The following is a 41,236-nucleotide window of genomic DNA, read 5'->3' on the forward strand; positions in this document are numbered from 1 at the left end:
GGCTCGTATTATTTCGTTAATCGGGTTAGATTCAGTAGATGTACCTGGAGTTACGGTTAACAGATTCTGTTCATCAGGATTGGAAACCATCGGTATGGCTGTTGCTAAAATTCAATCGGGAATGGCGAATTGTATCATCGCTGGTGGTACAGAAAGTATGAGTTCAGTTCCGATGACTGGTTTTAAGCCTGAATTGAACTACGACCTCGTAAATGCAGGTCATGAAGATTACTACTGGGGAATGGGAAATACTGCCGAGGCTGTAGCACAGCAGTACAACGTATCGCGTGCTGACCAAGATCAGTTCGCATACGAATCGCATTTAAAAGCGTTAAAAGCCTTGGATTCGGATCGTTTCCAAGATCAAATCGCTCCTATCAACGTAGAAGAAACTTATATCGACGCTAACGGAAAGCGCGCGACAAAACAATACACTGTAAACAAAGACGAAGGACCTCGTAGAGGAACTAGCGTAGAAGCCTTGGCTAAATTACGTCCCGTTTTTGCCGCAAATGGATCAGTAACTGCAGGTAACTCATCGCAAACAAGTGATGGTGCTGCCTTTGTTATGGTCATGAGCGAAGACATGGTAAAAGAGTTAAACTTGGAGCCTATTGCACGTATGGTAAGCTATGCTGCCGCAGGTGTACCTCCTAGAATTATGGGTATTGGACCCGTAGCTGCCATTCCGAAAGCTTTAAAGCAAGCTGGATTACAGCAAAACGACATCGACTTGATTGAATTAAACGAAGCCTTTGCTTCTCAATCATTAGCTGTTGTTAGAGAACTTGGATTAAATCCTGACATCATTAACGTAAATGGAGGAGCTATTGCCCTTGGACATCCACTAGGGTGTACTGGAGCAAAACTATCGGTACAGTTATTCGACGAAATGCGCAAGCGTTCATTGAACAACAAGTACGGTATGGTAACGATGTGTGTAGGAACCGGACAAGGTGCTGCAGGTATTTTTGAATTCTTAAACTAACAAAAACATTAAACAACAATGGAGACCATTAATAAAGATATATTACGCGGAGGACAGTTCCTCGTAAAAGAAACGAAATGTGAAGACGTTTTCACACCTGAAGATTTTTCTGAAGAGCAACAAATGATGCGCGACTCAGTAAAGGAATTCGTAGACAGAGAAATTTGGCCTAAAAAACCACAATTCGAAGCAAAAGATTACGCATTGACAGAAGAGGTAATGCGCAAAGCTGGAGAGTTAGGATTCTTAGGTGTAGCCGTACCAGAAGAGTACGACGGGCTTGGTATGGGATTTGTTTCTACCATGCTTACTTGTGACTACTTTTCAGGAGCCACTGGATCTGTAGCTACCGCTTTCGGTGCACATACCGGAATTGGTACGATGCCTATCACGCTATACGGTACAGAAGAGCAAAAGAAAAAATACGTTCCAGCATTGGCTACAGGAACAAAATTCGGAGCTTACTGTTTAACGGAACCAGGAGCTGGATCTGATGCCAACTCTGGTAAAACGACCGCTGCCTTGTCTGAAGACGGGAAGACTTATAAAATTAACGGACAAAAAATGTGGATTTCAAATGCAGGTTTTGCTGAGATTTTCATCGTATTTGCCCGTATCGAAGACGATAAAAACATCACTGGATTTATCGTTGAATACGATCCTAACAATCCAAACGGAATTACCTTAGGTGAAGAAGAACACAAATTAGGTATTCGTTCATCATCTACTCGTCAGGTATTCTTCAACGATACTGAAGTACCTGTAGAAAACATGTTATCAGAGCGTGGTGGTGGATTTAAAATCGCCATGAATGCCTTAAACGTTGGACGTATCAAATTAGCGGCAGCATGTTTAGATGCACAGCGTCGCGTAATTACTGAAAGTGTAAAGTACGCTAACGAGCGCGTTCAGTTTAAAACTCCTATCGCAAACTTCGGTGCTATCAAGGCTAAATTAGCTGAAATGGCAACTGCTTGCTACGTTGGAGAGTCTGGAACTTACCGTGCAGCTAAAAACATTGAAGACCGTATCGCTATTCGTCAAGAAGAAGGAAACACGCACCAAGAAGCTGAGTTAAAAGGAGTAGAAGAATACGCAATTGAATGTTCTATCTTAAAGGTAAAAGTTTCTGAAGACGTACAGAACTGTACTGACGAAGGAATCCAAATTTTTGGAGGAATGGGATTCTCAGAAGAAACTCCAATGGAGTCTGCTTGGAGAGATGCTCGTATTTCACGAATCTACGAGGGTACTAACGAAATTAACCGCATGTTATCAGTGGGAATGTTAGTAAAGAAAGCCATGAAAGGACACGTAAATTTATTGGAGCCTGCTATGGCAGTTGCTGATGAATTGATGGGAATTCCTTCATTTGACACCCCTGATTACTCTGAATTATTCTCAGAAGAAAAGGAGATTCTCGCCAAATTAAAGAAGGTATTCTTAATGGTAGCAGGTTCAGCTATCCAAAAATTTGGACCAGAATTAGAGCAACACCAACAATTATTAATGGCTGCTTCTGACATTTTAATCGAAATCTACATGGCAGAGAGTGCTATTTTAAGAACTGAGAAAAATGCAAAACGCAGTGGTGAGGCTAGTCAAGAAGTACAAATCGCTATGGCTAAATTGAACTTGTTCAACGCCATCGAAAAAATCACTTCAAAAGCTAAAGAAGGAATCGTTTCTTTCGCTGAAGGTGATGAGCAACGCATGTTATTAATGGGATTAAAGCGTTTTACAAAATACGCTAACATGCCTAACGTAGTTGCTTTACGTACGTTAATCGCAGACAAAATGAACGCAGAAAACCAATACTGCTTCTAATCATATTGCTCGAAAGAGCGAACAAGCTTCTTCAACTTTTATAGGTTTTAGAATTTAGTTGTTTGTTTAAAAGACCGTTAAATTAAGTTTTAACGGTCTTTTTATATACTATTCGGTAAGTTTGTTTTATACTTGCACGACAGATTGCTCACTTTTAAATATCACGGAATGCCTGAACTCGGAATCTTCGGAATTTGTATCCTATTAGCTACTATTGCCTTCTCGTATCAAGGTTTTGAAAACATGTCTTTCTTTAACCGCTACAAGTTCAATGTCGGAGCTATTTTAAACCAGAAAGATTACAAGCGCATGCTTACTTCTGGCTTTCTTCACGCAGACTGGAGCCACCTGCTATTTAATATGTTTAGCTTTTACTCTTTTGCTTCATTGCTAGAGTTTCAATTAGGAATCTTCAACTTTGCACTGTTGTATTTCGCAAGCTTATTAGCCGGTAGTACCCTTTCTTTGTACATGAATAAAAACAATTGGTACTACAGTGCTATCGGAGCCTCTGGAGCAGTTTCTGGGGTTATTTTTGCCGCTATTGCCCTGTTTCCTGACTTGAAATTAAGCCTGTTTTTTATTCCGATAGGAATTCCTAGCTGGTTGTTTGGATTGCTTTATATCGGTTATACTGTTTACGGTATGCGAAGCAATAACGATAATATCGGTCACGATGCCCATTTAGGTGGAGCCATTACCGGACTCATCATTGCCGTACTCCTGTACCCACATGCCCTCGTAGAAAATTACCTTCCGATTTCACTAAGCGTCGTTCCCATCATCGTTTACGTTGTTTATACGCGTACAAATTTTAGCTTTTTACAAAAAAAACCTAACATGAAGGTCTTTCGCAATACCACCAGTAAAACCGCGCAAAGCCTAGATGACCGCTATAACGAAGCGCGTGCTAATGAGCAAAAAGAAATTGATGCTCTCCTAGAAAAAATCAACAGGAAAGGCTACGATAGCTTATCGGAAAAAGAACGTCAAACCCTAGCTCGTTACTCTAAAAATCAAAAAAAATAACTACAGCGGAAACGCCGTAGAGTTTTTAAACGAACGCATCACAAAGGAACTGTGTATTGTAGAAATCCCCTCCACTACCGACAGTTTTTCATTGATGAATTCTTGGAAATCATTCATATCTCGAACGGCAATTTTCAATAAAAAATCAAAATTCCCTGACACGTGATGGCACTCCATAACTTCGGGCAATTGGAGCATCGTATCTTTAAAAGAGTCTATTAAACTGCGCTGGTGCTTAAAAAGCGTAATTTGACAGTATGCAATAATTTGCTTGCCAATCTTAGCGCTGTCGAGTAGTACCACGTACTTATCTATATAGCCCTCACGCTCCAATTTTTTGATACGCTCATAGGTCGGTGTCGCTGTCAGTCCAACTTTTGCGGCAATTTCTTTCGTGTTTTGCTTGGCATTTTCTTGTAATTCCCTCAAAATTTTCTTGTCAATACGATCCATAATCAGTGGTATTTTCTAAATCTTTATGCTAAGTGTACGTGCTATGCAAAAATAATCTTTAAAATCAAACAAAACAGTATTATAATCTAAATATACTATTATTATGGTAGTATTTTCTTCTAAACACTACATTTGCGGATATAACTTAAGTAGAAATAGCAGATGAACACGAAAGTTAGTACCACAGAAAAATTAACGGCTTTATTAAATGATGTACGCGAAGCGAGAGATTCCTTCTTAGGATATCCGGTGTCAAAAGATTTTAATTACGAGCCGCTATACGAGTTTTTACAGTACCCCATCAATAACTTAGGGGATCCTTTTGAAAGCAGTACCTATAAAGTTCAAACACATGAAATAGAACGCGAAGTCGTTGACTTTTTTGCGAAGCTATTCAGAGCCAACCCGAAAGATTATTGGGGATATGTTACCAACGGTGGATCGGAGAGTAATTTGTACGGATTGTACATCGCTAGAGAGATGTTTCCGAAGGCCATGGTGTACTATTCAGAATCTACCCATTACAGTGTTAAGAAAAATATCCACTTACTCAACATTCCGAGCATCGTAATTCGCTCTCAGGAAAATGGAGAAATCGACTATACCGATCTCGAAGAAACACTAAAATTTAACCGTCATAAGCCCGCCATTGTCTTAACCACTCACGGAACCACAATGAAGGAAGCTAAAGACGATGTTTCACGCGTAAAAAGTATATTGCGAAAACTCGCGATACACGATCATTACATTCATTGTGATGCTGCCTTAGCAGGTTCGTACGGAGCCTTTGCTACCCCGCGAGTACCTTTTGATTTTGTCGATGGTGCTGACAGTATCTCTATCAGTGGACACAAATTTATAGGATCGCCAATTCCGGCTGGAGTTATCGTTACCAAGCGCTCTTTGCGCGATCGCGTTTCTAAAGGAATTTCGTATATCGGTTCTTTAGACACGACCATAACAGGTTCGAGAAATGGGCACAGTCCACTATTCTTGTGGTACGCCATTCAAAAAATGGGTGTTGAAGGTCTCAGAGCTCGTTATGAACACAGTTTAGAAGTTGCTGAGTACTGTAAGCACGAATTGCTAAAACTCGGTATTAATGCCTGGACCAACCCGGGAAGTATCACGGTAGTACTCCCAAAAATGCCTAGCGAGATAAAAGATAAATGGCAGTTAGCAACTGAAGAAAATATTACACACATCATCTGTATGCCCAATGTCACCAAAGCGCAAATTGATGCGTTTATTAGCGATGTAGAACAGGTATTACCGATGCAGGCTGAGCTCGAAGAACCAGCCTATTATTAAAAGAGAGGAAAATTTGGGGAGGGACACCCAGTTGCATTTTATATGCGACAAAAAAAGGAGATCGGTATAGATCTCCTTTTTGCTTTTCACAGCTAGCAATTTTCCCATTAGTTTACTCGCGACCTTTTCTTTTTCAATTTTAGCCAATACAACCCTCCAAAAATCAAGATGAGATCAACACAAATGGCATTACTCAACCAAGCAAAACTCCAAGAATCAAGCAGGTCCGTAGTACTCAAAGCGATCATATTAAAGTGATTGTTGGCTCCGTGGAATACGGCGGCCACCCATATCGAGTGCTTCCAACTACCGAAATAGGCAATGATTAACGAAAAGGCAACACAGGCCAAAGGATACGTAATAAAGGCTTCTAAATACGGATGCTCAGGAAAATTATACCCAGTTAAAGCAACGGGCAAATGCCAAATACCCCATACAAGCCCTAGCAAAATTGTTCCTCTAAATTCACCAAAAGCCTGAAACATTTTTCCTTGTAAATACCCTCGCCAACCTATTTCCTCTCCTAGTACTAACAAACAGGTTAAAAATAATCCTCCAACGGTACTCAACAGCAATTGGACATGACCTCCAAATACCGACCAATCGGGCTTACTCCTATACCCCAGTTGTACCTGAAGGTAAAAACCGAGAATCACATAGACAGCCGGAATAACCAAGGCTATTACTATTGATTTCCACGAAGGCTTTACAAACTGTAAATCGCGCCAGGTACCTCCTGCTCTTTTATTAAAAAACACGGCTAACATCGCTGGCAAGAATCCGTAGCAAAGTATCAGCAATACCCGAGGCAAGAGACTCTTAAATTCGATAAGGTGAAGCCCAACAAATCCGATTACCCACGATAATCCCAATACACTGAGTATATAAATTTGTGCTTTTCGTTTGGCGTCGTTCTTAATTTCTGTAGTTGTTGTCGTTATTTGTATCATAGACTATACTCATTTAATTTTTGAGCAAATCACGTGATAATCAACTAATCAATCGTCTCAACGGAAGCCATGAGACCTTTTTCTTGCTTTTTTTTATACTGTAGTGGTGTTACTCCTTCTCTTTGTTTAAACACGCGATTAAAAGTTGCCTTGGAGTTAAAGCCCGAATCGAATGCTAATGCTAATAGGGTTAACTGTTGTGCTTCTCCTGCCTGTAGGCGTTGTTTAAAATGAGCTATGCGATACGTATTTACGTAATCGTAAAAACTCGTATCGAGCCCTTCGTTTAAGAGTTGTGATATTTTTTTATTACTGACCCCCATGTGGGCTGCAAGGATATCCAAACTCAAATCTTGCCGCAAGTATATGTTCTCTTTTGCAAACAAACGTTCCAATGCAGCACGCAACTCAGTGTCTTCTTTGTTGAGTTCCTTCCCTATTTCTGGAACTACGGCAGTATTGGAAACTCGGGGAGAACTTTCTTCCTCCGCATCGGAAACCAAAAAAATGGCAGGCTGGTGTATTCCCCAATAACACAACCACCATATGAGCCCCACAAAAAAGAGCAAGTTTAATTGCACTGTTAACAGTACCGAATCTTTCCAAAGTAAGAGGGGCACAGCACTCATATCGACTAGGACAAAAATGATTAATCCACGAACCCAAGTTCGATACCATCTCAAATCTCTGTCAGTTAAGGAAGTGTATTGCTGCTTTAATTTTCGTTCGTAAAAACGCAGCCAACGAGTATTTCCAATTAAGAAGTATATGAGATGCAGGATACTAAATACTGCGATCCCTGAATATACCAACATACCCAAACGGCTCGTCGGCACATAGAAGGCTACTTGCAAATACTTCGGTAAGCTAAACAAAAATACAACGATCGCAAACGGCAATAGATTTCTCAATAAGTTATTTACCGTTTTACTGCGGTTGTATATGGCGTGGATATAAGCCCGTAACAGCGGTCCTAATGCCAGGGGCATACAAATCGCTAAAGGAAGAACTGCTGCCTGCAGCCAAGCCAACTTCATATAGGTGCTGGCATAACCTCCGAAAATAAATGCCAAGCACAAGACCAAAAAAAACAGCAAGCGATGAGCAAAAGATTTTCGAAACCTCTTTGCTAGTAGCACTAGTAAAAACAAAAAGCTGGTCAGACCAGAATAGACTAAAAACTCCACAATTCTTACAATTTACGTTCCGAAGTTAGTAAAATTTAACGGGGTGAAAGCTTCTTGAAGTCCGAAACTTTTCCATTTGTAGAGCGCTCGAACAAGGGGGCACTACAAAAGCAAAAGCCTCCACAAGGGAGGCTTTTGTGATAATTCATAATATTTAGTGCCTATTCTAAAGCTCCTAAATAACGCTCTGCATCCAACGCAGCCATACATCCTGTACCTGCTGCCGTTACTGCCTGGCGGTATTCTTTATCCTGAACATCTCCTGCAGCAAAAACTCCTGGAAGATTTGTTTTGGTCGACTTTCCTTTGGTAAGTAAATACCCAGTTTCATCCATATCCAATACTCCTTTAAACAACTGTGTATTTGGCGTATGGCCAATAGCGATGAATACCCCTGTTACAGGAATATCTGTTTTTTCACCTGATTGATTATTGACAGCGCGCACACCTTCCACTACATTCGCTCCTAATACCTCATCTATTTCCGTATTGAAAAGTACTTCGATATTAGCTGTTTTGCTCACGCGGTGTTGCATTGCTTTTGACGCTCTCATATAATCTTTACGTACCAACATGGTCACCTTATTACAGATATTAGCCAAATAGGTAGCTTCTTCAGCAGCAGTATCACCTGCTCCAACCACTACTACGTCTTGTCCTTTATAAAAGAATCCATCACAAGTAGCACAAGCAGAAACACCTCCACCAATCAAGCGTTGTTCACTTTCCAAACCTAAGTACTTTGCAGTAGCTCCGGTAGAAATAATCACTGTTTCAGCTTCTAATTCTGTTGTTTCGTCAACAACAACCTTATGGATCCCTCCTTCTTCTTTCGAAAAATCTACCTTGGTCACCATACCAAAACGCACTTCTGTACCGAAACGCTCAGCTTGATTTTTTAAATCTTCCATCATAGCGGTACCATCGGTTCCATTTGGATATCCAGGAAAGTTATCTACTTCTGTAGTGGTTGTTAACTGTCCTCCCATTTGCATTCCCGTGTACATTACTGGTTTCATATCAGCCCTAGCGGCATAAATTGCTGCAGTATAACCTGCTGGTCCAGAACCTATAATCAAACATTTAATTTTTTCTGCCATATCTCTTTTAATTAATGATTACAAATGTAGTTTATTTTTATTTTTTTTCCACGTAGGACTATATAATTTGGTTATTGGTCGATAAAGAAGAAAAATATTACATTTTTTTATTTTTTTCTTGTGCAATCTATTTTTTTTGATACCTTTGCAGTCCCAATGAAAAACGGGGTGTAGCGTAGCCCGGTCATCGCGCCTGCTTTGGGAGCAGGAGGTCGCAGGTTCGAATCCTGCCACCCCGACAAAAACCTTAGAAGTTTAGTACAAACTTTTAAGGTTTTTTCATTGTTGGAGGTTTTCTTAATCTCACTTCAAAAATCTACAAACAGCTATAAACGCTCTTCACCTTGTTTCTGATTTTAATTGAGCTTTCGTAATGACTTGACTTGTGCCTTTACTAAACTCCCCTCTCCGAAATCTGAACACAGGCCAACCGACGATGTTCAGGATTTAGCACACAACAAATTTGACAGTCCATGTAGGGCATTACGCTACAGTTCTACAATAAGGACTCATGTCGGTATGTACCTCACCCAAAAGGCTTCGGCACTAGTGTTAAGTATTTAGTCAACTATTTAATAGGAAACTTAAAAATACGTTTGATAATTTATCAAAACATGCCTACATTGACCTCAGCTAAGAATTTTTACTTTTTTATTGTGGACACTAAGCAGTAGAATGCCAAGCTGAACTTCTGCTTAGTCAGCCAAATTGGTTGCACAAAAAAGATGAAAGTATTGTATATAAAAAAGTTGCGCCCAATTTCTGACATGAACTATGAATTTTAGTACTATTTTTTCAACGGTACCCTTTACTTTTTTCTTATTAGAAATTGGAGTTGATTTTTCCAATTACGATCATCAAACTGTCTATAATACAGCTCACAACAACGAGATGAACACAATAATGAAGAGCATCACAGCGCAACGAATATAAAATAGCGGATGAATCGCGTAATCTGAAGAAAATAAATCAAGCATCAATAATAATCCGAAAAGAGAAGGTATAAAATCCGCTACTTTTCAACTACAACAACCTTGACAATAAGCTAAAAAATGACAAACGAAAAAAACAGAATCATCGGAATTAGATTGGCATCAATGCTTTTAGACCATTTCATTATGACTTTTGGAATTGTAATAATTCTATTTATCCTTGCAGGAATTGGGCTCTTATTATTGGGAATCCCTACGAACGATGATCTACCTGAATGGTTTATAATCATTCCCCTATTTTTGGGAACAATGATCTTCTCCATATACTTAAACAAAGATGCAATTAGAGGAAAAAGTCCCGCTAAAAGAATTCTTGGGCTGGTAATTGTTGATCATAAAACAGGAGAAATAGCGAATCCTTTAAAATCATTCATTAGAAACCTAACCTTAATCTTTTGGCCAATTGAGGTTATTTTTTCTCTTTTCTCACCCGAACGTAGAATTGGAGATCATATCGCGGGTACAAAAGTAATTTCTGATGATAAAACTTTGAAAACTGAAATAAAAATTGGTCAAATTATAATAAGCCTAGTAATCGGAATGCTATTCATGGCTTTAATTACGGCATTACAATTCACACTGGCAGGAACATTTAGAAGCATGATGAAATGGTAAAAGGCCAGTTACCAGGAAACTATAGCTGCAATCACGGCAGATTCGACTAGGACAGTAATTTTGGCGTAGCTGGACCTCATAGATGATAATACGAGACCGTTGTACAACATCGTTTACGTTGCATTAAAATGAAACTCGATGAAAAACCTAATCTTATAATGAAATGAATGAAAAATGGGAAACATAAAACCCCAAATGGCTGGTTGCTTTAGCAAAGGATCAAATTCCAGATAGGCCTAAAATAGTATCAGCTTTATCAAATTGAGTAAATGCTAAACGTGAAAGTAGCGCGTATAGCTACTTTGTTGGTAGCGACACTCCCAATCGACCTAACGTTGAATGGCAATTTGAAGAAAATATTACACTGGAAGACAAAGAAGAAGAGTACAATTGTTCTCGATGTGCTAAAAGGGAGTAAGATTTGGGGAACAGAACATCTGAAATACCTAAAATAAACCGTTCGAAAACAGATACAGCGTGCCCTATACAATATGTACAAACTTGTTGAAAACCACTTAAACCTATGAACATGAAAAAAATTATTGATATCACATTAAGACCTACTACTCAAAATGATTTGGAAACGCTCTTCAAATTTCAACTCGATAAAAAAGCAAACTATTTAGCCGCTTTTACGTCAGAAGATCCTACTGATAAAAAAGCGTATACGGAAAAGTGGACAAGGTTATTGGCTGACGAAAGAATAACTACTAAAACTGTGATAGAAGATGGTACTATTGTAGGAAGCATTACTAAATATGAAATGAATGGAAATGCAGAAATCACGTATTGGATTGGAAAAGAATTTTGGGGTAAAGGAATTGCGAGTTCTGCTCTAAGGGAGTTTCTTAAGTTAGAAACGACAAGACCAATATATGGACGTGTTGCTTTTGATAATATCGGTTCTCAAAAAGTCTTAACGAATTGTGGATTTACTAAAATCGGAACAGAAAAAGGATTTGCAAATGCTCGTATGAAGGAAATTGAGGAGTTTGTGTTTGAATTACAACAGTAAATAAACCACTAGTAATAGTCATAAACTAAAAAACTACAGTACAAAACTATACCCACACTTACAAATTAACTTGGGGCTAGCAGTAATAGCATAAGGCCCTTTTGATACCTAGAAACCAACACAACTAGACAACGACAGGGCCGTTTTTCCGACAAAAAGACATCCTAGTAAAATAAAACAAACTAAATAACAAAGTTTTTATTAATTTTAGTTAGCTTAAAAATTAATAGGTTTTGGTCAGAACGGACAAGTATATTTCACTAGATGATATTTATAGATATGACAAATTACTAGATTTACATATTCAAAGTCACAAAGTAAAGAAAGGAGAAGTATTTCTTAAGCAAGGTCATAAATGTGATTATTTCTATTACATCACGAAAGGCTTGATGCGAATATTTTATTTCGATTTAGACGGCAATGAAGTAACGCATTGGTTTTCTAATGAAGATATGATGATCACCTCACCAGACAGTTTCTATAATGACAGGGAAAATATTTTAAATTTTGAAGCTTTAGAAGATTGTGAATTTTTGTTAGTGACCAGAGAACATTTAAAAACAGCATCTAAAAATATCCCGAATTTCGATGTCATCTACAGAAAACTCATCGTTGATTTTACAGTTGCATTAAGCAGGAGAGTAATGAGTGTTCATACAGAGTCAGCAGAATACAGGTACCTCAAACTAATAAAAGAATACCCCACAATTTTTCACCGAGCCAAACTATCTCATATCGCTTCTTACCTGGGCATAACTATACAAAGTTTAAGCAGAATACGAAAGAAGCTGATCTCCTAATTTTTTACCCTAGGGTAAAAGAACTACTTTTTTCGCAACAGAACTTTGCAGTGTAATAATTCACAGGGCATTTCCCTTTTTATTTTAACACTATGAAGTACGAAGCTATTAAACACTCTTGCAGTGGTCATTTTATTCATTTAGAAAACACAAGAGCTTTTGTGTACGAGAAAGGTGCTGGAGAAACGGTAATATGTTTCCATGGCGTACCAGCCTCATCTTTCCTCTACCGCAAACTAATCCACGAGTTGGCCGCTAAAAACCTACGAGCTATCAGCTTTGATTTATTGGGTATGGGTTTAAGTGATCGACCTGAAGATTTCAACTACAATTGGACAAATTTAGGTGAATGGACCTTGGAATTGATCAATGCGTTAGAACTTACTAATTTTCATATCATACTTCATGATATAGGAGGCCCAATAGCCTGTGAAATAATCTCAAAGATCCCCGAACGCGTACTTTCAGTAACTATTTTAAATACGCTACTAACCAATCTCCCCGAGTTTAAGAAACCTTTTCCTATGTCGCTATTCGAGAAAAAATATCTTGGAGAGTTTGCTCTTAAAACAACTACTGCGCTTGTCTTTAAGTATTTGATGTACCTTAGAGGTATTCATAATAAAGAAGCATTTAATTTAACAGAAGCTCAGGCATATGTCGACTTTCTCAATGGCGATGACAACGGAAAAAGTTTTCTTAAGATTATGAGAAACTTTGAAACTACCCAAGAAAAAGAAGCCGACTATATCAGCAGTCTAACAAATTTATCGGTCCCAAAACAAATTATTTGGGGAATCAATGACAAAGGGCTTACACTTAAAGAATACGGTATACCTCTGCAAAAAAAATTAAACATTCCTCTAATACCACTCCCTGGATCACATTTCTTACAAGAAGATTATGCTCATGAAATTTCTGAATACTTCGTACAGTTGATTTTAAAATAGTGCAATGGTTTTTGCTTACAGTTAAGGCTTTACTACAACGATAAAAACAATCTAAACACTATATCACATGCCTGTACTCAATAAAATACTCATAACCGTTGGAGAAAATCATTTCTCAAATAAAATGATGAGAAGCCTGGAACAAATAGTTGTTCAGAACTATAAAATACACATCAGTAAAAGCAAAACTATTGTCGTATGGAATATTATTGCGCAGGGGAATGCGTACAATAATTATCAATTGAAGTCCCCTTCAATCATAACATTTGGTTGTGAGCAGCACATTTCACAAAACCAACGAATCAATTTTTTTAAGTCCCTCTCAAGAGACTGGATTTTACTAACGAATCAGCATTTAAATGATATCCTAATTGGTGCATTCGACGAAACGACATTCAATTCTTTGTTAAAAAGAAATAGTAGTCATTATTCATTATTAGGAAAAGTAAAATACTATACTTCCCTTATAACACAACTACTAACAACCACACTAAAAACAGGACTTTACACAATCAATTCAACCAATAAAAGAAAATAAAATGCCTGTTTATACAGTCTTTACAGAAAACTATTTAACGCCGATTCAAAAGAAACGTATCTCAAAAAAAATTACGGATCTACACAGTACAGTTACCAACGTCCCTTCCGAATTAATCACCGTCTTGTTTAGGTCAGGCTTTCACTTAGAAAAGGACTACGAGCTTATTATCTCAGGCATCTTAAGAACAGGAGGAAATAGAACTGATAGCATGTTTAAAACATTAGGAATTGCCTTAGTAAACGAATTATCTCAAGTGATCGCCATAGATCAAAACAAGATCCATTGGGACTTTTTAGAGGTAAAAGCCAAATGGGTTTTTGGACGAGGTGCTGTACTACCCAGCCCTGGTGAAGAAGCGCAATGCTGTAAATAGAATTTCAATGCAAGCTAATATCAAGGGAATTTTTTACCCTATGGTAAATTACTAGCTAACAACCAATTGTAACTTGCACTCAGATAAAAAACAAGTAAACATATAAAACAGATCGTATGAAAACAACAGAGAAAACAGCCTTGATAACCGGTGCTGCAAGTGGAATTGGAAGAGAGTTTTCAAGAATTCACGCAAAAAGAGGAGGTAATATTATCGCCGTAGACATGAATGCAGAAGGTTTAAAAAACTTAAAGACCGAACTGGAAAATGAACATGGAATAAAGGTCTATACTATCGTTAAAAATCTCACTCAATTATCGGCTCCCCAAGAGATCCATGATGAGTTGTTAAGTCATGAAATAGCAGTAGATTATTTAATTAACAATGCTGGTTTTGGTGGCGTAGGAGCCTTTCATGAAAGAGACTGGGCAAAAGACCAGGCTATGATTCAGGTGAACGTACTAGCCCTAACATCCTTAACAAGGCAATTTTTGCCTGATTTCGTAGCGCGTGATTCTGGTAAAATACTAAATGTTTCATCAACAGTAAGCTTAGTACCAGGTCCTCTTCAAGCGGTCTATTTTGCTACCAAAGCTTATGTAACCTCCTTTAGCAATGCGCTATCAGGTGAATTAAGCGGCACGGGAGTATCTATGACCGCCTTATTACCCGGCGCAACAAAAACAGCTTTTGGAGATGCTTCAGGTATGAATAAAACTCCAATTTATAAAAGACCAGCCAGTGCCAAAGAGGTAGCCGAAGCAGGTTATAATGCAATGTTAGCAGGCAAAATTGAAGTCATAGCAGGATTGCCATGGGAACAACGCATGGAATTAAAATTCATTCCATTTATGCCTAAAAAGGCGCTGATAGAAAGAATGAAAAAACAATCAACCCACTAATTTTCATCAAAAATAAAAACATGAATACAACCACAGAAAATAAAGAACGTACTTTTGAAGTAGCCGTAAACCAACTAGTTGCAAACCAACGCGCATATTTTAATAGCAATGCAACGAGATCGTTAGACTTTAGGCTTACTCAGCTTAAAAAACTCAAAGCCTTGCTATTAGAAAATGAAGAAGCCATGCACAAAGCGATTTTTAAAGATTTTGGAAAATCTAAGTATGAAAATCAGCTCACAGAATTCTTCCCTTTGATTGACGAAATCAACATTTCAATAAAAAATTTAAAGAAATGGATGCAACACAAATCGGTAAAAACAAATTTGTTAAACTTCCCAGCTAAAAGTTACTTGGTTCCAGAGCCTCTTGGTGTAACCTTGGTCATTGGCGCTTGGAATTTTCCTTACAACCTTTCCCTTACTCCTTTAGTTGGTTCCATGGCTGCCGGAAATACTACTGTGTTAAAACCTAGTGAACTTCCGGAAGAAACGAGCAAAATAATGGCTAAAATTATCAATGAAAATTTTGATCCTAACTATTTAAGAGTTGTTGAAGGCGCTATTCCTGAAACTACTGCACTTTTAAAACAACGTTACGATAAGATTTTCTTTACGGGAAGTCCTATGGTAGGAAAAATTGTAAACAGAGCTGCAGCAGAACACTTAACAGATGTTACCTTAGAATTAGGAGGTAAAAACCCTGTTGTATTTCATAAAGACGCCGCCTTAAAAACAGGTGTAAAAAGAATGATTTGGTCAAAATTTGTGAATTCAGGTCAATTATGTATTGCCCCCGACTACGCGCTCGTTCATAAAGATGTAAAAGAGGAATTCTTAAAATTAGCGGTAAAGGAAATTGAGAAAGCCAATTTTTCTGCAGAGAATAATAATTTCGTTCAAATTATTAATAAAAGGAACTTTGATAGAGTTGTCGGGCTAATCGATGCGGACAAAGTATATTATGGAGGCACTTACGACAGCGCTGATAGAAGAATTACTCCTACAATTCTAGACAACGTATCATTAGACGATGCAGTAATGCAAGAGGAAATTTTCGGTCCTATTTTACCGGTAATTGAATACGAAACAATCGATGAAGCCTTCGCACTTATAAAAGGAATTGAAAAACCACTAGCTGCCTATTTATTTTCTGACAGTAACACTGTAAAAGAACGTTTCTTAAACGAAATCCCTTTTGGAAGTGGAGGGATAAACGACTGTGTTATGCAGGTTACCAACCCTAATATTCCTTTTGGTGGTGTTGGGAATAGCGGTATGGGCCGTTACCATGGAAAATACAGTTTTGAGTGCTTTTCGCATTTTAAAGGAGTACTTGATAAACCTACGGCCATAGAAACCAATCTAAAATACTACGGATACAGCGAAAAACAACTAAAAGTAATAAAAGCTTTAAGCTAATTTTTATATCAACTTTTAATCACGTTGTGCTAAAAATGACGTGTATTAACCTTAATTAATTATCTAAAATGAGTAGCGAGAAAGATAAAATAACTCAAATTAAGAAGAAAATCATTTTTGCATTATTAATGGGATCCATTACAACAGGAATAATTTCATTCTCTTTGATACTGATCAATATAGGATACGATGAAAACTTTTTTTCCAATTGGTTTAAGTCATGGGCATACGCATATCTTTTTGTCATCCCCGCAATTCTTTTTATAGCACCACCCGTAGAAAAGTTTGTAGAATTTATTATAACAAAAGCTTCATAGACCGTCGAGAAAGAACTACTGAATTAGTACAATTTCAAAAGAAATCTATAATAGTATAGGTTTCTTTTTCTATGAAATAAAGCTTTAACCTTATAGGTTGTTATAAGAATCCATAAATCAAATCTTAATGAAGTGCTTTTGCTACTATTTAAGTATCTTTCCCCGACATCAAAAATAACGGGCCTGCTTTTACTGCCTAGTTAAATGCGTATACACAAGCGAGCATGCCATAAAAAACGATTATGAAAATTAGAGAAGCACACAGAGACGAGTTCACCATTTCAACGGACAAGCATAAATTGGACCTAAAAAGCATCCATAAATTTCTAGCAAACGAAACCGATTGGGCTCAGGGAATTCCCTTCGATACTGTAAAAACTTCAATTGAAAACTCCTTGAATTTTGGTCTCTATCACGAGAACAAACAAATTGGCTTTGCCCGAATAATTTCGGACTATTCGACCATCGCTTATTTAGGAGATGTGTACATCCTCAACGAATACCGAGGCAAAGGCCTTAGCAAATGGCTGATGCAAGAAATCACCGAACACCCCAACCTTCAAGGATTACGACGCTGGATTTTATTGACAGATACAGCAGCATGGCTGTACAAAAAGTTTGGCTTTACAGCACTACCGCATCCTGAAGTCTACATGGAAAAACACATTCCGAATATTTATCAGCGTTAGGATGATAGCACAGCTATCTCCTATGCGACCTAAAGAAACTGCACTCTTTTTTGAGTTGCTCGGATTTTACCCCAGCTACCATCAACTTCCGCTTCCTAAAGAGAAAATTATCATGTACCTTTAGCTATATCAAATTGCCTTCAAGTGAAAAAAGTCAAAATCCTACTGTACGGAATCATTTTAGCATTGCTCTTATTCCTAGTCAGCCATTACATTCATATCAATCCCCGATACCACATTGGTCAGAAAATCGATTCACATCGAGGAGTTGCTGTCTATTACAACGGTCCGGTGCATCGTGTAGAAGGTAGAAACCTCGATAAGAGCGGTTATAATATTGGTTTGAAATACCAGTGTGTTGAATTCGTAAAAAGATTTTACCTCGAAGCGCTACATCACAAAATGCCGAACAGCTATGGTCATGCCAAAGATTTTTTTGACAGATCAGTAAAAGACGGGAACAAAAACAACCAGCGAAACTTACGGCAATATACCAACCCTAGTACTACGAAACCTCAACTTAATGATTTGCTAATTTTCGATGCCACACTCACCAACAAGTATGGCCATGTAGCCATCATCACCGAGGTCACCGAAAGCAGTATTGAAATCATCCAACAAAACACAGGTCCTTTTGGAAATTCTAGAGAACGAATTCCTTTGGAAAAGCGAAAAAATCAATGGTATCTACAACACCAACGGCTGCTGGGATGGTTGCGGAAATAATGAGTACTACAAGTCCATTTCTCGTCCGTTTTTTTCACGGAGTATCAAAAAGTTTTGCCTAGCTACTAATCTCAGCGTTAAAATTGACTAATTCACAGGTTCGGACACCCTGTTTTCGTGTGCTGTTATCCGACATACTATTGAGATTCTGATTTTTTTTAAAAAAACATGTAACATTTTTTTAATAGTGCATCTAAAGGGAAATCAAAACTTAAAAAAATGAAAAACACCGTATTACTCATTGTCTTGTTACTTACCTACTGCGCTAACTGCGCTCAACAAAAACAATCGCCAATTCACGTAGAAGTCGTAGGTAAAGGTGCTCCCATTCTGTTGATTCCTGGATTTACCGTACCTGGCGACATTTGGCAACCCCTGGCCAAAAAACTCGAAAAAAATTACGAATGTCACCTCGTGACCTTAGCGGGTTTTGGCGGTAAGGAGCCCATCGCTTTTCCTTGGTTACCTACAGTCAATACCGCTCTTAAAAACTACATCCTAGAAAACAACCTACAGCACGCTACTGTTATCGGACACAGTTTAGGTGGAACTATTGCTACTTGGCTCGCCACTCAACAGGAACTCCAACTAAAAAACATCGTTCTCGTAGATGCACTCCCTGCTTCAGGGGCTTTGATGATTCCCAATTTTAACCCCGACAACTTACAGTACAATAGCCCCTACAACCAACAACAACTCGCTATGAATGCGGAAACCTTTACACAAATGGCCACTGCGATGTCTAAAAACATGAGTCTGAATCGCGCTGCGCAAACAAAAATCAAAAACTGGATCCTAACCGCTGATCGAAAAACCTATGTTTACGGTTATACCGATTACCTCAAACTAGACCTTAGGGAGGCCTTAAAAAAGATATCCATTCCGGTAACCATCATAGCAGCCTCACAACCCTACGGTAAAAAAGCAGTAACCCAAACCTATAAAAATCAGTACGCAAACCTAAAAGATTATCAGTTTATCATAGCCGACAACAGTGCGCACTTTATCATGTTAGACAAACCGAATTGGTTTTTAGAGCAAATACAAATAACTTTAGCGTCAAAAAAATGATTTCAGAGCAAGAATTTACACAAATCTATACCTCGCTAGCTTCAAAAGTATATCGATTGTGTTTAGGCTATGCCACCGGGAACGACGAACTTGCCAATGAATGGCTGCAAGAAACTTTTATAAAAGTATGGAATCACAGACATTCATTTCAGGGAAATTCATCAATAGACACCTGGATATATAGAATTGCTGTAAATGTTTGCTTAGGAGATTTACGCAAGTCCCGAAAAAACATTCCCATTCATAACGATTTATTGTCCGATTCCAGCGATGATGACACCCCAAGAGACACCAATGAAGACCTAAAAAAAATGTACCACTGTATTGACCAGCTAAACGAGCAGAACAGAGCGCTTATACTGTTGGAATTAGAAGAAATACCTCAGGCCACCATCGCCGACACTGTTGGACTAGCACACGGAACATTGCGAACGCGTTTAAGTCGTATTCGAAAATCACTTTTAAAATGTATTACCAATGGAAAATGATAATTTAAACAAACTATGGGGAGCCCAAGCAGCGCCTTCTCTAGTGCAAACTCCTCACGATATCCTCACTAAAGCTAAGCAGCAACGCAACAAACAATACATCAGCATTAGCATTATGTCATGCACTGTTGTGGTACTCATCAGTTACGCCCTTTTTTATTCCTACTTTCAATGGAACTCATTTAATGGAGGATTATTCCTAATGATATTCAGCCTAAGCTTCCGAATAGTTTTGGAATTCTATTCGTTACACCGCAAGGAACAACAACTGATTTCTATGACTCAAAAATCCTACCATCGCTATTTAAAAAAGTATTACAAAACCAGACGTCTCATTAACTGGGCGATTACCCCAGTCTGTATTGCGGTGTATACCTTCGGATTTTACTTGTTATTACCTTACTTCAAAGCCTCTTTTTCCTCGGGCTTCTACACCTATGTTTTAATTTCAGGATTTCTCTCCATCGCCATCATCACGGTAATTATTGCCAATACCATCCGTAAAGAAGAACGATTTTTAAAACATTTAACGAAGCAATAAACAGTGGTGAAGCTACTTGCAACAACAAGGCAATACTCTAAAATTAAAAACTTTTACTCAGAAGAACTTAGGCTCTAAATTCTTCTGAGTAAAATTTCCATTCTCCGGATAGCTCGCTGCAATCAAAAATGCCAAGGTGCTTTAAAAACCTCAACTCCTTTTTAATTTTATTGTAAAAATACCTTCCCGAAATACTACTTCTCTACAACTTTTGCTACGCGATTTGTACGATCATCTTTCGTTAAGGTCAATCTGATGATACTATTTTCACCTGCCTTCAAACTGTGTGGCACTCCTCCTTCTAAAGCAATTAAATCGCCTTTCTTTAGCGGATGACTGGTACCTTGTACATCAAAGTCAATACTCCCCTCTACTATTTCAACAACGATAGGAAAAGCCGTTTTGTGTTCCTTCATCAGCGTTCCTCGATGCATGGCAATTCTGATTTCTTTGGTAAAATCAGTTTCCAACAAAACCTTTATTAGAGGCTTGTCCGGGTTAAATACTGTATCCTGATAAATATTTGCTGTAGTCATAGGTTTAAAATTTTACTGTTTTACATAGGTTTCCCAAGTAATTACCGACTGGTACTTTGTTTTATACAACGCTTCTAGGTCTGTGGCCCAAGTAGTTGTCAATTGCACAGAATCACGAGGTGCTAAACTTTTAAAGAAAACTTGCAAATAGCGATTTTTATGCTTCCCTACCCACCTGCGTTCTCCTGAATGAAAGCTCAACTTCGTTACTGCTTCTCCGTCAAATTCCAGCAAGGTATCACTGATTACGAGACGGTGATTTTCATGAGTATAACTTCCGGTAAGTTCCAAAACATCCAAATCATCAGCACCGTTTCGTGCGTACAAATTCCAACCGTGATCCTCAGTGGTTTCTGGAGCGGGCACCTCCATATCGATAGCTTCTCTCAGCCCTTTATCCTTACATTTTCGCTTGTACAACACAAGGGTATTAGGGGTCTTTTCCTTAAAAAAAAGCGCGTATACCACGCCGTTTTCATCTTCTCCTATCCATTTACCCTTCGCTTTTTCGTACGATAATTTCTTCATGGTATACTGGGTTGCATACACCTTTCCTTCCATGGTATACACAATACTATCTGGGTAAAACGTATGAGTAGATACTTGTTTGCCCATCAGGTTAAAAGCCCAGCTGTAATTCCCGGTATAAGAAAAGTGATCTTTTTTTAACTCACTTGCGAACTTTTGAGTCTCCGCATCGCTGTTTTTATAACTACACCCGAAAAAAAACAGCAGTACAATACCTAGTTGAAATGTTTTCATAATACACCTATTCAATTCATTATTTAGAACGACTTAAAATTACGCATTTAATCGCTACCGGTATATGATTGAAATCATAATAAAAGTCCCAGCAAAACCAAATAAAGCAACCAAGTTGCTTTTAGTAAGTATAATCCTTAATTTTACCCCGTACAAAAACTCACATCATGAATCGCAAATTACCTGTAACCGTCCTAAGCGGCTTTCTAGGAGCCGGTAAAACGACCTTACTCAACCATGTACTTCACAACAAACAAGGACTTAAAGTCGCTGTTATAGTGAATGATATGAGCGAGGTAAACGTCGACGCAGCCCTAGTCAAAAACGAAAATGCTCTTTCCAGAACAGAAGAGAAATTAGTAGAAATGAGTAATGGTTGCATCTGCTGTACCCTACGGGAGGACCTAATGGTTGAGGTAGAACGCTTGGCAAAAGAAGACCGTTTTGACTACTTACTTATTGAAAGTACTGGAATCAGCGAACCCGTTCCGGTAGCGCAAACCTTTTCTTTTGTTGACGAAGAAAACGGGATTGACCTGTCTCGTTTTAGCTATGTAGATACCATGGTCACCGTGGTCGACGCTTATAATTTCTTTAACGATTTCGGAAGTCCTGAACTTTTGATGGACCGTGACCTTACCGATATTGAAGGCGACCACAGAACCATCGTCAATTTACTCACGGACCAGGTGGAATTTGCCGATGTAATCATCCTCAATAAGACAGACCTAGTAACTGAAGTTCACTTGGGCGTACTCAAAGCGACCTTGCAAAAATTAAATCCCAAAGCACGTATACTCGAAACGAGTTACAGTAAGATCGATCCCAGTGAAATTTTAAATACTGGACTGTTTAACTTTGAAGAGGCAGAACAGAGTGCTGGTTGGATTGAAGAGCTGAATAAACCCTCTCATACTCCAGAAACCGAAGAATACGGAATTGGGTCGTTTGTATACAGAAGTAAAAAACCGTTCGATCCAGAACGATTTCTCCGTTATATTCAAGAAGACTTCCACGATAATATCATTCGCAGTAAAGGACTTTTTTGGATCGCTTCTAGACCTGAACAAGCTCTTGTTTGGGGGCAAGCAGGTGGTTCCTTAAAAGCCGACAGCGCAGGTGTTTGGTGGAGTAGCATGAACTTTGAACAACGCACGCGTAATGCCGTTTTTATTGAAAACCAACAGCATATCGAAAAAGATTGGCACCGAGAATTTGGAGATCGAAAAAACGAATTGGTTTTTATAGGACAAAACCTAGACCAAGAAGAGATTATTGCCAACCTCGACGCTTGCCTTGCTACCGATCAAGAATTGACTACCCAGTCATGGAAAACAGGATACGAAGATCGTTGGCCAGTGGAACGCGCTTATCCTATGCACTAGATTTCAACTACCTTGAAAGTTAATTTGAATTTTCAAGGTATGTATATCTAGGTCGAGATTCCCCTATTATCATAACTCCAGTTCTTAGAGTATACGGTTAAAAACACGTACTACACTACCGACAATCCTTTTTTGAAGGCCTCATAAGTAGCAGCAATTTGTTTATACGAATTCGCTTTATCTTCCCGTACCCCTTCCAATCGCGTATCGATATTTAATCCTGGATGAAAATCTTGAATATAGTCTTTACTCCAAAGCATTAGTTCGATCAGGGTAGGAATCAAGCCTATGCCTTTATCCGTTAATGTATACACTTTTACTTTTAAATTATTCGGTCGCGTCCCTTTTTCAACAATCTCAAACTTCTCCAACATTTTTAACCGAGAGGCTAAAATATTGGTCGCAATATGTTCTTGGCTCTCTACAAAATCCTTAAAAGTACTTTTCTCCTCAAACAACATCTGCTTAATAATTACCAAGGTCCACTTATCTCCTATCACGTCCAACGCCGAAGTTACAGGACATTTACAGCGAAAAAAGTCGTTCATTTTCAAAAATTTAAATTATTACTTGCAAAACAAAAGTAATAAATATAACTTTGCTTGCAAAATAAAAGTAAATGAAAAAAGTACTATTAACAGGAATTTCGGGCTATATAGGTCAGCACTGTGCTGTAGCCCTTTTAAAACAAGGTTATGCAGTGAAAGGTTCACTCAGAAGTTTAAAAAAAGCTGCTGCCATCACTGCCATTATCGAAAAGGAAGTTGATCCGAAAGGAAAACTTAGCTTTTGCGCATTAGACTTATTGAGCGATACGGGTTGGGATGAAGCCGCCGAAGATTGTGATTTTTTAATGCACGTAGCCTCTCCGTTTTTCTCAAAAATACCAAAAGACGAAAACGAACTGATCAAACCGGCAGTGGAGGGAACGCAAAGAGCCTTAAAGGCAGCGCACAAGGCTGGTATCAAACGGGTGGTACTTACCTCTTCTATGGTCGCCATGCTCGGGTCAGTTTCAGGAGATGAACACATTGACCAACAAAGTTGGACAGATGTAACAGCCAAACACGCTACTGCCTATTTAAAAAGTAAAACACTCGCTGAAAAAAGCGCTTGGGAATTTGCCAATACGCACGGAATGGAACTGGTAACTATACATCCTGGCCCTGTATACGGTCCTAGTTTATCTGACAATCTTTCTGGTGAATCGATGACGCTCTTTAAACGCATTCTTACAGGACAACTAAAGCAGATGATACACGCCAGTATCAATATGTCGGACGTTCGTGACGTTGCTAAAATTCACGTTTTGGCTTTAGAAAATGAAAGTGCTAAGGGACAGCGATTGGTTGTAGCAACCGATAGGGCTCATAGTTACCAAGAAGTGATTCAATTACTAAAATCGGAAGGTTATCAGCGTGTAAGCACCAGCATGGCTCCTACTTTTATGGTAAAACTACTCGCTAATTTTAACAGTGAAATGAAAGGGATGCTTCCCTACGTAGGAAAAAAATACGAAGCAGATATCTCGACTACCAAAACTTTATTTGATTGGGAACCGATTCCGTTTAAAACAATGATTTTAGATACTGCTGCCTCTGTGAGTACCATCCTGGCAAAACGCGATTGAGTCTCTCAGTTCGAATAAAAAGAAATATAGCTCCCCGCGCTGTATTTCTTTTTTTAAAAGCGTTGCTAGTTATAGTTTCTCAAACCTTCTAAGCTCTCATAGTACCAATCACTTTTGATTGAATAACATCATTTTTTCCAACTTAAACAGTTTTATATCTAACTGTTTTATTCTTTTTTCTTGTGCTATGATATACAAGAATAACTCTTCTACTTTTTCCAAAAGTGACACATTCATTTCTTGTATAGAATATCCTTCTTTTTTCACCAATCTTTCTGAATTAACACCCGGTAAGTGTCTATTATTCTGTATGTATTTCTCTAATTCGTCAAATGTTTTTAACTTATAATCATCAGCAAAAACATCATCTTTCCAATTATCCACCTGAACAATTACAATATCTTCCGTAACAATACCATCTTCTACCCAAAGATTAAAATTATCTAAATATTCAGCTTTAAACTTACTCAACTCTCCTGTAGATGCTTTTTCCGCTTGTGGTGCTATGTAGGTACTCCCTGCAATAGTTATCGTAGCATTCGCTACATTAGAATCTGTATTAACAGATACTTTTGTCAAGGTTTCTTCAGTAACGTGGTTCATAATCACATCTCCATCAACATCAAGAGCCAACAAAAGTATCGACAATACCCTGGCTTCATTACCTCCATAAAAAGTTTTCTTATATTATTCATCATATTCTAAATCATTATATTCGTATCTAACTTTTACATTTTTTCACCCTGAAATCTTAAGTATTAACAATTATTCATCTATAACCTCGTAGTTTCAAATAAACGTGCTCTTTGCTGATTTTATTCTGCCCCCCTTTTATAACACACTTCACTATGTATCTCGCTACAGCCAGTTAGCGCCAAACTTTATGCTCTCAAGTATCACAAAAACTCTCCAGCTAACTTATAGCTGCTAAAAGAAACATACTTACCACACTCAATTTAAGTGTACTCTTTTAAGAACCTAGAGATACTATTTGCCATTTACCTCTTTTTAGTAGTTTACATTTTGTCAGAAATGATACCCTTCTGACTCCAATAATGTTCCCATACACTAAGATCCAAAACTTCACCTCCAAAACACCTAAAACTAATATGCTAATAAACAAATCCATTCAACACCCCTAGATTGTATTCCACGGGAAAAGGGAAAAATCTATATCTATAATCAGTAATGACTACCTTAAATTCACTACCACAATCAATATCCTATCGACAGCCTTAAAATTAACCTAAGGAAAGGTCAAAAATTGAGTTCTTAAGAAAACTTTTTAATAAAACACTTTTGAGATTTAGAATACTGGATGTTATGCCCTTCAAAACGCAATTCGTTGATCATTCTTTTGACCGTACTTTCAGAACATTCGAACTTACTTGCAATTTGTTTAAGAGAGTGACACCTCCCTTTTTCAATTAAATCTAATAAGTATTCCATTCTTAATTTACGTTCTAAATATCTCACAGTATTTTCAAGTTTTAATCTGAAATAGATTATCGGATTATTAATACCCTAACAAAAAGATTACCTAACTGGAATGCACCAATATTTATCGCTTTATCCACTAGATCAGAAATTAAGTTACAACGAGTTTTATAACTACTGGTTAGATTCTCAATTATTTTTAATGATTATACATCAAAGTTATATTGTTCTCGAAGCCTTCATATAAACACTTGATACGATAGCACTCAATACCTGAGCAAAAAGACTCAATTTATTAGAACTTTATTATAAGATGAAGACGAGTAATTCTTTACTATCCCCTTACAGATAGCTAAAAGTACAAGCGTTGTTCTGCCCAACATGCGATTGTTTAATTTCATAATTTTAATAATTGATTGACAAGTGTTAACGTAAAAGTCCACGTTTCCTAATTCAATGGGAAACCAAAAGATGTTTGATGAACTAGCGGGCTTATGTATTTCTATTGAAGAAGTTTCTTAGAAGGGGCGAGGCCAACACCTCAACCATAATTTTGAGTAGCAATACAACTAAGGCAATATCAACTAACTGATAGTTAAACTAAAAGAACCTTTTTAAATGAATATTGCTACCTAGTACCCCAGTTATCTTTTACATACAATAGGTCGGCTAGTCAAATCTACATTAATGACTACTTAATCCAATGCTACTTGTAACGAAAGGGGAAATATGAAATGTAGAATAAGTGTTTCGGTGTAAAACTATTCATTTTGTAATACTTGTATTGAACAATTCTATACTTTTTTGAGTTGTTATTAGGAGTTCCTTCTTAATTTTGCAGTAGATTCCCGTTGATATGTCCAAAGAGTGCTGTAACATACAAGCCGTAATTCAAGAGTTTTACGATTACCTGAAACATTATATCTTAAAAAAAGTTCAGGACCCCGTCATTGCCGAAGATCTCGTTCAAGAGGTTATGCTTCAACTGGTCTTAGCACATCAAAAGTCTACACAAGTACAGCACCTCAAAGCATGGCTTTTCCAATTGACCAGAAATACCATCTACGATTATTTTAAAAAGCACCAAATTTCGTATCGGGAAGACGAACTATTCACAGAGGAGGTAGATGAAGACACGGAAGTACTTGCCGTGGCCGATTATATCGTTCCCATGCTATCCTTGCTCCCTGAAAAATACGCACTGCCTCTGCGTTTGAGTGATATTGATGGGCTCCCTCAAAAAGCCGTAGCCCAACAACTTAAACTCGGGCTCTCTGCCACAAAAATGCGTATACAACGAGGTCGTCAACAACTCAAAGAACTCTTTGTTTCCTGTTGTAATTTACACTATGACGCACAAGGAAACATAGTCAGTTGTACCATCAAAGAGCATTGCCAGCCGCTTCATGACATTCAACAAGAACTTCAAAAACACTCATTTTAAGTAACTTCAAAAAAAATCTAAAAAAAATGTGTCTTTTCGCATACAGACACAGACTTCATAATAAAGTTTAACTTAAAACCATTATTATGAAAATCAATATCAAGATTTTACACGCTTCTTGCTGTGCAAGAAATTCTTTCATTAAAAATCAATTGGAAAGGCTTGCAAACGAACACGACCTCTCTGTTCATATTGAGGAATTCTCTGAAATGCAAGACACACTCATTTACGGTACAACAGAGTTCCCAGCTTTAGTCATTGACCAAAAAGTGTATCCGTACAAGCACTACCAATCCGACACTGATTTGACAACCTTATTAAAAGCCTCATAATGGAAAAATTAGTAACGATTTTAACCGCTTTTGCGGACCTACTCGTGTTTGACTGGCTCGGATTCGATGCGGACTCCTTACTGGCAAATGCCCTGCATTTTTTCATCATCGGATTCAGTGAAATTGTGGTTTTGGTCATTTTAGTCACCTATTTGATGGGGATACTTACCAGCTACCTCCCTATGAATCGGATTCGATTGTTTCTGGAAAAACACAAAAAATCAGGGCTGGGGAATATCCTAGCATCCTTATTAGGTGCCATCACCCCTTTTTGTTCTTGTTCATCGATACCGCTCTTCGTCGGTATGATGCAATCTCGAATTCCCCTAGGTATCGCTTTGTCCTTTCTGATAACGTCTCCTTTGGTGAACGAAATTGCCATCGCCATTTTCTGGGCAACCTATGGTTGGAAAGTAACAGTCATTTACGTGCTATCAGGCATCGTCTTGGGAATTATTGGAGGAATCGTTTTGGATGCCATGGGGATGTCAAAATACCTCGCAGACTGGGTACAAAATTTAGCAGTTTCAGAAACGACGAATACCACTGACCATCGTCCCTTTCTCGTTCGATTTCCTGAAATCCACCGAGAAGTGATCCAGACCCTAAAAAAACTGATTCCCTATATCTTTATAGGGCTCGCCATAGGATCGGTTATCCACGGGTACGTTCCTGAATCCTTTTTTGAACAGTACATTTCAAAATCGAATCCCTTTGCGGTTCCTATTGCCGTCATCACCGCAATCCCTCTGTACATCGATGCCGTGGGTATACTTCCTATTATCGACTCATTAGTCAACAAAGGAGTGCCTTTAGGAACTGCCATTGCTTTTATGATGGCTGCGATAGGCCTATCAGTACCCGAAGCCTTACTATTGAAGAAAGTTATGAAAAAACCATTAATCATCGCTTTTTTTACCACCATAGGTTTAGGTATGATACTCTCAGGTTTTTTGTTTAACCAACTATTTTAATCATCTATGAAATCATTATTATCATCCATAGGCGCCGTAGCTACCGCACTATTAGCCTGTACCTGCTGTGTGGGCCCTCTGTTGGCCTTGGCCGGAATGTTGGGTGCTACTGCAGCCCAGTTAGTTTGGCTTGCAAGCATTAAACCCTACCTAATTACAGGAAGTTTATTAATAGTTAGCTACAACCTATACCGTGCTTATTTCCCGCCAACACCACAAGCCTGTTGTGAAATAAATACAGGCACTCCTAAAAAGGAATTGAGTAAGCTGGAAACCAAAAGCATCCATTTTTTTTCATCGAAATTATTTTTGTGGATTGTCGCTGCCTTAACCGTTGGCTTCTCCATCCTACCCTATATCTTCAATTAAAAATCAAACCATATGAAAATCAACAAGAACTACCTAAGTATGTTCCTCCTAGTGTTCAGTATGAGCTGCAAGGCTCCTCAAAAAGAGCAAAGGCTCCCAAAAACTGTACACGAACTCAATAACAACACGAACATCAGTAAAAAAACCTTCCGTTTGCAAGGGTATACCAAGTCTTGCTGCACCAGTATCGTTAATTACGCCCTCAAAGAAGTTCCCGGATTTATCAAATCGACTTCCCAAACCGACACCGGAGAAATTACTGTTTGGTTTGACCATAACCACACCAAAGAAGCCAATATTATTCGCGCTATTAACCAAACTCCTTACCGAGTTCTTCCGTAAGTGGAATCACCAACTTTTGAGAACCTGCAAACTGTACTCTCAAAAGTTGGTTTATTTAACACATTGTCATCTTTAGCAAGGAACTTTCTCCGTATCTTTGCCCTGCTATGAAAAAAAATTGCTTACCTCTTTTGAATTCTTTTTACCATTCATAGCACAAACTATTTTATAAAATTAAGTATTATGAAGAAATTTGTGATTGCCGGGCTTTTGGCCTCACTAACTGCCTGCTCTGGAAATGATGGTGCCGATGGTGCACCAGGTGTGAGTAGCCTTACAAAATTAACCGATGAAGCCGCTGGAAGTAATTGTAATTACGGTGGTGTAAAAATCGAAACGGGACTGGATAGTAATACCAACCACACCCTTGACCCGAATGAAGTACAATCAACTACCTATGTCTGCAATGGTTACAACAGCGATTTTCAAGACGAAAACCGCATTGTCCTTTTTAGCAGTGGTAGTGGAGCCTCTGGAACCAGCTTAGAAGAAGGTCGCGTCTTTGGTGAAATTCTCAAATTTGACAAGAGGCACTGGAAAAATGCAACTTCTATTAGCTATGTTGCTTGGGCCTACAGTGAAAAATCGTCGAATACATGTTACGTTGAACTCGTCAATATGACCGACGATAAAGTAATTGCTAAAAGTACCCTTAAAACCAATAGCACTCGCTACCCAGGAACCTTATTAATTTCTCCTGAACTCATTGCAGAACTCCCAGAAAAAGAAATTACCCTCGGTTTAAGAATGCGTACTCAAAACAATGGTACCACAGTTTACATGGGCCGTAAAGCAGAGTTAATTATTAAACGATAAGCAGCATGATGATACCAAAAACAACGTTACGTGTACTGTGCTTATCTCTTGGATTGCTCTTTTCATGCCAAGCCAATGACGGGATAGATGGTGCCAATGGAAAAAATTCCTTGACCGTCATTTCAAAAGAAATTGCAGGCCCTCATTGTCCTTATGGCGGAGTTAAAATTTCTGCAGGTGTTGACCAGAACAGTGACAATCAACTGAGTGAAGATGAAATTTCAGACGTTAAATACGTATGCGATGGCATTGACGATCCCATAAGTAAAACCACCCGTATTTTGATACACAACGACAATGGTGGAGCTACTGGGGCCTCTAGTACGACAGGAAACCAATACCCCGCTATCGTCAAATTTGACAAGCGCAATTGGAGCAATCTTACTTCTATCAAATACAGTACAAACATTCGTACAGAAGACGCAAGTGTTGAGGCCATTACCTATCTTTACGCTGGATATACCTGGCGTAAAATCCCTGGTTCAGAAATCAAAACAACTAGTACGACCTATAAAAACCTCTTATCAGACGAATTGATCGATGCCTTTCCTAACGGCGAATTCATGCTAGGATTAGGATTAAAAGCAGCATCTAATTCTTCGAAAGTTGTTTTTCTGTCAAAAAAAACAGAACTTATTTTAACGCAAAAAAAATAGGTACAGCGTGCACACTAAGCTGTTGCAAAATAACTTAGTGTGCCTTTTTATAAATTTCCAAACACTATGAATACACCACTGATACTCGAATGGCGTTTTACCATGCATCAACGCATTCAACTGACCGTCGTTATTGGCGGGGCTATTTCCTTGAAAGCCGTTTCTTTGTTGGTCGACAACAACGCCCCAAAATTCACGGTCTTGGCGGTACTTTTATTCCTAGTTGTAGGAGCATTAATTTGCTTAGCATGCACGAAACGAGGAGTTTTCAAATCGGATAACAATTTGTATCGAGGCTTGTATTTTAGATCACATTGTTTACTCAAAAAGAAAATTTCTCTCACAGACAAGACGAAAGTGACCGTACTAGAGCTCAATAAGCGTCAAAAGTCAGCTTGGTTTTCTGATGCCAAACCAGACCATAGCATCAGCTATGCTCGTTACGATGTAACCTTATTAAATGATAAACACACAGAAAAAGAATTGTTAGTTTCCTTAGATACTAAGGAGCTTGCCCAAAAGACAACAGCGTTTCTCGAACAACAATTCGGGCTTGTAGAAGAAGTGTACAGTCCTGATTTTAGATAATTCCCCCGAGTACTGAACCTTACTCAAGGGAATTTGAACTGAACTAAATGGCTACTAGAACGTATAGCCTAAAAAATGCATATAGTCAAAATTTGACTGATCCTGAAAATTCATGAGTGCGATTCCAATTCCAGCAATCCCGTGTGATAAGGACAACTGTGCGTTGGTATCGAATTTATTAAACGTTGTATCGAAACCTGCCCATGCAGTGGTTTCTGATTTAAACTCCTTGGTTTTGGAAGCCCAATAAGCAATGGTTTCCTCTAACCCTTCGATATCACTATTTTCTTTTATTTTTTGAAAGAGCGATGCGATTCCCAATACTCCGTAAAACAAATTAGCATCGGTTACGTGTACGCCTTCGTCATCTTTAAACTTCGCAACTTCCTGAATTAAATTAGTAGCGAGCGGTCGGTACTCTTCCATATTACAGAAATTCACCACGCGTAAAATTCCATAGGCAATACCGAGGTCGCCATATACCAACCCAAAGGAAAAAGAAGATTTTTTCTGCACCTCATCGGCACAAAATGGAAATACTGGCATTCCCGTTGGGTTCTTTTGCGCCTCCATAAAAATCATTGCGCCCTTAATTAAATCGTATACTTGGTTTTCTTCGATTTTTAATTGATACAAACTCACCAAAAAATCGACAATTCCCATAATACCGTGCTTTATCCCTAATTCTACTAAGAACTTCCCTCCTCTCGGGATCGTCGATACCCAATAAATACCTCCTGACTTCGCATCTTCACGTGCGAGTTCTTGTACTTTTTCAAATACCTTGCTCAGCAGTTGTTGATAACTTCCTGGATTTCTCTTTTCGCGGAGTACAAAATAATTGGCGTACTTTAAACTACCTGCAATAGGATTTAAGTTATTCTCGTCCAAGCTCTCCATCAAAAGCTCCTCCAAAATTGTATCATTACTACTGATAAATTCTTCTGCTTCTGCTCTACTCAACAAGCCTTGACTCGCATAAAAGTCAACCAAATTGGCAATATCGATAATATCGGCAACGATATCGTACCCTTTGTACTCATCGTTAAGTCCTTTCATGGCATCGTGTAACACCTCCATGCTTTTGTCCATGTCATTTTGGTAATAATAGAACAGTGATACGCCTGCCAATCCGTTCAATACTCCCATAGAGGTAAACACCGCTTTGTTTTCTGCTAAGTTTACTTCGATTTCTTTAATAAGTTCCTTTGTATCCATAACTAGCTTCCTAATTCTAATTGATTTTTAACTAAACTGAAATAATCTCCTTTCTTATTCACCAACTCATCGTGGCTTCCTACCTCACTAATCTTTCCTTTGTTCAACACCACAATTTGATCTGCGTCTTTTACCGTACTGAGTCGGTGTGCAATAATCACTACCGTGCGGCCCTTAAAAAACTGAAATAAGTTATGATGGATAATTTTTTCATTTTCCGCATCTAAGGCAGAGGTTGCCTCATCAAAAAATACGTAATGCGGATCCTTATAAATAGCTCTGGCAATCAGTAAGCGTTGTTTTTGCCCTCCTGACAATCCACTTCCGGCAGCTCCAATGGTCGTTTCATAACCTTGAGGTAACGATTCGATATACCCGTCAATATTTGCCATTTTTGTGGCCATCTTCAATCGTTCCTCATCAATTTCTGTATCAGCCATAACGATGTTTCTAGCGATTGAATCGGAAAATAAGAAGCCATCTTGCATCACTACTCCACAATTTTCACGGATACTCTTTGGAGAAACTTGAAGTATGTTTTGCCCGTTGTAACTCACATGACCACTTACAGAATCATAAAACCTCAACAACAGTTTCATCAGTGTTGTTTTTCCACTTCCACTAGCTCCTACTATGGCAGTTACCTTCCCATCAGGGATATACATATCTATATCTTCAAGCACATAGGGAGAACGAGGACCTTCGTATTGAAAAGACACATTGCTCAATTTGATTCCTTGGTTTAACTGCGCCGTATGCAATTGTAATTCCTGATAATTTTCTTGCTCCTCAGGATCTTCATTTTGTACTTCATTTAATCGAGCCAAACTCAATTTTGCGTCCTGCAGCGATCTCAAAAACACAATGAGTTGATCGACAGGTGAATTCATCATTCCAATAATATACGAGATACTCAACAGGGCTCCGAGGGTCATGTCACCTTGCACTACCAAGAGTGCTGTATAAAAAGACACGACTATATTTTTTACGTGATTGATAAAATTAAATCCAGAACTTTGGATCTGATCGAGGCGCAAAATCTTTAAGTTGATTTCAAAAAGCTTGTTTTGCACACCTCTCCATTGCTCACATTTATAATCTTCAAAACTGTTCAGTTTCATTTCAGTGACACCGTTGAGAATTTCATAAACTGTTTCTTGAGAGTTACTATTTTCAACAAATCGGTGATAGTCGAGTACTTTTCGTTTTTTAAGAAAGTAATTTGACCATAAAATAGACAGGACTGTCAGCGAAGAGTATATAAGTACTATGGTCACATTATAATACGCCAGCACTACAAAAAACACCGAAAAGGTAATCGTTGAGAAAAATGTCGTAATCGATTGAGATGTCAAAAACTGCTCAATGCGATCGTTGTCTTGGATGCGCTGTTGAAAATCGCCTACTAGCTTTGAATCAAAAAATCGCAGTGGTAAATCCAATGTTTTAAGCAGGAATTCCGAAATAATTTGTATTCCAATTTTGGTCCCTACGACGAGGAGCGACCAGTTTCTCAAAATCTCAATTACAATGACTCCTAGGTACAAACTCAACTGAGAGAACAGGATAAACTGAATATAATCTACATTTTTCTGGTTTATTCCTCTATCGATCAAATACTGAGCTAAAAACGGAAATATCATATTGATCAAACTCCCCAGCAGCATAAGCGAAAAAACGATACCTAATTTCTTTTTGTGCGGTTTAAAATAGCTCAGGAAAAACTTGAGAGAAAGCTTATCTTTTTGCTTGAACTCACGCTCGTAAAAGGCTTCCGTGGGCTTGAGGAAAAAGATGATTCCCTGTTCCTTTTCTCCCAACCAAGATTTTGCAAACTTCTCATCGTCCAAACTTATAAATCCATGACCTGGATCTGCTATTTTCCACTTCTTTTTCGTTCCAAAAGTACCTTTCTCATACCCTTTTAAAACCACAAAGTGATTGCTATTCCAATGGATAATACAAGGGTAATTTTCGAAATCCATCTCTTTTAAATCTTCCAAAGTCATCGCTCCAGAAAGCGTTTCAAAACCAAGGCTCTTGGCGCCTTCATCAATTCCGAGTAGCGATACTCCTTCTTTGGTAATAAAACACTTTTCTCGTAAATCACTGAGAGATATTTCTTTTCCGTAGTGGCTAGCAACCATCGCTAAACAAGATGGGCCACAATCCATTTTATCGTATTGTCTAGTAAGTTTCATTCTGAATGGTTTTTTTGTTACTGTATTTTAATTTTCCGAGCTGCTTGTTGTAGTACCTTTCTAACAATCCGTAAATTATTAATTCGTGAAATCTCGGATTGGCTTGAATAATTCTGTTGACGTGCATGTGAATATAACTGCGAACGAGTTCTTCGCGTTTTTCAAAAGCCGCTGGAGTCAGTTCAACCGCTTTTAAGGCGTTCAATCGCTGTACGTACAGTCCGGAGAAATCTGAGGGTTCTCCCTGTACCGCTGCTGTAATCTCGGCATCGTACTTGCGGAATTTACTATTGACATCTTTTTTGACGCTCGCCACTTGCCCATACTCGATCCAGAAACTCTGAAACATGGCTTTCATCACTTTATGGCGTCGTTCTAAATCAATTCCTAAATAGTTAAAATAGTCATCGATAGACTTCAACATATACAACCAACGCTTTCCTAGTCGCAATTGCTTCAATCCTCTCAACAAGGCCACCGTAAACTCTGAATCAATGTGAAAAATAGTTTCTGAACTTTCGATGTTTTCCCAATGATAACGCTCTAATTCACGATTGTAGGTCGACAGGTCGAGCTTCCATATTTTATGCTCGTCGAGCAAGGTCGCTAGTTCTCTATGGATAATCGTAGACACCTCTCCGTATTGTGCTTGATCTTTGAGATGGAATCGCACTCGAATATGGAAATCTGGATCTGCATACCTGATAAAAAACCATTTATCAATCTTCCCTGACTCTTGCAATTTCTGCGCTATCAGCGCGATATTTTTAGTGACAATTTGATCGGCAGTAATCCTACCGGTATACAACTTAAAATACACCCATTCATCTCCGTATATAAAACTTCGCTTTACCTCTGCGGCCTTCGGCGCTACTTTTGGAGTGCTTTTAGCGAGCAATGCATAGTCATTTTCCGATTGAACAATACTGATACACTCATTTGCAAATCGAGTTCCTGGTTCATTTACATCGTATATACACTCTGTAATTCGAAGTGTCTTTTGCTTTAACAATTCATCAAACAATACTTTAGCCGTATTGGTGTTTTGAAGATCGATGATCATTTTATCTTCTCCGAACACGGTGATATACACAAAGCGTGGCACCGCTCTATTTTTCAAATCCTCTAATAATTCGAAGCGATTTTTATAGGCCGAGTTTTTTAACAACCACGAGGCTTTTCTCAATACGATATCCGATCCATAACTTATTCTCGGAACATTTTCAACATCGCGAATGGCAAAACCGCCAAAATCAATAGAATAATCATTGTGGTGATCCTGATCTTGCAAATCACATAAAAAGTGATACAAGGGCAACGAATCGTAGTGGAAATTCTGAGCCGAAGTTAAGTAGGGAATCACCTCTTTGTTCTCTCGCTTAGAACGCAATACTACCCTGTTTCTCTTAACACTTACATACAAATCATTTACAGCTATCGTCGGCATGCCTTCCGTTGTTTTTGAAAGTATGCTCAACTCAGCATCTCGCTGCACGTGTCGCATCAGTATATTCCCCGACCTCGTATTTGGCAAATGCATTACTTCAGCGGTAATAGCACCGTTAAAAAGTGTTTTTTCAGTCTCCGCAACCGTTTTCACCAAGCGTTGAACTTCTCGATCTGTATTGCTAAATCGACCCAAAAGATTCGCTCCTGAAACTCCTCCTACTTTCCCTAAAAATAACTGATCACCGTGTACACTATAGGTCATGGCAAAAGTCCCATTTTTAGGGCTGCGCACATTTTTATACGCTCCTAAATCTACCTTTTTGAGGTCAATGGTGCCTCCAATTGGAGTTTGCATCATCAAATTCATCCAAAAATCGTGAATTTCCGTATCTATTTTTCGCTCTCTCACGGTGTTTTTAGCAGCTGGCATGGTCACGTCATCAATTAGATCTGAAAAAACCACATCGTCCTGCAAATTTGGAAGGTAGGCAATGCCTAACTCATTGTCCAACACCTTAACCAATGGGAGCTCGGCATCTTCGTATCGGCGGTAAAAGTTTTCTTTAAAACGATCCAAATTACTTTTTCGCTTGATAGTACTCTTTGATATCTTTGACAGCAATCCTAGTACTCCCGATAACTTGGTATCAACCTGCTCATCTAAGGTCACCGTCGACTGGTGTTTTTTGAGGTTAGAATTAATCACGTATTTCTTGTCAAAAGGCACCTCTATACTCCTTAATACGCTGTAGATCGCTTCGTATTTTTCTTTGGTATTAAACACGGCTTTATCCAGATTACTCAAGTGTTCTCTCACCGTTTTAAGCGTCTGAAATACGCCGGCTAGTTTCGAATCAGAAACGATGAGGTCTTGATATTCTTCATAGAAATCTAACAACTGCCCTAGCGGATTCGGTTGATTTAGACTCAACTCCAAGGAACTCAAGTATATTTTTGAATCCATTAACTCGCGTAAATAAGCCTCCACGTCCTTCGGATCTACGCCTTCCACTACCGTTAAAACGCGTTTTTTCAACTGTCTAAAACTCAAACCGTCTTGCAACTCCTCAAGCAGGTAATCAATAAGCTGATCGCGATCTACCGATGACAGGGTATAACTCGTTTTACCTCCCTGGTACTGCGGCTCGATAAAGCGAAAACTAGCTCCAATTTTGTAAAGAGTATTGTTTTTGCGAAGGCTCACATTTTCTCTAACTATAGGATATTCGTGTAAACGGTGAATTACGCGTAATAAATACTCCATATCCAAGGTTGAATAGCGTTGATACCCCTGAGATTTTTGCTGCTTATCAAGCACTGAATAGGAAGTAAAAAGTCCGAAAGGGACCGTATTGGATATCGCACGTAGGTAATATTTTAAAATCGCATCATTGATTTTTCCTCGCTTTTTCTCTTTGCGTACTACTTTTCCCCACTCACTGTGTAAAGAAGGAGACGCTAGGTATACCGCCTCGGCAAATTGTTCTTGTGAATACAAGGCATCAATAAAGGTATCCAATGCCGCTTCTTCTCGAGGTATATTTTGGTAATCACCCAGAGAGAACAATGGCTCTCTGACTAATTTTTCTGGAAATAGGCTTAAATTTTTCATATCGGTTCAGTTCAGTTCGGTTCAGTTCAGTTTGTTGATAGCGCTCCTGTTTAGGCTACCATTTTAGCTAGATTTTCAATTTTCTTTTCATTGTTTTTTTCGATGTCGTAAATAATGATCTCATCGATTTGATAGGTATCAAAGTAGGTATTCACTAAAGATCTTAAGCGCTCAGTACTGAGTTTTAAAATGGTCATACCGTTGTACTGCATTTTTTCGATGGTTTGAGAACCCTCGTCTATGCTCACCCCTATAGCGATGTTCACCGTTGGATTCTCTCCGTGCTGGTTATAAAAATCTTTTCTAAAATTCAACAGGTGTTCAATACCGTAATCCTTATCGTAGAGATCGTCTCCGTGCACTAGCGATCTGCAATAATTCAATCGGTATTTCAGAGCGGTGTCTAGGTGTTTGTACGATGATGACAAGTACCAGGTTTGAGGAATACTCCCCGAAAAAGGCGGTAAAAGTGTTTCGAACTCCTCTAAATTTTCGCGTTCTTCGTAAAACAGCTTATGAATACTCGCTATGTTTTTTTGAAATAGTTCGAAGTGATTTTGGGATTTATCAACATTGAGGAAATCGTGCTTAAGTTTATTGATATTATGCCCTTTTGACAAGCCAAAATCTATTCTATCATGAAACAAATTATTTAAAAATTTATAATTTGATGCCAAGGTATAAGGTGAATAATAATTGATAATGGACCCTGCAGATCCCACCTTGATTTTCTCTGTACTCCCTGCGATGATTGTCATTAACATCTCTGGATTCGTATAAGATGTTAAAGTAGAGCTGGTGTGGTGTTCCGCCAGCCAAAATCGCTTTAAATCCATCGCTTCTGCAGCACTTGCATAGGCCACAATATCAACCAGTGTCTGTTGTGTATTTTTATTATCTCGTTCCCCTAATTCGAGTATTCCTAATCTATTTTTTCTCATGATATAAAAGTTTTTAGAGCATTAATACGGACCAATCGCTTTCTACTTGCATTTCGTATTCTAAAAGGGCTAGTGTGGTGCCCGGAAGATTGTTTAGAAAACTCAAAGGATGCGATTCACTGGAATTGTCTAACAGAAAATTAACTGTCTTCTTATACCAGAAGTCGGCAGCTCGTTTTAGTTGTTGATTTTTGGTGTTTCTATAAAGTTTGGTATACATTTTTAAAGCCCCTGAACTCCCGTAAAAAAAGCGGTGATCTTTAATTCTCGTTTCTTCCTCTCGTTTCCTGGTAACACTTGACACGGCAATCTCTTCTGCCAAAGCCATGAGCTCAGGAGTGAGGTACTTGGGTTTTAAAGAGTATACTAAGGTTGAAAAATTCACATCAGAATTAGACCAGGCCAGTACGGCACGATAGTTTAACTCTTCAGGATACACCGAAGGTTTGTGAATACTTCTAGGGAGAAAATAGCGTTTTCCTTCCAGGTAGATTTCCTTGTTATCGATGAGTTCTTTTAGCTTTTTTAACAAACCGGTAATCATCAATGCACATTTCGGACAATCTACGTCGTTCAATACTTTCACTATAGCACAAATGCCGTGTGCATATCCTATGTGTACTCCTTCTAGGTAGTGCGATTCGTTATAAAAAAAGGCGTGGTTATTAGCCGAGTATATTTCGTACATTTTTTCTACGATTCCGCAGGTATATTCTTTGGCATTCACTGTTGCCAGGTAATGCAGGATCCCCACTGGTCCTCGCAAAAAGTCAAAATTATTTTCTTCTAGCAATCGGTGAGCTTCTGCGCTTACCACTTCATTAATTGTCGCAATTTGATCTGCATACGTATCATCGATAATACCATCTTCAAGCAATAAATACAATACAAACCCCAATCCACTTAGTCCATTTTCCAGACTGCTGTCTTTCAACACGGATGATTTTTCGTCATTTACATTGTCTAGAACAATCTTTAAAAAGTATTCGATCTTTGTGAGGTACGACTCCTTCTTAAAAATTCTGTAGAGCATCAAATTGTAAAAAACCATTCCTAAATTTCCATTGAGCAGACCGTCTGATTCCATGTACTGAAATTTGGTAGACTGTATGTAGTTTAAAAGATATTGGGTGATGTTCATAACGAGTGTATTTAGATTATTAATTGCGATTGTTAAATTCAGAAGGATAGCCGGTTACTACTATCCTTCTAAATTTGATAACTGTCTAGCGCTCTATTTGCTCTTTCTTATCACAAGACAATAACAAGCAAGATCCTGCTGGAGCTTTTTCTCCAGTTCCTCCTTTTAAGTTTGCTAATTGAGAATCTTGTAATTTCGTTACAGCTTCTTTGTTTAACTTTAATCCGTTGTTTAATTTGATAGTGTTCATCTTTTTTAGTTTTTTTGGTTAGTTACTTCTTATTTTTCAACTACTTGACCGTCACAAGACAATAAAACACATGATCCTGCTGGTGCCTTTTCTCCGGCTCCTCCTTTAAGATCTGCTAATTGAGAATCTTGTAATTTAGTTACTGCTTCTTTGTTTAATTTTAATCCGTTGTTTAATTTGATAGTGCTCATTTTTTTTAGTTTTTTTGGTTAGTTACTTCTTATTTTTCAACTACTTGACCGTCACAAGACAATAAAACACATGATCCTGCTGGCGCCTTCTCTCCAGCTCCTCCTTTAAGATCTGCCAATTGAGAATCTTGTAATTTAGTTACTGCTTCCTTGTTTAATTTTAATCCGTTGTTTAATTTGATAGTGCTCATCTTTTTTAGTTTTTTTTGGTTAGTTAATTTTTATCTTTCGATTGATTGCTCTGATGCTGACTTGTCACAAGACAATAAAACACATGATCCTGCTGGTGCCTTTTCTCCGGCTCCTCCTTTAAGATCTGCCAATTGAGAATCTTGTAATTTCGTTACTGCTTCTTTGTTTAATTTTAATCCGTTGTTTAATTTGATAGTACTCATCTTTTTTAGTTTTTTAGTTAGTAATTTTTAGCGTTGAATCGCTTCTTCTTTATCTCCTGCACAAGACATTAAGTAGCATGACTGTGACAAGGCTTCAACTACAGCGCCTCCTTTAAACTGCGACAACTGTGAGTCGTGAAGCTTAGTAATCGTCTTTTTATTCAGGTTTAATTCCGAATTAAATTTGATTGTTTTCATAGTTTATTCTTTCAATGCTATTTTATTTTTCTACAGCTTGCTTATCACAAGACAATAACAAACAAGATCCTGCTGGTGCCTTC

48 protein-coding genes and 1 tRNA gene (1 of these 49 cut by a window edge) are annotated in these 41,236 nt (G+C 38.3%); 30 read left to right on the forward strand and 19 right to left on the reverse strand.

The window, feature by feature from the left end; translation table 11 throughout:
* The 3 genes from ACKTS5_RS17000 to ACKTS5_RS17010 form a co-directional block, all read left to right on the forward strand.
* A protein-coding gene (locus tag ACKTS5_RS17000) for an acetyl-CoA C-acyltransferase (protein WP_408045081.1) crosses the window boundary here: on the forward strand, positions 1–988 show its 3' portion. 203 nt of this gene lie to the left of the window's left edge; only the last 988 of its 1,191 coding nucleotides appear in the window; its start codon lies off the left edge, out of view; the stop codon is at positions 986–988.
* Positions 989–1,006: 18 nt separating this feature from the next.
* The gene (locus tag ACKTS5_RS17005) at positions 1,007–2,815 is read left to right on the forward strand and encodes an acyl-CoA dehydrogenase family protein (RefSeq protein ID WP_408045082.1); all 1,809 of its coding nucleotides are present in this window, start codon (positions 1,007–1,009) and stop codon (positions 2,813–2,815) included.
* Positions 2,816–2,983: 168 nt separating this feature from the next.
* Entirely contained in the window at positions 2,984–3,844 is an 861-nt protein-coding gene (locus ACKTS5_RS17010) for a rhomboid family intramembrane serine protease (protein ID WP_408045083.1), read from the forward strand.
* On the opposite strand, the gene ACKTS5_RS17015 is transcribed toward ACKTS5_RS17010, so the two are convergent.
* Positions 3,845–4,297, reverse strand: coding sequence for an Lrp/AsnC family transcriptional regulator (locus tag ACKTS5_RS17015; RefSeq protein ID WP_408045084.1), 453 nt, complete (start codon positions 4,295–4,297; stop codon positions 3,845–3,847).
* A gap of 162 nt (positions 4,298–4,459) precedes the next feature.
* On the opposite strand from ACKTS5_RS17015, the gene ACKTS5_RS17020 reads away from it, so the two are divergent.
* Positions 4,460–5,608, forward strand: a complete 1,149-nt coding sequence (locus ACKTS5_RS17020) for a histidine decarboxylase (RefSeq protein ID WP_408045085.1) — start codon at positions 4,460–4,462, stop codon at positions 5,606–5,608.
* A 107-nt stretch (positions 5,609–5,715) separates the two neighbouring features.
* On the opposite strand, the gene ACKTS5_RS17025 is transcribed toward ACKTS5_RS17020, so the two are convergent.
* The 3 genes from ACKTS5_RS17025 to trxB form a co-directional block, all read right to left on the reverse strand.
* On the reverse strand, positions 5,716–6,558 hold the full coding sequence (locus ACKTS5_RS17025) for a CPBP family intramembrane glutamic endopeptidase (RefSeq protein WP_408045086.1): 843 nt from the start codon (positions 6,556–6,558) through the stop codon (positions 5,716–5,718).
* A 44-nt stretch (positions 6,559–6,602) separates the two neighbouring features.
* Positions 6,603–7,745 (reverse strand): helix-turn-helix domain-containing protein, encoded by a 1,143-nt coding sequence (locus ACKTS5_RS17030; RefSeq protein WP_408045087.1) that lies wholly within the window; start codon positions 7,743–7,745, stop codon positions 6,603–6,605.
* Positions 7,746–7,906: 161 nt separating this feature from the next.
* Positions 7,907–8,845, reverse strand: coding sequence for a thioredoxin-disulfide reductase (gene trxB / locus ACKTS5_RS17035; RefSeq protein ID WP_408045088.1), 939 nt, complete (start codon positions 8,843–8,845; stop codon positions 7,907–7,909).
* Between the two features lie 164 nt (positions 8,846–9,009).
* Between trxB and ACKTS5_RS17040 the strand changes: the two genes are divergently transcribed.
* The 16 genes from ACKTS5_RS17040 to ACKTS5_RS17115 all read left to right on the forward strand — a co-directional run bounded on the left by ACKTS5_RS17040 (position 9,010) and on the right by ACKTS5_RS17115 (position 20,286).
* Positions 9,010–9,084: transfer RNA gene (locus ACKTS5_RS17040), tRNA-Pro, on the forward strand.
* 813 nt (positions 9,085–9,897) lie between these two features.
* A complete protein-coding gene (locus tag ACKTS5_RS17045; RefSeq protein WP_408045089.1) occupies positions 9,898–10,452 on the forward strand; it encodes an RDD family protein in 555 nt (184 codons plus the stop codon).
* Between the two features lie 269 nt (positions 10,453–10,721).
* The gene (locus ACKTS5_RS17050; protein ID WP_408045090.1) at positions 10,722–10,907 is read left to right on the forward strand and encodes a hypothetical protein; all 186 of its coding nucleotides are present in this window, start codon (positions 10,722–10,724) and stop codon (positions 10,905–10,907) included.
* Positions 10,908–10,981: 74 nt separating this feature from the next.
* On the forward strand, positions 10,982–11,467 hold the full coding sequence (locus tag ACKTS5_RS17055; protein ID WP_408045091.1) for a GNAT family N-acetyltransferase: 486 nt from the start codon (positions 10,982–10,984) through the stop codon (positions 11,465–11,467).
* Between the two features lie 233 nt (positions 11,468–11,700).
* Complete coding sequence (locus ACKTS5_RS17060; RefSeq protein ID WP_408045092.1) at positions 11,701–12,267, forward strand: Crp/Fnr family transcriptional regulator; 567 nt, start codon at positions 11,701–11,703, stop codon at positions 12,265–12,267.
* 92 nt (positions 12,268–12,359) lie between these two features.
* A complete protein-coding gene (locus ACKTS5_RS17065) occupies positions 12,360–13,217 on the forward strand; it encodes an alpha/beta fold hydrolase (RefSeq protein WP_408045093.1) in 858 nt (285 codons plus the stop codon).
* A 67-nt stretch (positions 13,218–13,284) separates the two neighbouring features.
* The gene (locus ACKTS5_RS17070; RefSeq protein ID WP_408045094.1) at positions 13,285–13,755 is read left to right on the forward strand and encodes a hypothetical protein; all 471 of its coding nucleotides are present in this window, start codon (positions 13,285–13,287) and stop codon (positions 13,753–13,755) included.
* A 1-nt stretch (position 13,756) separates the two neighbouring features.
* The gene (locus ACKTS5_RS17075; RefSeq protein WP_408045095.1) at positions 13,757–14,131 is read left to right on the forward strand and encodes a tautomerase family protein; all 375 of its coding nucleotides are present in this window, start codon (positions 13,757–13,759) and stop codon (positions 14,129–14,131) included.
* A gap of 116 nt (positions 14,132–14,247) precedes the next feature.
* Positions 14,248–15,033, forward strand: a complete 786-nt coding sequence (locus tag ACKTS5_RS17080; RefSeq protein WP_408045096.1) for an SDR family NAD(P)-dependent oxidoreductase — start codon at positions 14,248–14,250, stop codon at positions 15,031–15,033.
* A 20-nt stretch (positions 15,034–15,053) separates the two neighbouring features.
* The gene (locus tag ACKTS5_RS17085) at positions 15,054–16,454 is read left to right on the forward strand and encodes an aldehyde dehydrogenase (RefSeq protein WP_408045097.1); all 1,401 of its coding nucleotides are present in this window, start codon (positions 15,054–15,056) and stop codon (positions 16,452–16,454) included.
* A 128-nt stretch (positions 16,455–16,582) separates the two neighbouring features.
* Complete coding sequence (locus ACKTS5_RS17090; RefSeq protein ID WP_408045236.1) at positions 16,583–16,771, forward strand: DUF2798 domain-containing protein; 189 nt, start codon at positions 16,583–16,585, stop codon at positions 16,769–16,771.
* 242 nt (positions 16,772–17,013) lie between these two features.
* Entirely contained in the window at positions 17,014–17,460 is a 447-nt protein-coding gene (locus tag ACKTS5_RS17095) for a GNAT family N-acetyltransferase (protein WP_408045098.1), read from the forward strand.
* 144 nt (positions 17,461–17,604) lie between these two features.
* The gene (locus ACKTS5_RS17100; protein ID WP_408045099.1) at positions 17,605–18,186 is read left to right on the forward strand and encodes a CHAP domain-containing protein; all 582 of its coding nucleotides are present in this window, start codon (positions 17,605–17,607) and stop codon (positions 18,184–18,186) included.
* A gap of 219 nt (positions 18,187–18,405) precedes the next feature.
* A complete protein-coding gene (locus ACKTS5_RS17105) occupies positions 18,406–19,257 on the forward strand; it encodes an alpha/beta fold hydrolase (RefSeq protein ID WP_408045100.1) in 852 nt (283 codons plus the stop codon).
* Positions 19,254–19,745: an RNA polymerase sigma factor gene (locus ACKTS5_RS17110; protein ID WP_408045101.1), complete on the forward strand. Its 492-nt coding sequence runs from the start codon at positions 19,254–19,256 to the stop codon at positions 19,743–19,745. Before ACKTS5_RS17105 ends, ACKTS5_RS17110 begins: the two co-directional genes overlap by 4 nt.
* A complete protein-coding gene (locus ACKTS5_RS17115; protein WP_408045102.1) occupies positions 19,735–20,286 on the forward strand; it encodes a hypothetical protein in 552 nt (183 codons plus the stop codon). Before ACKTS5_RS17110 ends, ACKTS5_RS17115 begins: the two co-directional genes overlap by 11 nt.
* Positions 20,287–20,480: 194 nt before the next feature.
* Here ACKTS5_RS17115 and ACKTS5_RS17120 read toward each other — a convergent pair whose 3' ends face one another.
* Positions 20,481–20,822 carry an AraC family ligand binding domain-containing protein gene (locus ACKTS5_RS17120; RefSeq protein ID WP_408045103.1) on the reverse strand — a complete coding sequence of 114 codons (342 nt, stop codon included), beginning with the start codon at positions 20,820–20,822 and terminating at the stop codon, positions 20,481–20,483.
* Positions 20,823–20,834: 12 nt separating this feature from the next.
* Positions 20,835–21,584, reverse strand: coding sequence for a hypothetical protein (locus ACKTS5_RS17125; protein ID WP_408045104.1), 750 nt, complete (start codon positions 21,582–21,584; stop codon positions 20,835–20,837).
* Between the two features lie 167 nt (positions 21,585–21,751).
* On the opposite strand from ACKTS5_RS17125, the gene ACKTS5_RS17130 reads away from it, so the two are divergent.
* The gene (locus ACKTS5_RS17130) at positions 21,752–22,969 is read left to right on the forward strand and encodes a GTP-binding protein (protein ID WP_408045105.1); all 1,218 of its coding nucleotides are present in this window, start codon (positions 21,752–21,754) and stop codon (positions 22,967–22,969) included.
* A 110-nt stretch (positions 22,970–23,079) separates the two neighbouring features.
* On the opposite strand, the gene ACKTS5_RS17135 is transcribed toward ACKTS5_RS17130, so the two are convergent.
* The gene (locus ACKTS5_RS17135) at positions 23,080–23,517 is read right to left on the reverse strand and encodes a winged helix-turn-helix transcriptional regulator (protein ID WP_408045106.1); all 438 of its coding nucleotides are present in this window, start codon (positions 23,515–23,517) and stop codon (positions 23,080–23,082) included.
* A gap of 71 nt (positions 23,518–23,588) precedes the next feature.
* Between ACKTS5_RS17135 and ACKTS5_RS17140 the strand changes: the two genes are divergently transcribed.
* Positions 23,589–24,599: an NAD-dependent epimerase/dehydratase family protein gene (locus tag ACKTS5_RS17140; RefSeq protein ID WP_408045107.1), complete on the forward strand. Its 1,011-nt coding sequence runs from the start codon at positions 23,589–23,591 to the stop codon at positions 24,597–24,599.
* A gap of 108 nt (positions 24,600–24,707) precedes the next feature.
* Here the strand turns inward: ACKTS5_RS17140 and ACKTS5_RS17145 are convergent, their stop codons facing one another.
* Positions 24,708–25,247 carry a hypothetical protein gene (locus tag ACKTS5_RS17145; protein ID WP_408045108.1) on the reverse strand — a complete coding sequence of 180 codons (540 nt, stop codon included), beginning with the start codon at positions 25,245–25,247 and terminating at the stop codon, positions 24,708–24,710.
* 624 nt (positions 25,248–25,871) lie between these two features.
* A complete protein-coding gene (locus ACKTS5_RS17150) occupies positions 25,872–26,048 on the reverse strand; it encodes an HTH domain-containing protein (protein WP_408045109.1) in 177 nt (58 codons plus the stop codon).
* A gap of 844 nt (positions 26,049–26,892) precedes the next feature.
* Here ACKTS5_RS17150 and ACKTS5_RS17155 point away from each other — a divergent pair.
* From ACKTS5_RS17155 to ACKTS5_RS17190, 8 genes are all read left to right on the forward strand, one after another.
* Positions 26,893–27,480 (forward strand): sigma-70 family RNA polymerase sigma factor, encoded by a 588-nt coding sequence (locus ACKTS5_RS17155; RefSeq protein WP_408045110.1) that lies wholly within the window; start codon positions 26,893–26,895, stop codon positions 27,478–27,480.
* Positions 27,481–27,566: 86 nt separating this feature from the next.
* Complete coding sequence (locus ACKTS5_RS17160) at positions 27,567–27,812, forward strand: thioredoxin family protein (RefSeq protein WP_408045111.1); 246 nt, start codon at positions 27,567–27,569, stop codon at positions 27,810–27,812.
* Positions 27,812–28,786, forward strand: coding sequence for a permease (locus tag ACKTS5_RS17165; protein WP_408045112.1), 975 nt, complete (start codon positions 27,812–27,814; stop codon positions 28,784–28,786). Before ACKTS5_RS17160 ends, ACKTS5_RS17165 begins: the two co-directional genes overlap by 1 nt.
* A 6-nt stretch (positions 28,787–28,792) precedes the next feature.
* Positions 28,793–29,155, forward strand: a complete 363-nt coding sequence (locus ACKTS5_RS17170; protein ID WP_408045113.1) for a hypothetical protein — start codon at positions 28,793–28,795, stop codon at positions 29,153–29,155.
* A 12-nt stretch (positions 29,156–29,167) separates the two neighbouring features.
* On the forward strand, positions 29,168–29,497 hold the full coding sequence (locus ACKTS5_RS17175) for a heavy-metal-associated domain-containing protein (RefSeq protein WP_408045114.1): 330 nt from the start codon (positions 29,168–29,170) through the stop codon (positions 29,495–29,497).
* 183 nt (positions 29,498–29,680) lie between these two features.
* Positions 29,681–30,313 (forward strand): DUF7151 family protein, encoded by a 633-nt coding sequence (locus ACKTS5_RS17180; RefSeq protein WP_408045115.1) that lies wholly within the window; start codon positions 29,681–29,683, stop codon positions 30,311–30,313.
* A 5-nt stretch (positions 30,314–30,318) separates the two neighbouring features.
* Positions 30,319–30,969, forward strand: coding sequence for a DUF7151 family protein (locus tag ACKTS5_RS17185; RefSeq protein WP_408045116.1), 651 nt, complete (start codon positions 30,319–30,321; stop codon positions 30,967–30,969).
* A 66-nt stretch (positions 30,970–31,035) separates the two neighbouring features.
* Positions 31,036–31,557: a hypothetical protein gene (locus ACKTS5_RS17190; protein ID WP_408045117.1), complete on the forward strand. Its 522-nt coding sequence runs from the start codon at positions 31,036–31,038 to the stop codon at positions 31,555–31,557.
* 54 nt (positions 31,558–31,611) lie between these two features.
* Here ACKTS5_RS17190 and ACKTS5_RS17195 read toward each other — a convergent pair whose 3' ends face one another.
* The 10 genes from ACKTS5_RS17195 to ACKTS5_RS17240 all read right to left on the reverse strand — a co-directional run bounded on the left by ACKTS5_RS17195 (position 31,612) and on the right by ACKTS5_RS17240 (position 41,153).
* Complete coding sequence (locus tag ACKTS5_RS17195; RefSeq protein ID WP_408045118.1) at positions 31,612–32,775, reverse strand: lanthionine synthetase LanC family protein; 1,164 nt, start codon at positions 32,773–32,775, stop codon at positions 31,612–31,614.
* A 2-nt stretch (positions 32,776–32,777) separates the two neighbouring features.
* Entirely contained in the window at positions 32,778–34,976 is a 2,199-nt protein-coding gene (locus tag ACKTS5_RS17200; protein WP_408045119.1) for a peptidase domain-containing ABC transporter, read from the reverse strand.
* Positions 34,963–38,037 (reverse strand): lantibiotic dehydratase, encoded by a 3,075-nt coding sequence (locus ACKTS5_RS17205; protein ID WP_408045120.1) that lies wholly within the window; start codon positions 38,035–38,037, stop codon positions 34,963–34,965. The genes ACKTS5_RS17200 and ACKTS5_RS17205 overlap by 14 nt, the downstream gene beginning before the upstream one ends.
* A gap of 50 nt (positions 38,038–38,087) precedes the next feature.
* Complete coding sequence (locus tag ACKTS5_RS17210) at positions 38,088–38,978, reverse strand: LLM class flavin-dependent oxidoreductase (RefSeq protein ID WP_408045121.1); 891 nt, start codon at positions 38,976–38,978, stop codon at positions 38,088–38,090.
* Positions 38,979–38,991: 13 nt separating this feature from the next.
* Positions 38,992–40,119 (reverse strand): lanthionine synthetase LanC family protein, encoded by a 1,128-nt coding sequence (locus ACKTS5_RS17215; protein WP_408045122.1) that lies wholly within the window; start codon positions 40,117–40,119, stop codon positions 38,992–38,994.
* 85 nt (positions 40,120–40,204) lie between these two features.
* Complete coding sequence (locus ACKTS5_RS17220; RefSeq protein WP_408045123.1) at positions 40,205–40,369, reverse strand: class I lanthipeptide; 165 nt, start codon at positions 40,367–40,369, stop codon at positions 40,205–40,207.
* A 29-nt stretch (positions 40,370–40,398) separates the two neighbouring features.
* A complete protein-coding gene (locus ACKTS5_RS17225) occupies positions 40,399–40,560 on the reverse strand; it encodes a class I lanthipeptide (RefSeq protein ID WP_408045124.1) in 162 nt (53 codons plus the stop codon).
* 29 nt (positions 40,561–40,589) lie between these two features.
* Positions 40,590–40,751, reverse strand: coding sequence for a class I lanthipeptide (locus ACKTS5_RS17230; protein ID WP_408045124.1), 162 nt, complete (start codon positions 40,749–40,751; stop codon positions 40,590–40,592).
* Positions 40,752–40,781: 30 nt separating this feature from the next.
* Positions 40,782–40,955: a class I lanthipeptide gene (locus ACKTS5_RS17235; protein ID WP_408045125.1), complete on the reverse strand. Its 174-nt coding sequence runs from the start codon at positions 40,953–40,955 to the stop codon at positions 40,782–40,784.
* A 27-nt stretch (positions 40,956–40,982) separates the two neighbouring features.
* The gene (locus ACKTS5_RS17240; protein WP_408045126.1) at positions 40,983–41,153 is read right to left on the reverse strand and encodes a class I lanthipeptide; all 171 of its coding nucleotides are present in this window, start codon (positions 41,151–41,153) and stop codon (positions 40,983–40,985) included.
* Between the last annotated feature and the right edge of the window lie 83 nt (positions 41,154–41,236).

Source organism: Tenacibaculum litopenaei, from assembly GCF_964514025.1.
GTDB lineage: Bacteria > Bacteroidota > Bacteroidia > Flavobacteriales > Flavobacteriaceae > Polaribacter > Polaribacter litopenaei.

Coding starts and splice junctions, on each gene's coding strand:
- ACKTS5_RS17005 (WP_408045082.1), top strand. CDS start 1,007: ATGGAGACCATTAATAAAGATATATTACGCGGAGGACAGTTCCTCGTA.
- ACKTS5_RS17010 (WP_408045083.1), top strand. CDS start 2,984: ATGCCTGAACTCGGAATCTTCGGAATTTGTATCCTATTAGCTACTATT.
- ACKTS5_RS17015 (WP_408045084.1), bottom strand. CDS start 4,297: ATGGATCGTATTGACAAGAAAATTTTGAGGGAATTACAAGAAAATGCC.
- ACKTS5_RS17020 (WP_408045085.1), top strand. CDS start 4,460: ATGAACACGAAAGTTAGTACCACAGAAAAATTAACGGCTTTATTAAAT.
- ACKTS5_RS17025 (WP_408045086.1), bottom strand. CDS start 6,558: ATGATACAAATAACGACAACAACTACAGAAATTAAGAACGACGCCAAA.
- trxB (WP_408045088.1), bottom strand. CDS start 8,845: ATGGCAGAAAAAATTAAATGTTTGATTATAGGTTCTGGACCAGCAGGT.
- ACKTS5_RS17045 (WP_408045089.1), top strand. CDS start 9,898: ATGACAAACGAAAAAAACAGAATCATCGGAATTAGATTGGCATCAATG.
- ACKTS5_RS17050 (WP_408045090.1), top strand. CDS start 10,722: ATGCTAAACGTGAAAGTAGCGCGTATAGCTACTTTGTTGGTAGCGACA.
- ACKTS5_RS17055 (WP_408045091.1), top strand. CDS start 10,982: ATGAAAAAAATTATTGATATCACATTAAGACCTACTACTCAAAATGAT.
- ACKTS5_RS17065 (WP_408045093.1), top strand. CDS start 12,360: ATGAAGTACGAAGCTATTAAACACTCTTGCAGTGGTCATTTTATTCAT.
- ACKTS5_RS17070 (WP_408045094.1), top strand. CDS start 13,285: ATGCCTGTACTCAATAAAATACTCATAACCGTTGGAGAAAATCATTTC.
- ACKTS5_RS17075 (WP_408045095.1), top strand. CDS start 13,757: ATGCCTGTTTATACAGTCTTTACAGAAAACTATTTAACGCCGATTCAA.
- ACKTS5_RS17080 (WP_408045096.1), top strand. CDS start 14,248: ATGAAAACAACAGAGAAAACAGCCTTGATAACCGGTGCTGCAAGTGGA.
- ACKTS5_RS17085 (WP_408045097.1), top strand. CDS start 15,054: ATGAATACAACCACAGAAAATAAAGAACGTACTTTTGAAGTAGCCGTA.
- ACKTS5_RS17090 (WP_408045236.1), top strand. CDS start 16,583: ATGGGATCCATTACAACAGGAATAATTTCATTCTCTTTGATACTGATC.
- ACKTS5_RS17095 (WP_408045098.1), top strand. CDS start 17,014: ATGAAAATTAGAGAAGCACACAGAGACGAGTTCACCATTTCAACGGAC.
- ACKTS5_RS17105 (WP_408045100.1), top strand. CDS start 18,406: ATGAAAAACACCGTATTACTCATTGTCTTGTTACTTACCTACTGCGCT.
- ACKTS5_RS17110 (WP_408045101.1), top strand. CDS start 19,254: ATGATTTCAGAGCAAGAATTTACACAAATCTATACCTCGCTAGCTTCA.
- ACKTS5_RS17115 (WP_408045102.1), top strand. CDS start 19,735: ATGGAAAATGATAATTTAAACAAACTATGGGGAGCCCAAGCAGCGCCT.
- ACKTS5_RS17120 (WP_408045103.1), bottom strand. CDS start 20,822: ATGACTACAGCAAATATTTATCAGGATACAGTATTTAACCCGGACAAG.
- ACKTS5_RS17125 (WP_408045104.1), bottom strand. CDS start 21,584: ATGAAAACATTTCAACTAGGTATTGTACTGCTGTTTTTTTTCGGGTGT.
- ACKTS5_RS17130 (WP_408045105.1), top strand. CDS start 21,752: ATGAATCGCAAATTACCTGTAACCGTCCTAAGCGGCTTTCTAGGAGCC.
- ACKTS5_RS17135 (WP_408045106.1), bottom strand. CDS start 23,517: ATGAACGACTTTTTTCGCTGTAAATGTCCTGTAACTTCGGCGTTGGAC.
- ACKTS5_RS17140 (WP_408045107.1), top strand. CDS start 23,589: ATGAAAAAAGTACTATTAACAGGAATTTCGGGCTATATAGGTCAGCAC.
- ACKTS5_RS17150 (WP_408045109.1), bottom strand. CDS start 26,048: ATGGAATACTTATTAGATTTAATTGAAAAAGGGAGGTGTCACTCTCTT.
- ACKTS5_RS17155 (WP_408045110.1), top strand. CDS start 26,893: ATGTCCAAAGAGTGCTGTAACATACAAGCCGTAATTCAAGAGTTTTAC.
- ACKTS5_RS17160 (WP_408045111.1), top strand. CDS start 27,567: ATGAAAATCAATATCAAGATTTTACACGCTTCTTGCTGTGCAAGAAAT.
- ACKTS5_RS17165 (WP_408045112.1), top strand. CDS start 27,812: ATGGAAAAATTAGTAACGATTTTAACCGCTTTTGCGGACCTACTCGTG.
- ACKTS5_RS17170 (WP_408045113.1), top strand. CDS start 28,793: ATGAAATCATTATTATCATCCATAGGCGCCGTAGCTACCGCACTATTA.
- ACKTS5_RS17175 (WP_408045114.1), top strand. CDS start 29,168: ATGAAAATCAACAAGAACTACCTAAGTATGTTCCTCCTAGTGTTCAGT.
- ACKTS5_RS17180 (WP_408045115.1), top strand. CDS start 29,681: ATGAAGAAATTTGTGATTGCCGGGCTTTTGGCCTCACTAACTGCCTGC.
- ACKTS5_RS17185 (WP_408045116.1), top strand. CDS start 30,319: ATGATGATACCAAAAACAACGTTACGTGTACTGTGCTTATCTCTTGGA.
- ACKTS5_RS17190 (WP_408045117.1), top strand. CDS start 31,036: ATGAATACACCACTGATACTCGAATGGCGTTTTACCATGCATCAACGC.
- ACKTS5_RS17195 (WP_408045118.1), bottom strand. CDS start 32,775: ATGGATACAAAGGAACTTATTAAAGAAATCGAAGTAAACTTAGCAGAA.
- ACKTS5_RS17200 (WP_408045119.1), bottom strand. CDS start 34,976: ATGAAACTTACTAGACAATACGATAAAATGGATTGTGGCCCATCTTGT.
- ACKTS5_RS17205 (WP_408045120.1), bottom strand. CDS start 38,037: ATGAAAAATTTAAGCCTATTTCCAGAAAAATTAGTCAGAGAGCCATTG.
- ACKTS5_RS17210 (WP_408045121.1), bottom strand. CDS start 38,978: ATGAGAAAAAATAGATTAGGAATACTCGAATTAGGGGAACGAGATAAT.
- ACKTS5_RS17215 (WP_408045122.1), bottom strand. CDS start 40,119: ATGAACATCACCCAATATCTTTTAAACTACATACAGTCTACCAAATTT.
- ACKTS5_RS17220 (WP_408045123.1), bottom strand. CDS start 40,369: ATGAACACTATCAAATTAAACAACGGATTAAAGTTAAACAAAGAAGCT.
- ACKTS5_RS17225 (WP_408045124.1), bottom strand. CDS start 40,560: ATGAGCACTATCAAATTAAACAACGGATTAAAATTAAACAAAGAAGCA.
- ACKTS5_RS17230 (WP_408045124.1), bottom strand. CDS start 40,751: ATGAGCACTATCAAATTAAACAACGGATTAAAATTAAACAAGGAAGCA.
- ACKTS5_RS17235 (WP_408045125.1), bottom strand. CDS start 40,955: ATGAGTACTATCAAATTAAACAACGGATTAAAATTAAACAAAGAAGCA.
- ACKTS5_RS17240 (WP_408045126.1), bottom strand. CDS start 41,153: ATGAAAACAATCAAATTTAATTCGGAATTAAACCTGAATAAAAAGACG.